Here is a 57,671-nt window from a genome sequence, read left to right on the forward strand (position 1 = left end):
GGCTGGGCGTGGCGCTCACCGGGTCTGATACCGCATCGAACGTGTTGTTTGGCGGCATGCAGAAAGTGGCGGCTGAACAGCTGGGCCTGTCGCCTAACCTGATGGGCGCCGCCAACAGCTCAGGCGGTGTGATGGGCAAGATGATCGATGCGCAATCCATCGTCGTGGCTTCAACCGCCACACGCTGGTTCAACCACGAGGGCGACATCCTGCGCTATGTGTTCTTCCACTCCATTGCACTGGCTTCCCTGGTCGGCATCTTTGTCACCCTGCAGGCCTATGTCTATCCGTTCACACTGATGGTGGTGAAGTAGCCGCAACATACGCTCCCGCACCCTGACCCGTCCTAGATTAGGTTGACACCTGGGACGGTAATTCAAGCCGGCGGATGCCGGCCAAGGACGCCCGATGCACCGCATCGGGCGTTTGCATTTTCAACGATAGATGGGGACGCTCGGTGTTGTAGATCCTCACCGACTCGCCCACCATGCGCCGGGCCTGCTCCAGGTTGGCGGGCCGCTGCAGCAACAGCTCGCCTTTGAGGATACCGTTGACCCGCTCGGCCAGCGCGTTCTGGTAGCAGTCGTAGCCATCGGTCATTGAGCAGTACAGGCCGTGGCGCCGATGGATGCTCTGGTAGTAGCTCGAGCAGTACTGGATGCCCCGATCCGAGTGGTGCACCAAGCGCTGGTGGCTTTGGCGGGCACGCAAGGCCATCTTCAGAGCCTGGGCCATCGGCTCGGTTTGCAGGCTGTCATGCACATGCCAGCCCACGATCTTGCGCGAGTAGGCGTCGGTGACCAGGCTCAGGTAGACGAACTTGTCAGCCGTGGGCAGGTAGGTGATGTCGGCCACCCAGACCTGCTCGCTGGCCCTGGCGCACACCTGCTGCTCGCCCGCCTTGAGCAGGTTGGGATGACGACGAAGCCGGTGATGGCTGTCGGTGGTCTTGTGGTACGCCCGCCGTGCGGGCACCAGCATTCGGGCGTTGCGCAGCACATCGAACAGCGCATCGCGCCCCAGACGGATACCCGCCTGCCCCAGCGGCTCGCGCAGCACATGGTGCAACTTGCGCGTACCCAGCCTGGGCTGGCGAACCCGCCAATCGCGCACCAGCTGCACCACCGCCTCGGCCCGGCTCTCACGCCGTGCGTGGCGCCGTTGGCCCTGGTAGTACGCCTGCCGGCTCAGCCCCATGCAGCGGCAAGCCCTCGCCACGCTCAGCCCTTGGACGAGCCGCTGCGCGAGGACTTGCCCGAAGGCTTTTTTACGACGCGCACTCCATAGTCCTTCTTCAGAACATCAAGCATCGCCTCGAACAGCTGGGCCTTCTCGTTGGCCTCTTTGAGCTGCACTTGCAAGGCCTTGATCTGCTGCTCGGGCGTCAGTGCTTGGGGCGTTTTGTCTGGGGGCATGGCTGCACATGATGCACCACGCCCCCAACCTTGGCGACCATGCTTGCGCAGCCATACCAGCACCGTTGATCGACCCTGGATCCCATAGCGCGTCTGCGCTTGCTTGTATGTCAACTCGCCTTTTTCCACCTGCTCGACCACTGCCAGCTTAAAAGCCAGCGTGTAGTCCCTCTGGGTTCGCTTGGAGCCTGATTCCATGAGACTTGCCTTTTCCTTCAAGAAAAGGTGTCAACCTCCGGCAGGACGGGTCACCCATAAGAAAAAGGCCATCGCATGATGGCCTTTTTGCTACCCGGCGCACGACGGGTGTGCGCCACGGCTATCCGATCAATAGCACCTCATCAATGCCCGCCGATATAGGCAAACTTGAAGAGGAAGAGCGCTGCGATGATCCACACCATCCAGTGCACTTCCTTGACGCGGCCGGTGAAGAGCTTGATGGCTGCATACGAGATGAAGCCGAAAGCCAGGCCATTGGCAATCGAATAGGTGAACGGCATCATCACGGCCGTGACGGCTGCGGGAATCGCCTCGGTCGAGTCATCCCATTCCACTTCCACCAGTTCCCTGAGCATGAGGCACGCCACAAACAGCAGCGCTGGCGCCGTTGCATAGGCGGGCACGGAGCCAGCCAGCGGCGCAATGAACAGGCAGGCGAGAAACAGCACAGCCACCGTCATGGCCGTCAAACCCGTGCGGCCACCGGCCTGTACGCCCGATGCGCTTTCCACATAGGCGGTGGCGCTGGAAGTGCCGAGCAGAGACCCGGCAAAGATCGCGCCGCTGTCTGCCAGCAGCGACCGGTGGAAACGCTCCATCTTGCCCGGCACCAGCAGGCCCGCGCGCTTGGCAACGCCCATCAGGGTACCAGTCGCATCAAACAGCTCCACCAGAAAGAACACCAGCACCACGTTGAGGAAGCCGCTGGAGAGCGCAGTCTTGATATCCAGCTTCAAGAACGTCGGCTCGATCGACGGAGGCGCCGAAAACACGCCGTTGAACTGGTTACCGCCAAAGAAGAAAGACGCTACCGTCACGGCCAGAATGCCGATCAGGATGGCACCGGGTACCTTCAGGCGGTCCAGCACGATGATGAGCAAGAAGCCCAGGCCGAACAGGATCACCGATGGAGAATGCAGGTCTCCCAGCGTCACCAGCGTGGCCTTGTCGCCCACCACGACGCCCGCACTCTTGAGAGCGATCAATGCAAGGAACAGACCGATACCGACGGTGATTGCCACCCGTATCGACTGCGGGATGCCCTTGATGATCTGCTCGCGTATCCGGAACACCGTGACCAGCAGGAACAGACAGCCGGAGATGAACACCGCACCCAGCGCGGCCTGCCATGTGTAGCCCATGTGCAGCACCACCACATAGGCAAAGTAGGCGTTCAGGCCCATGCCGGGCGCTATCGCGATCGGGTAGTTGGCGTACAGGGCCATCACGGCAGAGCCCAGCGCGGCAATCAAGCAGGTGGCTACAAACACCGCCCCCTTGGGCATGCCCGCGTCACCCAGGATGGAAGGGTTGACGAACATGATGTACGCCATGGTGAGGAAGGTGGTGAGGCCCGCCAGGACCTCGGTGCGCACGGTGGTGCCGTGCTCCCCCAGTTTGAAATATTTCTCCAGCCAGTTCATCGCTGCGTCTCCGTGTTGTTAATCATTGGTGTGAAATGCATTTCCCTGATTGCGCAAAGCATGCTGCAAAACCTGCAAAAGGCGGCGAGTATCGCAGCAAGGCAGGCCGGCTGCATGCCCGGCCGCTCAAACCCCTTGCTGCACGTTTTCTATCGCGTTCAAAACCGCCTCGGCAGTTGCAGGTGCCCGCAGCGGCGGGCAGTTGCCGGGTGCGCCGCAAGCAGCCACTGCATCGCGAATCGCAAAGAACACCGAAAACGGCAACAGCAGCGGCGGCTCGCCCACGGCCTTGCTGCGGTGGATGGTGTCGTGCGGATTGGCGCCTTCGAACAGTTGCACGTTCAGCACCGGCGGGCAGTCGTTGGCTGTCGGAATCTTGTAGGTACTGGGCGCATGCGTCATCAGCGCTCCCGTCTTGGGGTGCCAAACCAGCTCTTCCATGGTGAGCCAGCCCATGCCCTGCACAAAGGCACCTTCCACCTGGCCGATATCGACGGCGGGGTTGAGTGACTGCCCCACATCGTGCAGCACATCTGCACGCAAGAGCTTGCTCTCACCGGTCAAGGTGTCCACCAGCACTTCGCTCACGGCGGCTCCGTACGCAAAGTAGAAGAAGGGGCGGCCATGCATGGTCTTGCTGTCCCAGGACAGGCCAGGTGTCGCGTAGAAGCCGTCCGACCACAGCTGCACCCGCTCCAGGTACGCCTCCTTGACCACATCTTCAAAAGCCAGGGTCTTGCCATTGACCTGCACCGTGTCGTTGGCAAAGCGCACTGCATCGGCTGCACCGCCGTGACGCTCGGCCATGCAGGCCGCCAGGCGCTCGCGGATCTGCCGCGCCGCATCCTGCGCGGCCTTGCCGTTCAGGTCGGTCCCTGTCGATGCCGCCGTGGCCGAGGTGTTGGCCACCTTGGTGGTATCCGTCGCGGTGACGCGCACGCGCTCGAAAGCCACGCCCAGCTCATGCGCCACGACCTGGGCCACCTTGGTGTTCAGGCCCTGGCCCATTTCCGTGCCGCCGTGGTTCACCAGGATCGAGCCATCGTTGTACACATGCACCAAGGCCCCTGCCTGGTTGAAATGCTTGACGTTGAAGGAGATACCGAACTTGACCGGCGTGAGCGCAATGCCGCGCTTGAGCACCGGGCTTTGCGCGTTGAATGCAGCCGCCTCCGCCCGGCGCGCACGGTAATCGCTGCGCGCTTCCAGCTGCGTCACCAACTCGTCGATGATGTTGTCATCCACCACCTGACCGTAGGGCGTGACGTTGTGCTCCGTCTTGCCATAGAAATTGGCGCGGCGCACATCCAGCGGGTCCTTGCCCAGCTGGCGTGCAATGGAGTCCATGATGTTCTCCATCACGATTGCGCCCTGCGGCCCGCCAAAACCGCGGAAAGCGGTATTGCTCTGCGTATTGGTCTTGCCCATGAAGCCTTGCATGCGCACATTGGGCAGCCAGTATGCATTGTCGAAGTGGCACAGCGCCCGCGTCATCACCGGCGCCGACAGATCCGCAGAATGCCCTGCGCGCGACACCATGGTCACCTCGGCGCCCACGATGCGACCCGCGTCGTCGAAGCCAATGTCGTATTCATACCAGAAGCAGTGGCGCCGCCCCGTGATCATGAAATCGTCATCCCGGTCCAGACGCAGCTTGACAGGGCGCCCCAGCTTGCGGGCTGCCACCGCCGCAACACAGGCAAACAGCGCCGATTGCGATTCCTTGCCGCCAAAACCTCCGCCCATGCGCCTGCATTCCACATGCACATCGTGCGCGTGCACGCCCAGCGCATGCGCGACCAGGTGCTGCATTTCACTCGGGTGCTGGGTGGAGCAGTACACATGCATGGCCTGCCCTTCCTTGGGAATGGCGTAGCTGATCTGGCCTTCCAGATAGAACTGCTCCTGGCCACCCACTTCCCACTGGCCTTGCAGCCGGTGGGGTGCGTTCTCGATGGCCTGCGTGGTTGCACCTGCCTGCGTCTCTCGCGTCAGCTTCATCGGTGGCACCACATACTGGCCGCGTGCATGGGCCTGCTGCGGAGTCAGCACCGGCTCGGCCGCTTCCACGCTGGCAATCTTCTTGGCCAGCGCCGCTGCCCGTCGCGCGGCCTGTCGCGTGCGTGCAAGCACGGCAAACAGGGGTTGACCCAGGTAACGGATCTCGCCATCGCACAGAATCGGGTCGTCGTGGATGATCGATCCGCAGTCATTGACACCGGGAATATCAGTCGCCGTCAGCACAGCCACCACATCGGGCATGGTGCGCACGGCATCCAGGTCCAGCCCCAGCAAGCGGCCATGGGCTATCGGCGCGAGGCCCAATGCGCAATGCAAGGTGCCTGCCAACTCGGGCATGTCGTCAATGTAGGCGGCCTCGCCTGCCACATGCAGCGCAGCCGATTCGTGGGTGCGACTGATGCCGACGCGACGTCCCTGTTGCAGTGCCTGCGCTTCCGTATCGGTATCGATGCGCAGCGCCTGGTTGTCGCTGTAATGGGCAAAGGCCTCTGCACCCGCCAGCAGCTGTTTGGGAATTGCTTGGTTCATGTCAGGCTCCTTGCTCGCTGGTAGCGCGCACCACATGGGGCATCACCGACCACACGGTGGTATCGGCACTGGCAAGCGGGGCATCGGCCCTCGTCTCCAGCCACAGCCGCTGCAGCAGGTTTTGCGCCACTTTCATACGGTAGGTGTCGCTGGCGCGCATGTCGGTCATCGGTTGAAAATCCTGCGCCAACGCCTGCTGCGCAAGCTTGACGGTTTCTGCCGTCCATGGCTGGCCCAGTACAGCAGCTTCGGCCTTGGCCGCGCGCCTGACAGTGGCTGCCATGCCTCCAAACGCCATGCGCACCGCCTGCACCTTGCCTTGCGCATCCAAGGCCACGGCCAAGCCTGCGCACAGTGCCGAAATATCGCAGTCAAAACGCTTGCTGATCTTGTAGGCTCGCACCTGGAAATTCTGCTGCCGCAGCTGCGCCAATGGCACCACCAGGCCCTGCACGAACTCTCCGGGCTCCATCTGGTTTTTCATGTAGTCCAGATAGAAATCAGCCAACAACATCCGCCGCACGCGCTCGGCCTTGCGCAGCACAATCTCGGCATCCAGGGCCATCAGCACCGGGGGTGCGTCGCCAATCGGCGATCCGTTGGCCACATTGCCACCCATGGTTCCTGCATGGCGCACCGGCGGCGATGCAAAACGCAGCCACACATCCTGCAGGCTGGGAAAGCGCTGCGCCAGCGCGGCCCAGGCGTCTTCCAGAGAGGCTCCGGCGCCGATATGGAGCGAACCGTCGCGCTCCTCGATCTGGCGCAGCTCGGCCACGCGGCCAATGGCAATGATGTCACCCAGCTCGCGGAACTGCTTGGTGATCCACAGGCCTACGTCTGTAGTGCCAGCAATCAGCCGCGCCTGCGGAAGCTGCGCGCGCAGACGGGCCAGGCTGTCCAGGCTGGCAGGGGCGTGGAACTGCGCCGTGCCATCGCTGTACTGCCAATCCGCATCGCTGTGCAGAGACTGGAGTGCAGCCACAACAGGCGCCGTATCGAACTGGCGACCGGGCAGATCGAACATGCGCTGGCCCGCATCCAGAATCGGCCGGTAGCCGGTGCAGCGGCACAGGTTGCCCGACAGCGCATCGGCCAGTTGCTGCCGGGTGGGAGCAGGGCTATGTTGCGCCTGCTGCTGTTCGTAGACAGACCACAGAGACATCACAAAACCCGGAGTACAGAACCCGCACTGGGAGCCGTGGCACTCCACCATGGCCTGTTGCACGGGATGCAGATCGGCGCAGCCCGCATCAGCCTGCGTCGGCTTGCAGGCGGTTTTCATGTCTTCCACAGTGAACAGCGCCTTGCCATGCAGATTGGGCAGCAGCTGGATACAGGCGTTCACGGTCTGCAGCTTCAGGCCCTGCACCGCCTGCGGATCGCCGGCTTCGGCAAGTTCAGCCACCAGCACGGTGCAGGCACCGCAATCGCCTTCATTGCAGCCCTCCTTGGTGCCATGGCAATGGGCATCTTCGCGCAGCCAGTCCAGTACGGAGCAGGTAGGCGCCGTGCCATCGACTTGCGTGATGCGGCCCTGGTGATAAAAACGGATAGGTTGGGGTACGGTCGGCTGGCTCATGGTGGGTATTGCCATGCCCGGCTGGGCACACGGCTTCAAATTTCCTATCAGCGTAGTGTGCCGCGCCGCCCAGCGCATAACAACCCGGCGATAAGCGCTATTGCCCAGCCCATATAGTTTTGGGTTAACCCGTACAAATTGAGGCAGTTCCAGCCATGACAGTGGTCGTCCGTACAGGGTTTACCAGAGTGCGCGTCACCAAACAGGTATATTGCGCAGCATGAACTTTCGCCGCACCTCCCTTGCCTTGCCCCAGCTTGCCTTGCTTGCCAGCCTGGGTTTTTCAGCCCCGGCCGCACTGGCACAAGCCAGCCCGCCGCAAGAGCCGCCCCAGCTCAGCAGCGCGGAGTTTCAGTCCTGCCTGTCGGAGCTGCGTGCCAGCAAGGCCTTCGCCGCCATCACCCCGGCCACATTCACGCAGTACACCGAGCACCTGCAGCCCGATGCCACGGTGCTGCCGCTTCTGAATCGCCAGCCCGAGTTCAGCATGCCGGTGTGGGACTACCTGGCGGTGCTGGTCGACGACCAGCGTGTGGCCGATGGCCGCGCCGCCTACTCCAAGTGGCAGGACACGCTCGCCAAGATCGAACAGAGCACCGGCGTATCCCCTCAGATCGTGGTGGGCGTGTGGGGCGTCGAGAGCAATTTCGGCCAGAACCTGGGCGGCCGTTCGCTGGTGCAGTCGCTCGGTACCCTGTCCTGTTTTGGCCGTCGCCAGGCCTACTTCCGCGGCGAATTCGCCAGCGCGCTGCGCATTCTGCAAGAAGGCCACATCGCAGAATCCAAGCTGGTCGGGTCATGGGCAGGTGCATTTGGCCAAACCCAGTTCATGCCATCCACGTTCTTTCGCAGCGCGGTCGATTTTGACGGCGACGGCCGCCGCGACATCGTGGACAGCGTGCCCGATGCGCTGGCCTCCACGGCCACGTTCCTGAAGAATGCCGGCTACCGCCCAGGGCAACCCTGGGGGTTTGAGGTGAAGCTGCCCGCCAACTTTGACGCCAGCGATGCAGGGCGCAAGAACAAAAAGCCCATTGCTACCTGGCGCGCTGCAGGAGTGACACTGGTGAACGGCCAGCCACTTCCCGACAGCCTGCCCACTGCCGGGTTGATGATTCCTGCCGCCGGTGGCCCGGCCTTTTTGGTGGGGCGTAACTTTGATGCGCTCTACAGCTACAACGCATCGGAAAACTACGCGCTGGCGATTGCCCAGCTGTCGAACCTGGTGGCCAGCCCCGCTGAAAGCCGCACCGGCTTTGTCGCAGCCTGGCCCACGGATGACCCTGGCCTGTCACGCGCACAGAACAAGGAACTGCAGCAGGCGTTACTCGCTCGCGGCTACGACATCGGCAGCGCTGATGGCATGATCGGTGCCAAGACGCGCGAAGCCATCAAGGCCGAGCAAACCCGCCTGGGACAGAAGGCCGACGGCCGCGCCGGCCAGAAGCTCCTGCGCGCCATCTCTGCCAGCAACTGAAACAGGGTCATGCTGTGGCAACAGCATGCCGTATATACGGTCCCCAAACGAGCAAGCTGCCAAAGCCGCTTTTCATACAAGTTCAGCGCCTGGACTGTTTCACACCCGCGCCCCGCACTTCGAGCCGGATGCTGTCCAGGACCTCTCCCTTGGCATTGACCAATTCCACCTGATGGCGCCCGGGCCACGGCAACCAGGCCCAGCGCGCACCGCGGGCCACTTCCTTGCCATCCATGCGCCAACGTGCCGATGCACTGTCTGCCACGAACTGCAGACGCTGGCGGTCCGGCGGGATATCCGGATCGACCGCTACGATGGTGCCGTTCGCTGGCGCCACGATGCGGGCGAGGGTAGACGCCTGCGCATCGCCCGGTTGGCGGCTCGCGGGCAACTCGTCCAGGCCGCTCGCCTGGCCATCAAGCGCAAATCGCTTTTGTGCGGTGCCAGCCAGAAACCACTCCTGGCGCCGCGCTTCCAACGCAAAACCTGCACCCGGTTGCCCTTCTGGGGCAACACCAAAATCCACCCATTGGACCGCCACGCCCGCAGGTGCCTGCGGCGCGCGGCTGGGCCGGTCCCGGTGCAGAAAACCCATCATCGCCGCCCACATGGGCGCCGCACCGCTGGTGCCGCTTACCGAATGCATGGCCGCACCGCTGGCATTGCCCACCCACACGCCCACGGTGTAGCGATCAGACCAGCCAATGGCCCAGTTGTCGCGCATGTCCTTGCTGGTACCGGTCTTGACCGCCGTCCAGCTACGCGTTCCCAGCACGCTGCTGGTGCCAAACGTACGCACGCGGGCGTTGTTGTCGGCCAACATGTCGCCCACGATGAAGGCCGCGCCCGCATCCATCACCTGTTGGTACTGCGGCTTGGTGGCAACGGCTGTGATGGATGGGGCGACCGCGCTGTAGCGCCCGCCATTGGCCAAAGCACGGTAGGCATTGGTCAGTTGCAGCAGCGGAATTTCCGGGCTACCCAGCGCCAGGCTATAGCCAAAATAGCTGCCCGATTCACGCATGGGCATGCCCAGGTGGTTCAATTGGTCAAAGAAATCGTCGACCCCTACCATCACCAAGGTGCGCACAGCCGGCACATTGAGGGACGCGCCCAACGCCGTTCGCACTGATACCCAGCCTTTGAAGCTGCGGTCATAGTTTTGCGGAATGTAGAGGCCGCTGGCGGTAGGAATGCGCGCCGGCGAATCCTCGATGAGCGAGGCTGCCGTGAGCTTGTGCTCCGCAATGGCCTGGCCATACAAAAACGGCTTGAGCGTGGAGCCCGGCTGTCGGGGGGCCAGAACAGCATCCACCTCGTCAGCCTGGCTCAGCGCGCCCGATGACCCGATCCAGGCCAGCACCTGGCCCGTGGCGTTGTCCAGCACCAAGATCGCGCCATCCTGCACATTGCTCGTGCGCAACTCCTGCAGGTGCTGGTTCAGCGTATCGACAGCAAAACGCTGCAGCGGCGCACTGACCGTGGTTCGCAGGCTGGCTACACCTTGTAGGCGCGATGCAGCCACTTTGGTGTCGCGCTGCTCACGCAGCGCAATGCGGCTGAAGTGAGGCGCGATGCCGTTGCTTGCTTCAAAGGCCCGCTTCTTGAGCGCCACCTCGGTGAAGAACACCACGGCGTCACAATCCACAGAGCCAACACCAACACCGGCGCCCGCGCGCATGTCCTTGAGAACGCCGCAGGCCCGCTGCCCTACCTGCACGGGGCGTGCGTTTGGTGCGCGCACCAGCGCGGCGGCCACTGCGGCTTCACGGTCATCCAGCCCATGTGGCGCCTTGTCGAACAAGGTGCGCGAGAGCGCGTCGATGCCCACCATCTCGCCGCGAAACGGCACCAGGTTGAGGTAGGCCTCCAGAATCTGGGTTTTGCTCCAGCGCCTATCCAGCACCTGGGCCGCCACGGTCTGTCCCGCCTTCTGCACCACACTGCGCCCCCCGCTACTGCGGCGCCAGTCGCCATCCAGCAAACCGGCCAGTTGCATGGTGATGGTGCTGGCACCGCGCGTGCGCTGATTCCACAGGTTGTCCCAGGCCGCAGCCGTTACCGCCGCCCAGTCCACCCCACTGTGTTCAAAGAAGCGCCGGTCTTCGCTCAAGACCATGGCAGTGCGCAATGCGGCGGAAACCTCCGTCAGCGGCACCCAGTCGCCCCGCCGCACCGAGGAATCCGTGCGCACGCGCTGCAACAGTTCACCCTCGCGCGACAGCACGCGGGTTTCCGACGATTTGAAATCCTGCTGAACTTCGGCAAAGCTGGGCACCGCATATGCCAGCGGTGAGTGCGCCAGCCATACCACGGCCAGCGCACGCAAGGGGTTGGTCCATCGCTGCATCACTTGCTCGCTGGCACCACCGTCATTTTGGCGTTGGGCACCATGCCAAACATCTCGGGCGCGTACAAAGCTTCGATGCGGGTGGCAGGCATGGCGAACTCGCCCGTGTTGTTGACGCGGAAGCTGTACTGCAAGCTGAGCTTGCCCTGCGGCAGGTACCCATAGTAGGCGCGGTATGCCTCGAACGAACGCTCCTCAAAGGCCTTCCAGCCCCAGCCGGTGGATTTCTCGCCATCGGTTGCCAGCGCCGAATCGCGGCCGAGGCCACTGCCCAGAATGGTGGCGCCGCCAGGCACTGGGTCGGTGATCGCAACCCAGGTCATGTTGGCGCTGGCATTGACCTCCAGCGTCACCCGCAGCACATCGCCACGCGTGTACTGGCCTGCCGGCAGGCTCTTGTTGGCCTGTTCCACTGCTGTGATGGTCTTGCTGATGGTGTAGCCAGCGGACAGTTGCGATTTGAGCGGTATCGCTGCCTGCGACTGCACCGTCAGCCACGGCTTGCCCGTGCCCTTTTGCTGCACCTTCAGACTTTGCTGGCCATTGGCCCAGGGCAGATCCATGGTGTTATTCAACCACGGCGAGATCTGCTCCGTCGGACCCACGGCACGCTTGCCGCCCTGCGCCAGCAGCTCGATCGCATCCGGCGCCTTGGTGATGCGGCTCCAGTCCACCGACGCACTCTTGCCTCCCATGCTTGCTTCAGTCGTCCCCGTCACCGGTTCAGACTCATACATGCGCGAGAAGCGCTCCAGCGCCATCGCGCCCCACAGGTTCGCAGTGGTAGTGCTCCAGGCACCGCTCTTCTGGCGACCGATGAAGCTGCTGGCCAGGCGAGGCAGATCATCCTTCCAGGCAGGATCACCCATGATGACGAGCATGAAGCGCGCCAATGTGGTGTCGCCGTTTTGCATCAGCCACCACCAGTAGTCGTTGTTCTCGTTGGCGAACAACACCTTGGTGCCCTGGTAGCTCAGGCGCGCACGCAGAATCTGGTTGGCCTCTTCCATCAGCTTGGTGCGGTTGGGCGCATCCTTCATATTCTGCAGAATCGACAGCCAGTCCACCACAGCCTGCGTGGGCCAGTCGTTGGGGGCGATGTTGATGCTGGTGAGCATGCGCGGCTGCGCCTTGCCGTGCAGGGCAAGTGCACTGATGGCGGCAATCTTGCGCACATCCAGGTCCGCGCGCGGGCTCCAGAACTTTCGCTCGATCTTGCCGTCAACAAACTTGCCCAGCGCCGCAGCCATGCGATCCAGCGACGCGGCAGGCAACGCAAACTGTGGATCGAGCTTCTTCATCTCGAACGAGGCCTGCAGCAGGTATGCAGTCAGGGTATCGCTGCCGGTATTGCTGCTGCCGGGTTGCGGCGGGAAGTAGTTGGCCAGGCCATCACCATCCAGGTAGGTGGGCAGGCGGTCCATGGTGTCCTTCCACATCGCTGCATCGCGCAGGCCGATGGCCTTGCTGGATTTCTGCTCCAGGCATGCATAGGGGTAGTTCACCCACCAGTCCCGTACGCCAGGCAAGCCTTCGGCCAGGCGCGGCACCATCGACAGCTTGAGGCCACCGCGCCCTGGCAGCGCGTCCGCAGGCGCACTCACTGGCATGTCCAGGTTGCCATCAAGCTGCACCAGGGTCGCCTGCAAGGTGGTGACGGCCACTGCAGGCACCACGCGCTGGCTGACCTTGAGCGCATCAGCCGCGTCGCCATTCTTGTCCTTGGCTGCAATTTCCCACAGCAACTCGCCCTGGCGGCTTTGCGACATATCGGCAGGGGCCGTCACCGTCCACGACACCAGCTTGGCATCTCCTGCGGGGATTTCCACGGTCTGTGGCTCCAGTTGCAGCAAGGTTGCCTTGGGCGTGACGACAACCTGCATCGGCTTGGAGGTTGTGTTGCGCAGGGTAACCTGCGCGTCGTATTTGTCACCATCGCGCACCAGCGGCGGCAGGCCGCTGATGATCTGCAGTTCCTGCGAGGTGCGGATCTGCGTGCTGCCGGTACCAAACAGCTCCAACCCGCTGTCGGCCACCGCAACGATCTTGAAGCTGGTGAGTGCATCATTCAGCGGCACATCCACCTCGGCCCGGCCATTGGAGTCCAGAATCACGTCGGGCTTCCACAGCAGCAAGGTGTCGAGCAGTTCGCGGGTCTGGCCGCTGCCGCCGCCGCCACCTGCCGCCACGGCCTTGCGGCCATAGTGGCGCCTGCCGATGATTTCCATCTGCGCCGTCGAAGTCTCCACGCCCCAGGCGCGCTTCTGGTACATGGCGTCGAGCAGCGCCCAGCTGTCATTGCGCTTGAGTTCCAGCAGGGCCTGATCCACCGCCGCCACAGCCACGCTCGCACCAGCCGCTGGCTTGCCATTGGGCAGCTTGGCTTCGATCGTCACCTTGGCAGTATTGCGGATGCGGTAGTTTTCCTTGTCGCTCTTGACCGTGACGGCCAACTGGCGATCGGCAATGCCCACACGGATTTCGGCCGCACCCAAGCGGTACGCAGGCTTGGACAGATCCACCAGCGCCGTCGGCGCCACGTATTCCTTGCCTTCGTACCAGAAGGCCGTCCACCATTCACGCGGCGATTTGAAGCCCCAGGTGAAGAAGCTGTACCACGGCACATCGCGCAGGCGGCCACGCAAGGCCATCACGCTCACGTACACATTGGGGCCCCAGCCTTCCTGCACCTTCAGGTGAACGGTAGGGTCGTCACCGCGCAAGGTCATTACCTGGCTCTGGATGATGCCTTCGCGCTCCACCGTCACCAGCGCCGTTGCCTCACGGAAGGGCATGCGTACCTGGAAACGGGCGGTATCACCCACCTTGTACGCTTTCTTTTCAGGCAGCAGATCCATGCGGTCGTTGTCATCGCCGCCAAACCACAGCTCGCCTTGCTTGGTCACCCAGACGGAGGTCGCCGCCTGCGATATGCGGCCCTTGTCGTCCTGCGCTTCTGCAATCAGCTCAACCTCGCCGTTGTCCTTGAGCTGGGTGCTGCAGTCGAGCATGCCTTTGGCGTCGCTCTTGCCGCTGCATACAGTGCCCAGGTCCTGAAAGCTCTCATGGTTTTCGTAGCTGTAGAAGCCCCCCACCATGCGCTTGCGGGTGGAAGTGACGATGCGCGCCACAGCCTTGACCTGCAGCTTGACACCTGAGACCGGTTTGCCCGAAGGTGTCAGTGTCAGCGCCTGGAAGGAGAGCTTCTTGTCCGTCGATGCCCAGTTCTCGGCCTTGATGCCTGCCACCACGGCAGCGGGCCAGATCACACTGCTGTGGCTCAGGGTCTGTACCTCGCCATTGGGGTCTGAAAAGCTGGCTTCCAGCAGCAGATCCTGCGGTGCTTTCGATGTCGGAATCTTGTCGATGACTGCCGTACCCGTGCCGTTCGCATCCAGAGTCAGCGGCAGCTTGTCGGCGATCACCCGGCGATCACTGCTGTAGTCCTCGCTGTCAGCGCCGGGCAGCCTGCCGCTGAGATGAGGACGGCCAAACGAGAAGCTGTCGTAATCCTCAAACCCCACATAGTGCGACTGCACTGCAGCCGAGGCAGTGACAGCCTGGCGCGCGGCAGCCCCGCCCGACAGGTACGAAAGCTGTACCTGCGCGCCCAGCTTGTCCGGTTGCACGATGGGCGCAGCCATATCGGGCACCACGCTGCCCTTGAGCACAGGAAGACGGAACTCTTCGACACGGAACGAGCCCGTGCCGAGCTCTTGCGAACCCCATTTGCCTTTTCCGCCCTTGAGACTGATGTTGTAAGTACCCAGCTTGGCCGACTTGGGAATCTTGAACTCGGAGCTGGCAGACAGGCTGTTGCCCGGGCGGCTCCAGTGCAGCGGCAGTTCAAACTCATCATTGCTGCCCTGGTGCGTGATCACCACGGTGCCTGGCAGTTGCTCCTTGTCCACCAGACCCAGACCATTCAAGGTCTGGGTACGGATGATGTGCTTCATCGACACGGTCTCGCCCGCGCGCAGCAGGCTGCGGTCGAGGATGGTGTGGGCCACGACATCCTTGAGCGGGCTGGTGTCGGTTTCCAGGTTGTAGCGCCAGCTCTCGATGCCACGCTGCCAGTCGGTCCAGACAAAGGCCATGTCGGGGTTGCCATCGACCGTGGCACGCGCACTCACAAAATAGGCGGAACTGGTGTCGTCCTGCGGCCCCAGGCATTGAACCGAGCGCTGGGTCTGCAGCTTCTCAAAGCGCGCAATGCCATCCTTGTCGGTGGTTGCCATCTCCAGCGTCTTGCCATCGCAGCTGGATACGCGCACTTGTGCGCCCGGCACGGGCTTGCCTTTGTCCAGGCTCGTGACCCAGGCCATCGAGTTCTCCCGACCCAGCTTGAAATGCACACCCAGATTGGTAACCAGGGCCGAGGTACGCACATACATCACGCGTCTGGCAGCTTCGTAGCCTGTATTCAGCAGCGCATCACCCAGCATCGGCGAGGCGATCTCGACCACATGGAAACCCGTGGGCAGCGGAATGCCCACCACCTCGAATGGCCGGGGATCCTTGCTGTCGGACTTGGGCAGCGCCAGCTTCTTGCTGCCGCCCTGCCCCTCCAGCAACGAGAGCATGCGAGCCTCCACATCGTCCTTGCTGCCATCTGGCAGGGGCTTGGGCAGTGGCGTTTTCGAATCCTTGGCAGCGTCGGTGCGGCGGACCGATTTCCAGCCGTCGTAATACTGCACCTTGTAGTACCAGCGGATGATGTCCACATCGCTTTGCAACTGCAAGGTACTGACCGTGCCCTTGTCTTCAATGGCAACATTGCTGAGGTTGAGATCCTGCTCCACATTGCGCAAGGTCACCGGCAGGATGGCTGGTCCCTTGTCGCCCTCGGCAAAGCGCTCCACCACGCCAAAGGGTGCGGCAGCGAACTTGGCGAGCGGCGGCATCAACCCGATCTGCACCTTCAGGGGAAAGAGATTGGCGTTGCTCAGCTTGCGGTCGTGCACATCCTTGAAGCCCGAGGGCAGCACGATGCGCAACTGGTCTTTCTCGGCAAACGGGGGCGCAAAATCGACGCGAGAGACTTCGGTGTCGTCGTCGCCGTCTTCCACATCGGGCTTGAGCGGGCCCTTGGAGGTCTCCAGCCGGATGTCCCTGGCCAGCTTGCGGCTGATCGGTGCGCTGAACATCATCGCCAGCGGACGAATCGGCAGACAACCCGATTGCGCATTGGCGCGTTCACAGGTGAACTCGGCAGTGAATGGCGGTCGCACACGGAAGTTGAAGCGGCGTTCACGCTTTTGCAAGACCCCATTGTGCGTACTGACGCCAGGGCCGATCACCAGGCTCATCTCCGCGCCGTCGGGCAGTGCGCGCTGGCATTGCAACGCCACAAAGCGCTGCGGGTTCCGAGCCAGTTCGTTCTTGCCAAACTCATGCACCATGAAGGCCTGCGACTGCGCAGCGCTGAGCAATTTGACAGGGATGCGCTCACCAATGCCCTTGACGGCGCACCAGCTGCTGCTCTCGACCGTCTTGTCGATCACGTCGGCATTGAACTGCAGGCCAAAATACTGCTGCGTATCCAGATCCTGGTAGCTGCTCGGTGCGTTGCGCACCACCGACGGCCCGCCGGTGCCAAAGCGGTACTGTGCTGCACCTTTGACCTGCTCGCCGGCTGCGTCCTTGAGGCCCGCGAGCTTGTCCACCGTGCAGTTCACACCAGGCGGAAGATCATCGGCCAGATCCAGCACCCATTCCTTGGGTCCTGTCCAGCGGCCAGTGGCCTGGCTGATTACCTGTTTGTTGTCGCAATCGATCTTGACCGGAGCGGCCGCGCGCAGGTCGCCCATGGGCACCACAGGCGCATCGAATTTGACGACGACCTGGCGCACCCGCGCCACCTCACCCTGTGGCGATACCGCCGTGATCGTGGTGGCATGCGCGCCTGCCGCCAGCGCCGCCCATCCCAGGCCAGCCAGCCAGTGTTGTATTCGTTGATTCACAAAGCTCTCCCTTTGGATGGCGAGAGCGTACCAAAATTCCCCCTGGCAACGGGCCTCTTTTCAGGGGGAGCGCTGAACACGATCAAGGCGTTGCATTTAGCAACATATATGGCAACATTGCCATCAACAACAAAAGCCCTGCTATTACATAACAGCAGGGCGCATTCAGCTATCAAAAAATGAGTACTACTGCGGCTTGAACCCGCTGTCGTGGATGATGCGCTGCCACACCCCGGTATAGGCCTTCTCACGCGCCAGCAATTGCTCGGGCGTCATGTAGCCTACAGACAGGCCCATGGCCACCAACTGCGCATGCACATCGTGCGCGGCCACGGCCTTGGCCACGGCCTGCGAGACTTCGTTCACCATTTCCGCCGGAGTTCCAGCAGGGGCGTACATGCCGTAGTAAGGCATGTCTTCCAGGCCATTGAGGCCCAGCTCGCCAAAGGTGGGCACATCGGGCAGCAGTGCCTGGCGCTTGCCGCCCAGCACGGCCAGCACGCGAATCTTGCCCGCCTTCTGGCTTTCGATGAAATCCTGCACCGAGCCGATGCCAGCCGGAATCTGGTTACCCATCATGTCGGCCAGCATGGGCGCGCTGCCACGGTATGGTGCCGATACCAGATCGGTCTGAAAGCGCTTGTTGATGACCTGCACCAGAAACTCAGGCGTGGATGCAGGCGCGGGAATGCCCACGGCGCTTTTTCCGCCCTGCTTCCTGACCCATTGCAGGTACTCGTCAAACGACTTGACGCCCAGGCCCGAGGGTACGGCCAATGCATTCACAAAACTGGCAAAGCCCGCCACAGGCACAAAATCCGCATGCGGATCAAAGCCCGGGTTCCTGACGACCTGGGGCAGGATGGAGATCGTGTGGTCGTGCGTGACAAAGAAGGTGGAGCCGTCGGCAGGCGACGCCTTGAGCAGCTGCGCCGCAATCTGACCACCTGCACCGGGCTTGTTCTCCACCACCACCGAAGTGCCCAGGCTGTCCTTCATCTTCTCGGCCAGCAGGCGGGCAATGGCATCGGTTCCGCCACCGGGCGGAAAACCCACCAGCAGACGCACCGGTTTGCCCTTGTTGTAGGCAGCAGCCCAGCCAGGCTGGGCGGACAGGCCTGCGGCGGCTGCGCCTGCGGCCAGCAAGCGTGCAGAGAAGTGGCGGCGATTCAGTGTCATACAGGCTTTCGGGCTTTGCAGGTGCAAGCGGAAGTGGAAGTGGCAGTGGGTTCGGGCGCGGTCAGCCCAGGCGTGCCTGGTGCTTGGCCAGTTGGGCTCGCACCTGCACAGGCGCAGTACCACCCAGCGTGTTGCGCGCATTCAGCGAACCTTCCAGGCTCAGAGCGTCGAACACGTCGGCCTCGATATTGGGATTGAAGGCCTGCAGCTCGGCCAGCGGCAGTTCGGTCAGATCTACGCCCTTTTGCGTGGCCAGCTTGACGGCATGGGCCACGGTTTCGTGTGCGTCGCGGAAAGGCAGGCCCTTCTTGACCAGGTAGTCGGCCAGGTCGGTGGCCGTGGCGTAACCCTTGAGTGCCGCAGCGCGCATGTTGCCTGCATTGACCGTGATGCCGCCCTCCTTGGCGCCCGTGGCCGGGTTCACCTGGCCGCCGATCATCTCTGTGAAGATGCGCAGCGTGTCCTTCAAGGTGTCCACGGTGTCGAACAGCGGCTCCTTGTCTTCCTGGTTGTCCTTGTTGTAGGCCAGGGGCTGGCCCTTCATCAGGGTGATCAGGCCCATCAGGTGGCCGACCACGCGGCCAGTCTTGCCGCGTGCGAGCTCAGGCACGTCGGGGTTCTTCTTCTGGGGCATGATCGACGAGCCGGTGGTAAAGCGGTCAGCAATACGGATGAAACCGAAGTTCTGGCTCATCCAGATGATCAGCTCCTCGGACAGGCGCGAGATATGTACCATGCACAGGCTGGCAGCGGCGGTGAATTCGATGGCAAAGTCTCGGTCGCTCACGCCGTCCAGGCTATTCTGGCTCACGCCTTCCATGCCCAGGGTGCGGGCCACGCGCTCGCGGTCCAGCGGGTAGGTGGTGCCCGCAAGGGCGGCGCTGCCCAAAGGTAGCACGTTCACGCGTTTGCGCACATCCAGCATGCGTTCGGCGTCACGCTTGAACATTTCTACATAAGCAAGCAGATGGTGGGCAAAGCTCACGGGCTGCGCCACTTGCAGGTGGGTGAAACCGGGCAGGATCACATCGACATTCTTTCCCGCCACTTCGACCAGCGAACGCTGCAGCTCCATAAGCAGGCCTTCGATCAGATCGATCTCGCCACGCAGCCACAGGCGCACGTCGGTGGCCACCTGGTCGTTGCGGCTGCGGCCGGTGTGCAGCCGCTTGCCGGCATCGCCCACCAGCTGGGTCAGGCGCGCCTCGATGTTCAGGTGCACATCTTCCAGGTCCAGCTTCCAGTCGAAGCTGCCCGCCTCGATCTCGGCGGTGATCTGGGCCATGCCTTTTTGAATGGCTGCAAAATCCTCGGCAGCAATGATCTTTTGGGCCGAGAGCATTTCGGCGTGCGCCAGACTGCCCTGAATGTCGGCCTGCCACATGCGCTTGTCGAAGAACACGCTGGAGGTGTAGCGTTTGACCAGATCGCTCATGGGTTCGGAGAACAGGGCCGACCAGGCTTCTGCCTTGGTGTCGAGCTGGTTGTGCGAAGAAGACGAAGCTTGTGGTGTGGACATGGAGTTCGCGATATTCCGGTTAAGCTGCCAGCTGCGCCGCTCTGCGGCACAGACCCAACACGACCCACGCCTACGGGAGAGGAGCGCCTTGCGCATACCCGTTCGCGTTGGTCCTGCCAAAAAACACTGCGCCCGGCAGGCAAAAAGCCCAGGGAGCAAAACCTTTTGATTCTATAGAGTCTGCCAGGCCATGCCACCATCATCAACTACTACCGCTGCACGTGATGTCATCGTTGGCACGGCCTATGTATTTGATGCGTGCACGGCCAGCGTGATCGGGCGCACCGTACTGCTGGTCGAAGCGCTTGCCGCCATTGCCGTGGGCTTTATGTCGGCTGGCGTGAGCGAATGGTTCTTCCAGTTGGCGCTGGTCACGGCGGTGATTCTGCCCGCCTGCCTGCTGTGGCTGCTGGTGGCCTGCCAGCAGAAAAAACTGCTGCAGCGCTGCAGCATCCGCGTGCAATACCTGGCAGGTGCCACATGGGGGGCGGTTTGCGGGCTGGCTGCGGCCCTCCTCTACCAGTGGGCGACGATGGCGCCACGCATGCCATGGCTGGCCAGTGCCGCAGCCGGGGGGTTTGTTGCCGCCATGGTGGTGGTGGGCCTGCAATGGCGTGCCCAGGGCCGCACGCCGGCGGCAACCACGGCGCGGCTGGCCGAGTTGCAGGCGCGCATCCGCCCGCATTTCCTCTTCAATGCGCTCAACAGCGCCATTTCACTGGTGCAAGACCATCCGCACAAGGCTGAAGCCATGCTGGAAGACCTGAGCGACCTCTTCCGCCACGCCCTCACCGAGCAGCGCGAGGCCTCGACGCTGGCCGAGGAAGTTCAGCTCGCGCAGCGCTATCTCTCGATCGAGCAGGTGCGCTTTGGCGACCGCATGGAGGTGCAATGGAATCTGGATTCGCGCACCGATACGGCCACCGTGCCGCCCCTGTTTCTGCAGCCGCTGGTAGAAAACGCCGTCAAACATGGTATCGAGCCCAGCCATGGCAACGGCCGCATCCGCATTGCCACACGCCGGCGCGGCAGCCGGGTGCACGTACAGATCATCAACACCATGCCGCGCCCGTTTGCGGCACCCCAGCCCGAGCGCCGCCCAGGCACCGGAACGGCCATTGCCAATGTGAAAAAACGCCTGCGCCTGTTGTATGACCTGGAGTGTGACTTTCAAGCCACGATCAAGGATGGCACCTATACAGTGCACATCAGTTTTCCTGCTTAAACAAGTTATGAGCGGCGTCAAACAATCGCCTATCGGCATTGGCAGTGTCTTTCAGTCCGCATAGCATGTCGCCCATGCGAATTCTGATTGTTGATGACGAAGCCCTGGCCCGCAGCCGGATGCGGCGCCTGCTGATCGAGCGTTGCCCTGCCCCGTCTGCCATCCTCGAAGCCGCCAACGCCGCTGAAGCGTTGCGCGCCATCGACAGCGCTGCCAGCATGGGCGCACCGTTTGACGTGGCCCTGCTCGACATCCACATGCCTGGTCAGAGCGGGATGGAACTCGCACAGATACTTCAGTCTTGGCCCCACGCGCCTGCCATCGTATTTGTTACCGCACACACCGAGCATGCGCTGTCGGCATTTGAAGTCAGTGCCATCGACTACCTCACCAAACCCGTACGCCGCGAACGGCTGGATGCAGCGCTACAGAAAGTAGAGCTATTAGCGCAAGCCAGATCTGTCAAAATTGCTAAAAATATCAAGGACAGCAGCGAATCCGCCGCAGACGCTGATGAAACACTGCTGATCACCAACCGTGGCAACACCGAGCGCGTGCGCCTGGCGGAGGTGGTGTATTTCAAATCCGAGTTCAAGTACGTGACCGTGCGTACCTCGGCCCATGAATACCTCTGGTCAGGCAGCCTCAATGAGCTGGAAGAGCGCTACGCCGACCGCTACCTGCGCGTGCACCGCAATGCATTGGTGGTGCCCGATGCCATCCGCAGTCTGGAAAAGGCCAGCGATCCCGACGATGTCGACGGCTGGCAACTGCGCCTCTTTGGCATTGAGGATGTGCTGCGCGTATCGCGCCGCCAATTGCCGCTGGTGCGCGCCCTGCTGGCCAGAAGCCGCTAGCCCTGCGGGCACGGTGGTGGGATAGCCCCGTCGCGGCAGGGCACGCGTTGCTGGGCGACAATACCGGCGATCATCCTCCTTGCATACGCATCGCTGGTGCGCATGTTCGCGGTATTTCACTGCTATATGTACATAGGGCTTGCCAGCAACGGCATCCCTGAGACGCATGGGTGTGGATGTCGCTTTTCAGGGCTGGGGCAGACAGCAGTGCGCCAAGTGCACCCTGGGCACTCCACTGGGGCCATGTCCCGGGGAGGCTTGACCCGCGCCAGCCGTCCTTTCATTCGTGCCATGCAATCCACTCCCTCAGACGGCAACCGGGCTTCACCTACTTCCACTGCAGCACCCGGCCCGCTGCACCTTTCGCCAGCCACCAATATTCCGCGCGGGGTGGCCTACGCCGCCGTTGCCGGGGCCTGCTGGGGCTCGATGCTGCTGGTGCCCGCGCTGCTGCCGGACTTCAATCCTCTGGCCATCACCAGCGCACGCTTCATGCTGTACGGGCTGATGTCGGTCTTCATTCTTGCACCGCTGGTACGCAGGCTACGGCCACGGGTCACGCGAGCCGATATGGGTGCACTGATGTACCTGGGCCTGACCGGCAGCATTCTGTATCTGGTGCTGATGGCCACCGGCGTGCAGTGGGCAGGCATGGCCATCACCACCCTCATCATCGGCATGGTGCCGCTGGCTATGCCCATCATGAACCGCAAGCAGGCGGGCGCCCTGCCCCTGCGCCGCCTGCTGGGGCCCATGCTGACCGTGTGCGCCGGCATTGTGCTGATCAATGCCCATGAATTGCTGGCCGCAGACGAGGCCGCACGCCCGGTCTGGCGCGTGCTCGGCGGTGTGGCAGCGGCGTTTGCCGCACTCGTCATCTGGTCTCACTACGCCATTCGCAATGCGCATTACCTGCAATCGGGCCGCTTCACGGCACTGGAATGGTCGTCGATGAGCGGCGTGGCCGTCGGTATCTGGAGCGTGCTGCTGTGGCCCCTGGCGCTGTGGTGGCAGGCCCGCAGCGGCCAGCAGTTGGACGCCGGGCGCTGGCAGATGTTCTGGCTGGTGAACCTGGCGGTCTCCATCCTCGCATCGCTGTTCGGCAACTGGATGTGGAACGCCGCCACGCGATTGCTGCCTATTTCGCTGTCAGGCCAGATGATCGTGTTCGAAACCCTGTTTGCGCTCTCCTACAGCTTCATCTACCTGCAACGCGGCCCCAACTGGCAGGAGCTGACCGCCGCGGCGCTGATGATCGGCGGCGTGTGCTGGGCCGTGCAGCGCCACCAGCCGGAGAATCATTGAATTTCTGGCACCTATCGCTTGATGGATAAGCGCAATAAGCTATCAAAATGAAAGCAAAGGCCTGCTGCATTACGCAACAGGCCTTTTTGATTCAGCGCTCGCCACAGTGCGAAAGCTCCTTCAGTGTGCGTGCCCTTCATGTCCATCGTGCGCCTCGTGACCGCCATGGCCCTCATGCTGCTCGGTATGGTCGTGGCCGGCATGACCGTGCGAGCCATGGGCCCAGGTGCTCACGGCGCTGACCACCACCATCCCCACTGCCAGCCAGGCGACCTGCTGCACGGTTTGACGAGCGGTCAACTGCCGCTGCAACTGCGGGATCAGATCTGCCAGCGCTACATAGATGAAGCTGCTCGAAGCGATGGCCAGGAAGTACGGCAGAAAGCCATCCAGCGAGCTGACCAGAAAATAGCCCACCACACCGCCCAATGCCGTCACCGCCCCCGCCAGCGACAGCTTGAGCAAGGCCACTCCGCGCTGGCTGCGGTTGTCATTGCCGGCCAATACCACCAGATCACCCATATGGTGCGGCACCTCATGCGCCAGCACCGAGATGGCGGCAACGATGCCCAGGCGCATATCGGCCATGAAGGCGGACGCGATCAGGATGCCGTCGCCAAAACAGTGCACGCTGTCACCCGTCAGCAGCGACCAGCCGCCCGCCGTGTTGTGGTGGTGCGCATGCCCATGGCCTTGCGAGGCCGGAGCATGAGCGTGGGCATGGTCGTGGTGCCCATCGCCATGGCTGTGGCCACGCTCCTGGGGAGGCGCGTGGCGGTGTTCATGACCATGGTGCCAAAGCTCGGCCTTGTCCAGCAGAAAGAAGAAGACCAGCCCCAGCAGCAAGGTCACGAACAGCGCCTTGGGGTTGATCTGGCTCTCGAACGCCTCGGGCAGCAAATGCACAAAGGCCGTGGCCAGCAAAGCGCCCGCCGCCAGGCTGAGCAGGTGCTGCGCACCAAAACGGCTGTCTTCGCGGCCGATGCCACTGCGCATCAATGCGGCCGCAATCCATACGCTGCCCAGGCCGGCGGCAAGCGTCGCAAGCACGATTGCTATCAAAGTCATTGCAAACTATCCAATAAATAAAAGCGCGAATGGCAAAACTACCGCCAAACCCATTTTGAAGCTGCAAATGGTAGCACCTTATTGCGACTCTGTTGCAATAATAAAAATAACCCTGGCAGAAAAAGGCAAGGCTGTGCAGGCTCAGGCGTTTGCACATCGTTTCCGACCATGACACTCGCCGTACCTACCGCCATGGCTCCCAAACCATGTGCGGTACACGGGGCTCTGGTCGAGCTTGTCCTGGGTGGGCTTGCCCGGGTGCAACCAGGCACCCGGGCACTACCCGTCAATGGGCCTTTTCCCAGTTCGGCCCAAAGCCGATTTCTGCCAGCAATGGCACCTTCAGCTCTGCCACACCGGCCATGAGGGCCGGAATCTCGGCCTTGACCCAATCCTGCTCGGCGGCAGGCAGCTCGAAAACCAGTTCGTCATGCACCTGCATGATGACCAGGACACCGGGCTTTTCCTGGTCCAGCTTGGCCTGCACCGCCACCATGGCCTTCTTGATCAGATCGGCTGCCGTGCCCTGCATGGGCGCATTGATGGCGGCACGCTCGGCTGCTTTCTTGCGCGGACCGTTGCCACCGTTGATCTCTGGCAGCACCAGACGGCGTCCGAACACGGTTTCCACATAGCCTTGCGCATGCGCCAGCTCCACGGTCTGGTCCATGTAGCGCTTCACGCCAGGGTAGCGCTGGAAGTATTTGTCGATGTAGGCGGCAGCAGCCTTGGTTTCGATGCCCAGGTTCTTGGCAAGACCAAAGCTGCTCATGCCATAGATCAGCCCGAAATTGATGACCTTGGCATAGCGGCGCTGCTCACTGCTGACCTGATCGACCGGCACGCCAAACACCTCGGACGCGGTGGCCCGGTGCACGTCAAGCCCGTCGCGGAACGCGTTGAGCAAGGCCTCGTCACCTGAGAGGTGGGCCATGATGCGCAGCTCGATCTGCGAATAGTCGGCACTGGCAATGAGCTTGCCCTCGGGCGCAACAAAGGCTTCGCGGATGCGGCGCCCTTCGGGGGTGCGCACGGGAATGTTCTGCAGATTCGGGTCGTTGCTGGACAGGCGACCCGTTACCGCCACGGCCTGCGCATAGTGGGTATGCACCCGGCCATCGCTTGGCAAGGCCATCTGGGCCAGCTTGTCGGTATAGGTGCCCTTGAGCTTGGAGAGCGAACGGTGCTCCAGGATCTTGGCGGGCAGCGGATAGTCTTCGGCCAGCTTTTCCAGCACTTCTTCGTCGGTACTGCGCGCGCCGGTGGCGGTTTTCTTGACCACGGGTAAGCCCAGCTTGTCAAAAAAGATCTCGCCCAGCTGCTTGGGGCTGCTCAGGTTGAACTGCTGGCCGGCGATGTCGTAGGCCTCGTTTTCTAGTTGCAGAATGCGCGTGCCCAACTCGTTGCTCTGCCGCGCCAGCTCGCCCGCGTCAATGCTCACGCCATTGCGCTCGATGCGGAACAGCGCTTCGCTGGTCTGCATCTCCAACTCGTAGATGTGCAGCAGGCCGGCGTTGGCCTGGATGCGCGGCCACAGCACCTCGTGCACGTTCAGGGTCTGGTCGGAATCCTCGCAGCTGTACGCAGCAGCCTTGTCGACAGCCACCTGGGCGAAGGGAATCTGACTTTTGCCCTTTCCGCACAAGTCTTCGTAGCTGATGCCGGTGCGCCCTGTGTGACGCAGCGCAAGGCTGGTCAGGTTGTGGGGGCGGTCCGCCTCCAGCACATAGCTTTGCAGCATGGTGTCGTGGGCATAGCCTCGCACCGTGACGCCGTGGTTGGCAAACACATGCTGGTCGTATTTGACGTGCTGTCCCAGCTTCTTCCTGCTGGCATCCTCCAGCCAGGGCTTGAGCTTGGTCAATACCGCATCCAACGGCAATTGCTCAGGCACGTCCAGCCCTTCGTGGCGCAGCGGAATATAGGCGGCCTCGCCAATGGCGACGCTGAAGCTGATGCCCACGATCCGGGCCACCATTTCATCGAGCGAATCGGTTTCGGTATCGATTGCGGTCAGTTCGGCTGCCTGAATTTTGGCGATCCAGGCATCCAGGTCCGTCTCGGTCAGGATCGTGTGGTAGACCACATCGCGTTGCTGGGCGTTGATGGCGATCTCGGTGGTTTCGGCATCGTTCGCATCAAAAAGGCCGCTCTGGGCATTTTCCGTTTTGGACGAAGACGTGCCAGCGGCCGCCGCGCCGAGCGCGCGCGCCAGGCCCTTGAAACCGTATTTTTCGTAGAAAGGTGCAAGCCCTGCACTGTCTGGCTCGGCGAGGGTGATGCCGTCGAGTTGCGGCAAACCCACAATGTGCGCGGCCAGGTCGCAGTCGGTCTTCATGGTCACCAACTGGCGGCTCAGCGCCAACTGGCCCGAGGCGATGGCGTCTCGCAGGTTCTGCCCCGCAACGCCCTTGATACTGGCGGCATTGGCAATGAGGTTGTCCAGCGAGCCGTGCTCTTCCAGCCACTTGGCGGCCGTCTTGGGGCCGACCTTGGCCACACCGGGCACGTTGTCCACGGTATCGCCCACCAGCGCCTGGTAATCGACCATCAGGGATGGCGGCACCCCGAACTCTGCGGTCACGCCTGCCACGTCGCGCTTCTTGCCGTTCATCGTGTCGATGATGGTGACATGCTCATTCACCAGCTGGCTCAGATCCTTGTCGCCGCTGGAGACAATCACCTGGATGCCTTGCGCGGCGGCCGTCTGCGCCAGCGTGGCGATCACATCGTCGGCCTCCACGCCCGGCACGGCCACCACCTTCCAGCCCAGCAGCTTCACCACTTCGTGGATCGGCTCGATCTGGCTGCGCAGGTCGTCCGGCATCGGCGAGCGCGTGGCCTTGTACTCGGTATACAGATGATCCCGGAAGGTCGGGCCGCTCGTGTCGAACACGCAGACGGCATAGTCCGCCTGCACATCCTTGCGCAGGGCCTGCATCATGTTGACCATGCCACGAATGGCGCCCGTTGCCGGGCTGGCAGGGTCGCCGGGCACGGCACGCAGATCGGGCATGGCGTGGTAGGCACGGTACAGGTAGCTGGAACCGTCCACCAGCACTAAAGTAGGAGGATTACTCATATTGACATTGTGCCCGCTACGCAAAGGCCGGGTGACAAATTACAATCCTGTTATGCGCGCTATAACCACTTCTTTGATCGCCTCTGCACTGGCCCTGGTGCTGGCAACGGCCCATGCCCAGACACCGCCTCCTGCCCAAGAGCCCGCCCCTGCGGCCGCCAGCCAGAGCGAATCCGGGAAAAAGACCGAGTCCAACGACAAATACAACCAGAAGGCCGAGTACATCCACGTCGAAGACGCTGGCAGCCGCATTGACGAAGTGCGTATTGGCGGCCAGACGCAAAGCATCCATGTGCAACCCAAGGTAGGCAACATGCCGGCTTACGAGGTCAAGCCCACGGATGGTGCCCGCAGCCGTCCCGATGGCTTTGGAGACACGCAAAACAAGAAGCGCGTCTGGAACATCGGCAATTTCTGAGTGCCGCACTGCATCAAATCAGGCACCTGACCCAGACTTGCGATAATCAGCCCCTTGTGACTTGCCGCCCCTGGCGGCAAGCAGCACAGCCAGCCAGGCAACGGCGCCGGCTGGCTTTGTTTTTGTTGTGCCCTCTTTCATCGCCTTCTCTCTGACCCGACATGGCTGTTTTCACCGAAGTATCCGACAAGGCTGCCAAAGCCCTGCTCAAACGCGTGCCCCTGGGCGAATTCGTGTCGCTGCGCGGCATTGAAGGCGGCATTGAAAACACCAATTACTTCCTGACCACCAGCGAAGGCGAGTACGTGCTGACGCTGTTCGAACGCCTGCGCGCCGACCAGTTGCCGTTCTACCTGTACCTGATGAAGCACCTGGCGCAAGCCGGTATTCCGGTGCCAGATCCACAGGCCGAGAGCAAGACCGGCGACATTCTGCTGCAGGTGGAAGGCAAGCCTGCCGCCATCGTCAACAAGCTGCGCGGCAAGAGCCAGCTGACGCCCCAGGTGGCGCACTGCCAGTCGCTGGGCGGCATGCTGGCCCGCATGCACCTGGCTGGCCAGGATTTTCCGCGCCAGCAGCCCAATCTGCGCGGCCTGCCCTGGTGGAACGAAACCGTGCCGGTGGTGTTGCCGCACCTGGAGCAGCTCGCAGCCGAACTGCTCACGAGCGAGCTGGCCTACCAGAACCACATTGCCGCCTCGTCCGCCTACACGGCGCTGCCGCGTGGCCCGGTGCATGCCGATCTGTTCCGCGACAACGCCATGTTTGACGGCGACGAGATGACCGGCATCTTTGATTTCTACTTTGCAGGCGTCGACACCTTGCTGTTCGACATTGCCGTTGTTATGAACGACTGGTGTGTCGACCTTGCCACTGGTGTCATCGACCAGGCGCGCGCAGACGCCCTGCTTGCGGCCTACCAGGCGGTGCGCCCCTTTACCGCGCCAGAGCGCCAACTGCTGCCTGCCATGCTGCGCGCCGGCGCCTTGCGCTTCTGGATCTCACGCCTGTGGGATTTCTACCTGCCCCGTGAGGCCTCGATGCTCAAGCCCCACGACCCCACGCACTTTGAGCGCGTGCTGCGTGCCCGCCTGGCCTCACCATTCGTGCTGAACACGCCAGTCGCCACAAAATGATAGCTGGCAGCGCTCTTCGTTATTGATTTTTAAACATAAACATTATCAAAATTCAACAGCACTGCACGCTAACCGCTCTCTTTTTGATAGGGACCAGCCATGCACCCCGGTGTAGCCAGGCCTGCCCGGCCCACTGCCCATGGCATGCCAATTCCTCACGCGCCCCCGCCCATCCGGGCATGGGTTACAGTGAACCATCCCCTTTTTGATTGATGTGCTGCGGCCACACGCTGCAGCCTGCTTTGTGCATGAAACTTCGTATCGCAACGGCCGCCCAGGGCGTTCATTGGGTGCGTGATGGATTTGCGGCCTTTCGCCAGCAACCCATAGCGCTCATCTCGCTGTTCTTCTTCTGCTTTCTGGTGCTGGGCATTGTGGGCGCGGTGCCCGTGATCGGCTTTGTACTGACTTTCGGCCTGGTACCCCTGTTTTCACTGTGCATGATGCTGGGCGCAGCATTGACCATGCAGGGCCAGAAACCAACGCTGCCGGTGGTGCTGCAGGCCATGCGCATGGAGCCAGCCCAGCGCAAGTCCTTCGTCATCCTGGGCGCCTTGTTTGTGCTTGGCCTGCTGCTGGCCGTGGGGCTTTCCACCCTGTTTGACGGCGGGGAGTTCGCGCGCATGTTCATTCTGGGAGAGCAGATCAAGCAGGAGGCACTGACCCAGTCCGGCGTGCAATTGGCTGCCCTCACGATGACGGTGATGTATCTGGCCCTGACTGCTGTTTTCTGGCACGCTCCGGGCCTCGTGTACTGGCACCGCGTGCCTGCTGTGAAGGCACTGTTTTTCAGTGTGGTGGCCTGCATGCGCAACATCGGTGCATTTGCCACCTATGGCCTGGTGTGGCTGGCGGTGAACGTGGGCGCACTCATTGCCCTAAGCCTGCTGGGCGGAATAGTGGCCTCGGTCGCTGGCGTTGCGGGCGGTGCAATTGTGCTGATTGCAGGCTCGCTGGTGCTGTCGGTGGTGTACTTTGTCTCGGTGGTCTTCAGCTTTCGAGACTGCTTTGATGCACCCGAGCAGCCAGCAGCACTGCCCACTACCCCGGCGGAATAAGGCAGAGTTGCAACGCAAGTTTCAATAGAATTTTCACGCAGGCGCGCTTCCCGAGCGCGCCTTTTGCTATTGTTTTTGATGCATCTTGCGCAAATGCGCCCGGTCGTCCATCGACGAGAAAACCACGGCAAAGACGATCCCCAGCGCCGCGCCCAAAATCGTGTCCATCACCCGCTCCTGCGGCATGCCGACGCTGGCCGCTGGTGAGGCCAGATGGGTCATCAACAGCGCCATCGGCGTGACCGTGATCTGGCCGAGCGCGTAGTTGTAGCCAATGATGATCTCGGTGACAAACTGAAAAGCAACGACGCAAACCGCAACCCACCAGAACGACGGCTCCTGCGCCAGGATGAGCCCCACCACGACTGCGCCAACCACCGTGCCAGCCATGCGTTGCAGCGCGCGGTTCATGGTGATGTGCAGGTGAGCCCCTTGCATGACCGCCGTGGCGCCGATGGCAGCCCACGCCGGGTGGTGCCACCCCAGGGCATGGGCGATGGCTGCCGACAGCCCTGCGCCAGCGGTGATGCGGCCTGCCGCCATCCACCCCGCCCGTAGCGATGGCACAGCGGCAGCAGGCATCTGGATACGTGGCAGCTCGGCACGGCGCATCCAGTCTGTGGCCCCGCACACGAGACAGGCCACGATCCCTCCAGCTACAGTGCCCAGGGTGCGCCCGCCCAGCGCCCCCCAGGTAGCAACGGGCGCCAGCGAAGCACCTGCCGCAAACACAAGAATGACCGCGCCCGGACCGCCTAGTTGCCAGCGGCTGACAACCAGGGTCGAGCCCCCCGCAATCAGCGCCAGCACCACCATCATCGCCCATGGTGGCGCACCCGCCAGCGACGCAAGCGATGGAATGAATACGGCCAACGCCAATAGCGCGGCACACACCACGACAATGCGCATGCGCTTTTCGACAGGCGCAAAGCGGCCGAACAAGGCCGCCAACGCACCCAGTGCCGGATAGCCTACCAGTTGCGGCCATGGTGACAAGCGCGCCACTGCCAGTGCCACCAGCACCGCCAATGCTGCCTGCAGCGCCGCTACGAGGGCAATGCGCAGCGAAGGCTGAGGCGCCAGGCTCAGGCTGTCGCGCAGCTGGCGGTGCGAAAACAGTTGCAGCAGGGCCTGGTGGCGGCGAAAGCTGGTGGAAGAAGACATGTGCAAGATTCCTTGTCGGCCAGGAAATCGTCCCCAAAAGGCCTGCAAGGCGGCTTGGCCATGGCCTTGGGCAAGCTGGGAATACTCCGGGAATCCCGGGCAGCAATTTCAGGCAGCTCGCGGTGATCGCCTGCTGACCCGGCAAGGCGCAGCTTGCTGCGCGACTCACGCAGATGTGAGCCGTTACTGCCTTGGGATACCCATATAGTATCCCAGGCAACCATTTTCTGCGCCCGCAAGGACTTTCGGCAATGCGCCCAGGCACTACCGGCGCGCGGCAGCATGCGCAAACAATATGCGAGCGCACACTGCCGAAGATGACCGCAGCGGCAGCTGGAACGAGACGCTATTTATTCAATACCGTCAGTGGTGCAGCCAGCCTACACCACCGTGAGCTTGGCAACCGACAGCGCCAGCCACTTGGTGCCATGGCGCGGAAAATGCACCTGCGCGCGCGCATCGTCGCCTGTGCCTTCCACCGCCAACACCTTGCCTTCGCCGAACTTGTTGTGAAACACCTGAATGCCCACCTTGATGCCATGCGCGGGCTCGGCCTTTTGGGCAGGGATCGGTGTCTTGCCCCACATGCTCATCGATGACTCTGCATTCCAGCTGCCAGCACCCGCCCCACGTGCGCTGCCCGATCCGGAGCCAAAGGCAAGGCTGCCCATGCCGCTGCCAAACCCCGAGTGCCTGGGCGTGAGCCATTTGAGCGCTTCTTCGGGCAGTTCGTCCAGAAAGCGGCTGCGCACGTTGTAGCGCGTGGTGCCGTGCAGCATGCGCGTCTGCGATGTGGAGAGGTAGAGGCGCTTGCGCGCACGGGTGATCGCCACATACATCAGGCGGCGCTCTTCCTCCAGCCCGCCCATGTCGCTCATCGCGTTTTCATGGGGAAACAGGCCCTCTTCCAGGCCTGCGATGAACACAGCGTCAAACTCCAGCCCCTTGCTGGCGTGTACGGTCATCAGTTGCACGGCGTCCTGCCCGGCCTGTGCCTGGTTGTCGCCCGCCTCCAGTGCAGCGTGCGTCAAAAAGGCCACCAACGGCGACAAGGTCTCGCCGGTGTCGGGGTTGATCATCTGCGCATTGCCCGCATCGGGCCGCGCATTCGGCAGTGGCGTGTCCAGTACCGGCGCATCCGGGTTCAGGCCCTGGCTCACCGGGCTCTGGCCCGCACCCGGAATGCCCATGGCCTCCTGCTCGTCGAGCGGAATCGCGACGGCATCCTTGCCAAAACCCTCCTGCGTGACAAAGCTCTCGGCAGCTGTCACCAGTTCACCCAGGTTGTCGATGCGGTCGGCACCTTCCTTTTCCGTCTGGTAGTGCTCGATCAGGCCACTGGCCTGCAGCATCTTCTCGATCGTCTCACGCAAGGTCTTGCCCTGGGTTTCTTCGCGCAGTACATCGATCAGCGCCACAAAAGCCTGCAGCTTGGTGCCCGCCTTGCCCGCCACGGCTGTCACCGCGTCGTACAGCGAGCAGCCTGCCGCCTGCGCGCCTTCCTGCAACTGCTCGGTGGTGCGCGCACCAATGCCGCGTGGCGGAAAATTCACCACTCGCATGAAGCTGGTGTCATCGTGCGGGTTTTCCAAAAGTCGCAGATAGGCCAGCGCGTGCTTGATTTCGGCCCGTTCGAAAAAGCGCAGGCCCCCATACACCCGGTAAGGCACGCCTGCATTGAACAGGCTGGTTTCCAGAATCCGGCTTTGCGCATTGCTGCGGTAGAGCACGGCAATCTCGCTGCGCGCCACATCGTCGCTTTTGACCAGTGACTTGATCTCGTCCACCATCCACTGCGCCTCGGCCAGATCGGTCACGCTCTCCGACACCCGCACCGGCTCGCCCGGCCCCTGATCAGTGCGCAGGTTCTTGCCCAGGCGGTGGCTGTTGTGGCTGATGAGGGCGTTGGCCGAATCGAGGATGTTGCTGTAGCTGCGGTAGTTCTGCTCCAGCTTGATCTGCTGGCGCACATCGAATTCGCGCACGAAATCCTGCATATTGCCCACGCGCGCACCACGGAAGGCATAGATGCTCTGGTCGTCGTCGCCCACAGCAATCACGCTGCTGCTTGACTCAAAGCGCCCACCCACCACATCGCCAGCCAGTTGCTTGAGCCACAGGTACTGCAGCCGGTTCGTATCCTGGAACTCGTCCACCAGGATATGGCGGAAACGGTGCTGGTAATGCTGGCGGATCGGTGCGTTGTCGCGCAGCAGCTCATAGCTGCGCAGCATCAACTCGCCAAAATCAACCACACCTTCGCGCTGGCACTGCTCTTCGTACAGCTGGTACAGCTCCACCTTCTTGCGCTCTGCCATGTCGCGCGCCTGCACATCGGCCGGGCGCAGGCCCTCTTCCTTGCAGCCACTGATGAAATACTGCAGTTGCTTGGGCGGCAGCGATTCCTCGTCGACATTGAACTGCTTGCACAAGCGCTTGACCGCCGAGAGCTGATCCTGCGTGTCGAGAATCTGAAAGGTTTGCGGCAGGTTGGCCGATTTATGGTGCGCACGCAGCATGCGGTTGCACAGGCCGTGGAATGTGCCAATCCACATGCCGCGCACATTGATCGGCAGCATGGCAGACAGGCGCGTGAGCATTTCCTTGGCCGCCTTATTGGTAAAGGTGACAGCCAGAATGCCACCCGGCGTGGCGCGGCCTGTCTGCAGCAGCCAGGCAATGCGGGTAGTGAGCACGCGCGTCTTGCCGGAGCCAGCGCCAGCCAGGATCAGCGCGTGGCCGGCAGGCAGGGTGACGGCGGCGAGCTGCTCTTCATTGAGCCCATTGAGCAGTGGCAGGTGTGCGGAAGCGGGCGCAGGCGGGGCGGCAAACAAATCATTCGAATCCATTCCGCTATTGTAGGGAGCCGGCACCAGGCAACGCCCAGGCTGGCAGACCCCTTAGAACGTGTTGACGATCTCTACGCAGCCGAGGAGATCGTCAACACGTTCTTAAACACGACTGGCAAGTACCGCACTCACCACCAAGGCTTTTGCCCCAGCGACGCTTGCTGTTAGAATCAATCACCGGGCCCAAGATTCTTGTGACCCGGTTTTTTTGTGCCTGCGCCAGCAGGAATGGTGCATCCCCTCGTGCGAGATGCACCCGCAAAACCGGTTTCCAAGCCAAGCGCCTTTTGCTATGCAATCGCTGCGAAACAGTTCGCGGCAACCTCTCATGGAGCTTGGAATCAAATGGAAATCTTCGACTACGACAATATCCTTCTGCTGCCCCGCAAGTGCCGCGTGGAAAGCCGCTCGGAATGCGACACCAGCGTGGAACTGGGCAATCGCAGCTTCAAGCTGCCGGTCGTGCCCGCCAACATGAAGACCGTGGTGGACGAGAAAATCTGCACCTTCCTGGCGCAGAACGGCTTCTTCTACGTGATGCACCGCTTCGACATCGACAACGTGGCCTTCACCAAGGACATGCAAGGCAAGGGCCTGTTCGCATCGATCTCGCTGGGCGTGAAGCAACCCGACTACGACACGGTGGACCGCTTCGTGGCCGAAGGCATCTGCCCCGAATACATCACCATCGACATCGCGCACGGCCATGCCGACAGCGTAAAGAATATGATCCAGTACCTGAAGGCCAAGATTCCTGCCGCCTTCGTGATCGCCGGCAACGTGGGCACGCCCGAAGCCGTGATCGACCTGGAAAACTGGGGCGCTGACGCCACCAAGGTCGGCATCGGCCCTGGTAAGGTCTGCATCACCAAGCTCAAAACGGGTTTTGGCACGGGTGGCTGGCAGCTGTCGGCCCTCAAGTGGTGTGCCCGCGTTGCCACCAAGCCCATCATCGCCGACGGCGGTATCCGCAGCCATGGCGACATTGCCAAGAGTGTGCGTTTCGGCGCCACCATGGTCATGGTTGGCTCACTGTTTGCCGGCCATGAAGAGTCACCCGGAAAGACGGTCGAAGTCGATGGCGAACTGTTCAAGGAGTACTACGGCTCGGCATCGGACTTCAACAAGGGCGAGTACAAGCACGTGGAAGGCAAGCGCATTCTGGAGCCCGTCAAAGGCAAGCTGGCAGACACCCTGACCGAGATGCAGCAGGATGTGCAATCATCCATCAGCTACTCGGGCGGCAAGAAGCTCATGGATATCCGCAAGGTCAACTACGTCATTCTGGGCGGCGACAACGCAGGCGAGCACCTGCTGATGTAACCCTGATGGGCGCAGGGGTGCCTTGTTCGCCGGGTCCCGTCAAGTACCGAAAAAACAAGGCACCAGCGCTGTACCGAAAAGCGCAGATAGCTATCCTATCGATAGCATTCTCTGCCATAGCCACTCCTGGGTGATCGCAAAAAACAAAAGCCAATGACCACGTTTTCCCTGACAAGCGTAAAAATTGGTGCATAATACAAGGCTTGCTGCAGCACACAGCTGCAAGCAAACAAATGTGGGCTCTTAGCTCAGTTGGTAGAGCAGCGGACTCTTAATCCGTTGGTCGAGTGTTCGAATCACTCAGGGCCCACCACATTTTTCAGCGATTGGCTTCTTGCCGGTTGCAACCGGATCAGACACCTCACGGTGCATGGTTACGGGCTCTTAGCTCAGTTGGTAGAGCAGCGGACTCTTAATCCGTTGGTCGAGTGTTCGAATCACTCAGGGCCCACCAGACACGGCCTAGGCTTCTTGCCTAGGCCGTTTTCTTTTGCCTGCTCCACACCAACACCCTCACCCGCATGCGTGATGGAAGCCAGACTTGTAGAATGGGCTGGATCAGCTCCCCGCAGTGCGGGCACCTTGCCTGCCCTGCATCCTCTCCCTCCTCTTCATCCTATAGCCGCCATGCCTCGCCTGCTACGCCCCCTGCTCGCCACCATTGCATTTGCTGCCGCCAGCAGCGCATTCGCCCACGTCTCGGTCAGCAACGCCTGGGCGCGCGCGTCGGTGGCCGGGCAACAAGCCACGGGGGTGTTCATGGATCTGCGCTCCGGCCATGACAATGCCAAGCTGGTTGGAGTCAAGACCGAGGCAGCGGCATCTGCCGAAATCCACGAAATGAGCATGCAGGACAACGTCATGAAGATGCGTGCCGTACAGAGTGTGGACCTGCCCAACGGCCAGACCGTCAACCTCAAGCCGGGCGCTTTCCACATCATGCTGATGGGCCTGAAACAACCGCTGAATGCTGGCGACAACGTGCAGCTCACGCTGGAGGTGGTGCACGAAGACGGCCTCAAGGAAAGCATCGCGGTGACGGCACCGGCACGCGCCCTCAACAGCGGCGCGCCCGCTGCCAAGTCGGGCGGCGGCGACGCACACCAGCACGGCGCGCACCAGCACTGATTGCTGCCAACTGCAACACGCCCTATCTCCTGCCAGTGACCCGTCCTGAATTGGGTTGACACCTTTCTGAAGAACAGAAAGGAAAGTCAAATGGAACAGTGGGTTAAGAGAACGCAACGGGACTACACGCTGGCTTTTAAACTCGCAGTAGTCGATCAAGTAGAAAGAGGTGAGCTGACCTACCGGCAGGCCCATGAGCGGTACGGAATCCAGGGCGCCTCAACTGTACTGGTGTGGCTTCGCAAGCACGGACGGCAGGACTGGAAAGCTGCATCATCAAGGGGCAAAGGATTACAGAAGATGCCTGAATCGCCCAAGCTGCTGACTCCAGAGCAGCGCATCAAGGAGCTGGAAGTGCAACTGAAAGAAGCCCGCGAGAAAGCGGCCTTCTTTGAAGCGGTAGTGAACGTGCTCAAGCGCGACTACGGAGTCCAAGTCACAAAAAAGCCTGCGGGCAAGTCCTCACGCAAAAGCTCGTCAAAGGGTTAAGCGTCACGAGGGCTTGCCGCTACATGGGAATCAGCCGCCAAGCGCACTACAAGCGCCTGGTCTGCCAGCGTGCACGCAGCGAGCGGGACAAGGCGGTGGTGGAGTTGGCCAGTGAAGAGAGGCGCCATCAGCCACGCATTGGCACGCGCAAACTGCTGCACTTGCTCAAGCCGCCGCTTGAACAGGCGGGAATCCAGATCGGGCGCGATGCACTGTTCATTGTCCTGCGCCAAGCACGCATGCTGGTACTGCCACGGCATGCGTACCACAAGACCACCAATAGCCATCATCACTACCGCAGGCACCCCAATCTACTCAAGGAGGGCCCGACCAAAACAGTGGCAAGTGGTTGTGAGCAGCTATGGGTCGCTGACATCACGTATCTACCCACCAAGGAGAAGACTGCCTATCTGAGCCTGGTGACCGATGCCTACTCGCGCAAGATCGTGGGCTGGCACGTGCACGATAGTCTGGAGACCAAGCAGGTCAGCCAAGCGTTGAAGATGGCACTGCGTCAGCGGCGAACAGATCAGCCGCTCGTACACCACTCTGATAGAGGTGTTCAGTACTGCTCGGCTCAATACCAGCGCATCCATGCACGCAACCGCATCACCTGCTCCATGACCGATGGCTACGATTGCTACCAAAACGCTCTGGCTGAGCGGGTCAATGGAATCCTCAAGATGGAATACTTGTTGCAACGACCTGCCGATCTCTCGCAGGCCCGCACCATGGTGGGCGAATCGGTACGGCTGTACAACGAGCGTCGGCCGCACCTGTCCCTAAAATACAAAACGCCCGATGCAATACATCGGGCGTCTCTCGCCAACCAGCTTGGGCTGGAGATTAGTCGCGAATAGGTGTCAACCTATGACAGGACGAGTCACAGCCGCTGCAATCCAGCGGCTTTTCTTTTGCCCGGACTGCCAAAGGCCATGAACCGCAGTGCGACATATGGATTTTCGCGCCGTTGCAGTGTTACCTTTGCGCACAGGTTACATTTGTCTTGTAATAAGGGTTTTCACTAATTTCCACAGGGAAAATTCGATTAATTCAATAACCAATTTGTTCTCCATTGGTTTGAATTATTGACATTCATTTACAACCTTTGAAAATGTATTTACCTGCAAGCGGAGAGCAAGAAATAGCAGGCACAGTAATGCCTGTCATTTCCGAGATTGAACATGTTGCTGCATGGGAGAGTATGAATGTCTGACCTGATTTTGCATGCCGCCCATTTGAGTGAAGCACATCAACTGCGCTTTAGTTATTTGTTTGACGTGGCCGCCAAGCGCTGGCGCGATAGCCAGGCCACAGGCTCTGCCAAGCCGGCCACCGAGCTCTGGGTAGTGGACGCCCAGAGTGCGTCCGAAGCCATCAGCAAGCGCCCTGATAACGCGTGCGTCCTGTTGATTGCCAGCGACGACCAAGCCGATGCCCTGCGTGCGCAATGGCCACACCAGATCGATGGCCAGCTGCCGCCTGATTACAGCGTGGGCCGCCTCACGCAGATGCTTGAGCAGATGAGCCTGCAGGCCCACAGCAAACGTCTGCGCGAAACGGTAAAGAATCGCCGCATGCAAGGCATGACCACACCGCACAACGTGCAGATCAAGAACGCGGATGCTGCCTTCCTGAAGGCGACAGAGCTGGACATGGCTCCCGCGCCAGTCTCTGCTGCCATGACCGATGTACCGGCAGTCTCCACCTATACGGCATCAGACACCGAGCCTGTGGCCGGCACCCGCTTTCGCATCAGACGCTGGACGCAATTGACCGGCAGCATGGCCGGACAGGCGCACCGCCAGATTCTGGCGGCCTTGATTTCCGGTGAACGCACCCTGGAGGAGTTGGGCGAGCGCGCGCCACTGGACCGCGCCGAGCTGCTGCGCCTGCTGCAGGTCCTGCGCGGCAAGGGTGTCCTGGTGGAATTGCATCCACTGGCGCCCCTGCCTCCTGCATTTGCCGAAACGGTACAGGCATCGGCAGTGCCAGAGGCTGCAACTGCAGCCACCCTGCAAAGCCAGGGTATTGCACGGGGCCTGTTCCGCCAGCTCAGCCGCTGGATCGGCCAGAACCGCAATGCCAACGATTCCGGCACGACCTCCACCTAAAGTCAGACTCGCATGCAACACCTCATCAAACGCATCGTACTGGTCGGCCCCATGGGCATTGGCAAGACCACGGCCATTCGCAGCCTCTGCGGGAGTCTGGCCATCGAGTGCGAAGTGCCCAACCTCGACAAACAGGCCCACGCCAAGGAAACCACGACCGTGGGCCTGGATTTTGGCGAGATCAAGCTGGACGACAATGACACCTTGCAGGTGTATGGCTGCCCCGGCCAGGAACGCTACGATTTCGTGCGCGAGTGGGCGCTGTCACTGGCCTTTGGTGCGATTGTCATGGTCGATATCCATGAGCCCAATGCCCTGGAGCACACCGCAACCCTGATCCAGCAGTGCTTCCGCTCCCCCAAACTGCAGGTGGTGGTGGTATTGATCTCGCGCCCTGCATCGGCGGCGCAGCAGGAAATGTTCACCGTACGCCTGTCCAACTATCCACAATGTGCAGTGCCGGTGCTCAGTGCCGACCCTCGCAACCCGGCGCAGATGCTCGACACCCTCGACATCATCGCCGCCATGCTGCTAGACGAAACCCCGGCCTGACCCGCCACCTGCGGGGTGCGACATACCAGAGCGACTGCACAGACCCGTGGCTTCGGGTAAGCTGCAGCGCTGTCCCTGAGAACCTGCGCTGATGCCTGTGCGGCAATGGCGGCTGGCGCCTCTCCTCCCTCTTTTTCTGCCTTTGACACCGGCGCCACCCGCTGCAAGCGCGTGGCGCGCTTCCCATGAACGATCTCCGCTCTGCTACCGCCCCATCCAAACCCACACCCCAATGGGTTCTGGCGGTCATGCTGGCGCTTCTGGGCATGCTGGGGCCGTTCTCCATCGACACCTACCTGCCCGCATTCGACGGTATTGCGGCATCCCTGCAGGCCTCTCCGCTGCAGATGCAGCAGACGCTGTCAGCGTATCTGTTCGGCTTCGCCTTCATGAACCTGTTCCACGGCGCGCTGTCCGACAGCCTGGGCCGCCGCCCCGTGGTGCTGTGGGGGCTTGCAGCGTTTGCGCTGACCTCCGCAGGCTGCGCGCTCGCCCGGACACCTGAGCAGCTGATCCTGTTCCGCGCCCTGCAAGGCTGCACCACCGGCGCCGGCATCGTGGTGTCGCGCGCCGTGGTGCGCGACCTGTTTCCACCTGCACAAGCACAGCGGGTGATGAGCCAGATCACCATCTACTTCGGCATTGCCCCGGCCATTGCGCCCATGATTGGTGGCGCTTTCATTGCCTACGCCAGTTGGCAGTCCATCTTCTGGCTGCTGACGGTGATCGGCGTGCTGTTGTGGGCGTACAACTGGCGCCTGCTACCCGAGAGCCTGCCTCCCGCCAAGCGCCAGCCCTTTGACCTGAAGAACCTGATGCGTGGCTACTGGCAGTTGTGCACCAGCCCACGTTTTCTGCTGTTGGCCGCAGCCAGCGGCGTGCCTTTCAATGGCATGTTCATCTATATCCTGTCGGCGCCTACGTTCCTGGGTACGCACATGAAGATGCAGCCCACCCAGTTCTTCTGGTTCTTCCTGTGCACCATCGGCGGCATCATGGCGGGCGCCTGGGTCAGCGGCCGTCTGGCGGGCAAGATACCTCCCAAGCGCCAGGTGCGCCACGGGTTCCTGATCATGTTCGTGACCTCCAGCATCTATCTGCTGCTGAACCTGGTACTGCCGCCCCACCCCGCCTGGGCGCTCGTACCGCTGGGCATTTATTCGTTTGGCTGGGCCTTGATGACCCCCGTAGTGACCTTGCTGGTGCTCGATCTGCATCCTGAACGCCGTGGCCTCGCCTCTTCGCTGCAGGCCGTGGTGTCTTCGGTTGCCAATGGACTGGTAGCCGGTGTACTGGCGCCACTGGTGATGGATTCCACCATCGCGCTGGCGGTTGCCTCAATGTGCCTGATGGCGGCCGGTCTCATCAGCTGGGTCTACTTTCACCACCGCTGGCCCGACATTGGCCGGCATTCTTCCAAGCATTGATCCTGAGAACGTGCTTACGATCTCCTCACGCCGCGACAGTGGCTTTGCGGGGTGCCCCTAGCCGGGCACATTCCCAAACCCACTGCCCCTATGAGTTGGAGTGAAATATGCAGATAGCGCTCATCCACAAAGCGCTTCTTGCTCCTAAAAAAAGAGCCTCCCGAAGGAAGCTCTTTTTGTTGTGCGTGACCCGTCCTGCCGGAGGTTGACACCTTTTCTTGAAGGAAAAGGCAAGTCTCATGGAATCAGGCTCCAAGCGAACCCAGAGGGACTACACGCTGGCTTTTAAGCTGGCAGTGGTCGAGCAGGTGGAAAAAGGCGAGTTGACATACAAGCAAGCGCAGACGCGCTATGGGATCCAGGGTCGATCAACGGTGCTGGTATGGCTGCGCAAGCATGGTCGCCAAGGTTGGGGGCGTGGTGCATCATGTGCAGCCATGCCCCCAGACAAAACGCCCCAAGCACTGACGCCCGAGCAGCAGATCAAGGCCTTGCAAGTGCAGCTCAAAGAGGCCAACGAGAAGGCCCAGCTGTTCGAGGCGATGCTTGATGTTCTGAAGAAGGACTATGGAGTGCGCGTCGTAAAAAAGCCTTCGGGCAAGTCCTCGCGCAGCGGCTCGTCCAAGGGCTGAGCGTGGCGAGGGCTTGCCGCTGCATGGGGCTGAGCCGGCAGGCGTACTACCAGGGCCAACGGCGCCACGCACGGCGTGAGAGCCGGGCCGAGGCGGTGGTGCAGCTGGTGCGCGATTGGCGGGTTCGCCAGCCCAGGCTGGGTACGCGCAAGTTGCACCATGTGCTGCGCGAGCCGCTGGGGCAGGCGGGTATCCGTCTGGGGCGCGATGCGCTGTTCGATGTGCTGCGCAACGCCCGAATGCTGGTGCCCGCACGGCGGGCGTACCACAAGACCACCGACAGCCATCACCGGCTTCGTCGTCATCCCAACCTGCTCAAGGCGGGCGAGCAGCAGGTGTGCGCCAGGGCCAGCGAGCAGGTCTGGGTGGCCGACATCACCTACCTGCCCACGGCTGACAAGTTCGTCTACCTGAGCCTGGTCACCGACGCCTACTCGCGCAAGATCGTGGGCTGGCATGTGCATGACAGCCTGCAAACCGAGCCGATGGCCCAGGCTCTGAAGATGGCCTTGCGTGCCCGCCAAAGCCACCAGCGCTTGGTGCACCACTCGGATCGGGGCATCCAGTACTGCTCGAGCTACTACCAGAGCATCCATCGGCGCCACGGCCTGTACTGCTCAATGACCGATGGCTACGACTGCTACCAGAACGCGCTGGCCGAGCGGGTCAACGGTATCCTCAAAGGCGAGCTGTTGCTGCAGCGGCCCGCCAACCTGGAGCAGGCCCGGCGCATGGTGGGCGAGTCGGTGAGGATCTACAACACCGAGCGTCCCCATCTATCGTTGAAAATGCAAACGCCCGATGCGGTGCATCGGGCGTCCTTGGCCGGCATCCGCCGGCTTGAATTACCGTCCCAGGTGTCAACCTAATCTAGGACGGGTCAGCGATCAATGATCAGCGGTTGCGCTCGGTGCGCTTGCGGTCACCCGCTGGTGCGTAAGGGCGGCCGCCACGGTCGCCAAAGCGGTTCTCACCGGCGCCACCTGGGCGGCGCGGCGCAAAATCGCCGCCGCCATGGCGCGGGCCTGCACTGCGCGGGCCACGGCTTTCACCACCGCCACCAAAGCGATCACTGCGCTCAGGGCGGTCACCACGTTCAAAGCGGCGGTCGGCAGGTGCACGGTCAAAGCTGCGGCCTTCGGGACGCGGTGCGCGATCCTGGAAGCGGTCGCCGCCACGGTCGTTGAAACGGTCGCCGCCGCGATCAGCACGCTGCTCAAAGCGTGGCGCGCGGTCGTCACGGTCAAAACGCGGACGGCTGTCGCCACCACGGTTGGCACCAAAGCCTTCACCAAAGCCAGGCTTGCGCGGTGCACCGCCAAAACCGCCAGGACGGGAGCCGCCGCCGCTGTCGCCAAATCCTGACTTGCGGCCATAGCCGTCGCCGTCGCGGCGGCCACCAAAGCCACGGTCACCACCACCACCAAAGCCGCCACGGCCTGGGCGGCCACGGTCGCCACCACGGCCACCGCGCGGACCTTCGCTGCGGGCTGGGAAGCGCTGGACTGGCTCCAGGCCAGGAATCACTTCGGGCTTGAACTGCTGCTTGGTATAACCTTCAATGTCGAACACGCGACGACGGTCACGGAACTCTGCAAAGGTCACCGCCAGACCGGAGCGGCCCGCGCGACCGGTACGGCCGATGCGGTGGGTATAGTCTTCCGCCTTCATGGGCAGGCCATAGTTGAAAACGTGGGTGATGGTGGGCACGTCGATACCGCGTGCCGCCACATCGGTAGCCACCAGAATCTGCACCTGGCCGTTGCGCAGCGCCATCAGGCGGCGGTTGCGCAGGCCCTGGCTCAATGCACCGTGCAGTGCCACCGCAGAAAAACCTTCCTGCTGCAGGTCATTGGCGAGGCCATCGCACTCCACTTGCGTGGATGCAAACACGATCGCCTGGTTGATCGAGGCATCACGCAGCCAGTGATCCAGCATCTTGCGCTTGTGGTCGGAGTTGTCGGCCCAGAACAGCACCTGCTTGATATTGGCGTGCTTTTCCTGCGGCGAATCAATGGTCAGCTTCTTCACACCCGCGCCGTTGTCGTGCATCACGCGCATGGCCAGTTGCTGGATGCGCGGTGCGAACGTGGCACTGAACATCATGGTCTGCTTGCGCTGGATGGTCAGTTGGTTGATTTCAGCCAGGTCGTCGGAGAAGCCCAGATCCAGCATGCGGTCGGCTTCGTCAACCACCAGGAACTGCACCTTGTCGAGCTTGATCTGCAGCGAACGCTGCAGGTCGAGCAGACGGCCAGGCGTTGCCACCACCAGGTCGGCGTTCTGCAGTTTTGCGATCTGCAGTTGGTAAGGCATGCCGCCTACCACGTTGGCGATGCGCAGGCCCTTGCAATGGCGCACCAGCTCGATGGCGTCATGCGCCACCTGCTGCGCCAGCTCGCGCGTTGGGCACAGAATCAGGGCGCCGGGCTGCGCTGCCTTGAAGTTGCGTGGGCTCAGCGGGTTCTTGCGCTTGGCGCGCTTGGGTGGCTGCTCGCCACGGGCCACCGCTTCGGCCGCCAGACGGTCGTGCTCCGCGCGCTCTGCCGCAGCGGCAGCAGCTTGCTGCTGGATCAAAGTGTGCAGCACGGGCAGCAGGAAGGCAGCGGTCTTGCCCGAGCCGGTCTGGCTCGACACCATCAGATCGGTGAAATGGTCAGACTCTTCGCCTTCGCCGTACATGGCCAAGGGAATGGCACGCTCTTGCACCGCGGTGGGCTGGGTGTAGCCCAGGTCCTTGACGGCCTGCACCAGCTCGGGCGCCAGGCCCAGCTCGACAAAGCCGTTGGGCTCGTCGGCCTGTGCTTCTACGGTTTCCGATTCGGTGGAATCAACGGAATCGGTGGATTCCATGTTTTCGACGTGATTTTCAGCGTCGGTAAAGTTTTGGGCAGGCGCGGCTTCGCCCTGCAGATGGAGGTCTTGCGTCATTTTGAAAAATAGCAATGGCGGGCCTCTGCGCGGTTCGCAACGCAGTTCCGGTCCGTTCATGGTTGTAAATACATCAACCATCAAACGGTATCGGCCAGAGTGTGTGCCGTGGGCTTGCTTCAAAACGGCCATGCTGCGAATCGCATGGCCTGGACGCCCAGAGAATGAAGGGAGATGTGCGTATCACCGCCGTAAGTGGCGGAAGGAAGCGTGGATTATCGCACGTTTCGGGTTTTCCCGCATCATGCCAAGGACATCTGTGATTCGAGGCGTCCATCTGCAAGCTCCAGAAGCCCGTGGCTTTGAAAAAGCCGGTGACCCAGGTCATTCTTGTCAGGCCAAGGCAAAGCTTCCACTACGATGTCTCCACACGCATCACAATCAGGAGACCGGCATGACCATGTGTTCACGAACTTTCATGGCTATCACTGGCCTGCTCGGGGCCGCCTTGCTGGCAGCTTGCGGTGGTGGCAGCGATAGCTCAGAAGAAGCCAGGGATTCCAGCGATTGTTTCAACACCGGTTTTTATCGCCAGGACACCCAGATCAATGTTACGCAGAGTAGCCGCTTGAACGACGCGCCCGCAGTGGAGTCTCGCTTTCTGCACTGGGTAACCAGCCAGAAAGAAGAGAATGGCATCAACACCATTTATGTCTCGCCAGACACCGGACGAGCCAGCATTCACTACTCCATCGAAGGTGGAGCGCTGCTGTACCACGGCTATAACGCGTTCAATATCGGTGCCACCAGCCGACAGAGCCTGACGCCGGCCCAACAGTCGGTGATCGCTATGACGCCCGGCCAGACCACTTCGCAGACCATCGTACAAACCGATAGCCGCTCGACAGCCGATCAGGAAATCAAGACCGTGACCACCCTGGCCTACACAAGAACTTACGAGGGCAGAGAGGCCATCAGCACCGCCCTCGGTCAGTTCGAGGCCTGCCGTTTCCTCACCACCATTGCTGCCAGCCCGGAAGGCAACCCCGACGCCAACAGCAATGCACAAACTACCTCCTGGGTGGCATCTGCAGGCACTTACCGCGGACTCACACTCAAAGAGCGCACCATCACCCGCCAGGCCGGCAAAACCGATACCTTGGTGACCGAGGCAAGCCGGGTCAATCAGTTCGACATCAGGTAGCTGACTCGGGCGCCAGCTGTAAAAAATGCGTCCGGTAGTACACCAGCTCGTCGATCGATTCATGCACATCGGCCAGCGCCGTGTGCTTTTGCGCCTTCTTGAAGCCGGTTACCACAGCTGGCTTCCAGCGCCGGGCCAACTCCTTGAGAGTGCTGACATCGACATTGCGATAGTGGAAATAGGCCTCCAGCTCCGGCATGTAGCGTGCGAGAAACCGGCGGTCCTGCCCGATGCTATTGCCGCACATCGGCACCTTGCCCTTGGGCACGTAACGCTTCATGAAGCGCAGCGCCTCCTTTTGCGCATCTTCCTCGGTCACGGTTGAGGCCTTGACACGCTCGGTCAGCCCACTTCTTCCGTGGGTGCCCCGGTTCCAGGCGTCCATCTTGCCCAACTCCTCATCGCTTTGGTGGATGGCAATCACCGGGCCTTCGATGCGCACGCTCAGGTCGGCATTGGTCACCACCAGCGCGATCTCGATCACACGGTGTTCTTCAGGGTTCAGTCCCGTCATCTCGCAGTCCAGCCAGACCAGGTTCAGGTCCGATTTGTCCAGCTGCGGCGCAGACTCTGGCGCGACGGCAGGGGTGTTCTTGTCTTGCATGCGAGTGATTGTCGCCGATGCCCTACACTTGATCGCTTTCCGTTTTTCAACAGCCCCACTCGTGACTTTATCGCTGTCGTTCACCCTGATCTTTGCTGCCGCGCTGGCGCTGGGCGTCCTGGTCAAACTCTGGCTCGCTTCGCGCCAGATGCGCCATGTGGCCGCCCACCGCAATGCGGTTCCCGCATTGTTTGCAGACCGCATCAGTCTGTCTGCCCACCAGAAAGCGGCCGATTACACCATCGCCAAAACCCGCTTTGGCCTGCTGGAGCTGGCACTTGGCACCGTGGTGCTGCTGGGCTGGACCTTGTTGGGCGGCCTTGATGCCCTGAACCACTGGCTGCTGGATGCCATGGGCGGCGGCATGCTGCAGCAACTGGCGCTGGTGGCCGTTTTTGCCTTGATCGGCGGGCTGATCGACCTGCCGGGCAGCTATTACCAGACCTTTGTCATCGAGCAGCGCTTTGGTTTCAACAAGATGACCCCGGGCCTCTGGCTGGGCGATCTGCTCAAGGGCGCGGCCATGGGCGCCATCATTGGCCTGCCGATCCTGGCTGTGATCCTGTGGCTGATGGGAGCCACCGGCCGCTGGTGGTGGCTGTGGGCCTGGGCCGTGTGGATGGGCTTCAATCTGTTGCTGATGGTGATCTACCCGGCTTTCATCGCTCCCCTCTTCAACAAGTTCCAGCCCCTGGAAGACGAATCGCTCAAAGCCCGCGTCACGGCATTGATGCAGCGCTGCGGCTTTTCCGCCAAGGGCCTGTTCGTGATGGATGGCAGCCGCCGCAGCCAGCACGCCAACGCTTACTTCACTGGTTTTGGCGCCAGCAAGCGTGTGGTGTTCTTCGATACCCTGCTACAAAAATTGAATGCCGACGAGGTGGACGCAGTGCTCGCGCACGAGCTGGGCCACTTCAAGCACAAGCACATCATCAAGCGCATGGTGGCGCTGTTTGCGCTCACCCTGCTGGGTTTTGCGCTGTTGGGCTGGCTGTCGGGCCAAGGCTGGTTCTACACCGGGCTGGGCGTCACGCCCAATTTCAACGTCCAAGGGGTGGCAGGTTCTGCCCCCAATGATGCGCTGGCGCTGCTGCTGTTCCTGCTGGCTGCGCCCGTGTTCAGCGGTTTTGTCGCGCCACTGATGGCGCATTCCTCGCGCACGCATGAGTTTGAAGCCGATGCCTATGCGGTACAGCAGACGCGCGCGCAGGATCTGCAATCTGCCCTGCTCAAACTGTACGAGGACAATGCCTCCACTCTGACCCCCGATCCGCTCTATGTGCGCTACTACTATTCGCACCCGCCCGCAGTGGAGCGGATCAGCCACATGCAACAATTGACACCATGACGCAATCCCATCTGCCCAAACAAGACTGGTCCGCCCAGACGCGCCGCGCCCTCACTGCCTCCGAGGTGGTGACACAACTGGGCCAGTTGCCCGGCTGGGTGCTGGCTGGTGATGGCGGCGACGTGGCAATCGAAAAAACCTTCCGTTTTGCCAATTACTACGAGACCATGGCCTTTGTGAACGGCGTGGCGCTGATCGCCCACACGCAGGATCACCATCCCGATCTGTCGGTGCACTACAACCGCTGCGTGGTGCGTTTCAATACGCACGATGTAAACGGCCTGTCTGCCACCGATTTTGAATGCGCGCGCCGAATCGAAGCGCTGCTGCAACTGGCCTGATCCCCATGGCAAAACACGGACGGCGCCCCGGCGCCCACGCGTCAGGCCAGGGCGATACCCAGACCGGCCTGGTCGTGGCCAGCTATGGCCGCCACTGCGTGGTGGAGACTCCCGACGGCGAGCGCCGCATCTGCCACCCGCGCGGCAAGAAAAGCCAGGCCGTGGTGGGCGACCATGTGCTTTGGCTCGCGCCACCGCCCGGCCAGGGCGACGAAGGCACGATCGAGAAGGTGCAGGAGCGCCGCAACGTCTTCTACCGCCAGGATGACATCCGCACCAAGACCTTTGCTGCCAATCTCGACCAGCTCCTGATTCTGATCGCCGCAGAGCCGGTGTTCAGCGAAGTGCAGCTGGCACGTGCCCTGATTGCCGCCGAGGCCGCGCACATCACGCCCATTATCGCCCTCAACAAGATGGATCTGGGCGAGCCCTTTCTGCGTGCCTGGGAACGGCTGGAACCCTACCGAACCATGCGCGACCAGGCGGACGACCCACCGCATTACACGGTGCTGCCATTTGCACTGGAAGGCGCGGACGAGGAGGATCGCGACGCCATCTACGGCCTGCTCGAAGGCAAGACCACCCTGGTGCTGGGTCCCTCGGGCGTGGGAAAAAGCACCTTGATCAACCTGCTGATTCCCGGTGCCAACGTGGCCACCAACGAGATTTCGCAGGCCCTCAACACCGGCAAGCACACCACCACGAGCACAACGCTGTACTGGGTGGATGAGGCGCGCACCACGGCCCTCATCGATTCGCCCGGGTTTCAGGAGTTTGGCCTCTACCATATCGCGCCCACCCAGCTGGCCGCCTGCATGCCCGACATTGGCGCCCACGCCAAGGAATGCAAGTTCTACAACTGCACGCACCTGCATGAGCCCGGCTGCGGCGTGATTGACGCGGTTACGAATGGCTCGGAGACCCTGCCCATCAGCGAAAACCGCTACCGCATCTACCGCGAATTGTTTGACGAACTCAACCTGAGCGCGTATTGAAGCCCGTGCCCTGCGCTAAAATTACTATTGATTTGATAGCATACTGCGCATACTGGGCGGGCGCACTCCATTGAAAAGACCGCAAACCGGGGAGCGGCCCCCGGTCAAGGCTGCAACCACGCCAGTGGCAACTGCTCAGCGTGCGTCAAATCCACGTGGGATTTCAGAAAATCCAGCACCGCCCGCGTGCGCGAAGGCAGCTGGTCAGGCTTGCCCAGGTATACGGCGTGGATGGGCTCCAGCACGCCCGTGTTGAAGGGCTCCAGCACCACTTTCAATCGGCCTGCAGCAATGTCGCTCCATGCATGAAAGAGTGACAATCTGGCAATACCCGCCCCCTCCACCGCCATGTTGCGCATCACGTCCCCGTCATTGACGCGCAGCGCCTCACCGATCGGCACATCCACTGCGCGGCCATCCACGGTAAACGGCCAATGGGGCACAGTGCGCTGGTAGTTCCAGCCGATGCGAATGTGGCGCGCCAGGTCCCCCGGATCCTGTGGCGTGCCGTGGGCAGCCAGATAGGACGGCGCGGCCACGATCACCTGGCGCGTGTAGCCAAGCAGCCGAGCCACCACGTCAGACGAGGGCAACTTGCCCCAGCGGATGGCAATGTCGGCCTGGGCCTCCATCAGATCCACGACATGGTCGGTAAAGCTCAAATCCAGTACCAACTCGGGATAGGTCTGCATCAAGCGCACCACCAAGGGAACCAGCAGCTTTTGCCCGGTGGATGAGCTGGAATTGATGCGCACAACGCCTTTGGGAACGCTGCGCAGCGAGGCCGCATTTTCCACATCGTTCAAATCCGCCAGCACGCGCTGGCCGCGCTCGTACAACTGGCAGCCTTCAGGCGTCAACTGCACGCGGCGTGTGCTGCGCAGCACCAGTTGAGCCCCCAGGCGCGCTTCGAGGCGGGCCACGATCTTGCTGATGGCCGAGGGCGACACGCCCAGATGGCGGGCTGCGGCCGAGAAGCTGCCCTTTTCCGCCACCTGCACAAACACTTCCAGTTCGCCGGAGCGGTTGATTTCAAACTGCGGGGCTGCAGCAGAACGGGTGGCTTGCATGGTTTTTCCTTGGCCAGGGAGCGGTTTATTTGTGCCACAGCAGCACAAATGCGTTTCCATTATTCCATCTACACAAAGGCAGTGCCAGTCACGACAATTCCTTCTTCCGGGTACGAAGCCCTCCGCTTACCCGCACTGAAAGGAACTTCCCCATGCCCGTATCCCTACTGGCACTCGCCGCCGGCGCCTTTGGCATCGGCACCACAGAATTCATCATCATGGGCCTGCTCACCCAGGTCAGCCAGGACCTGGGCATCAGCATTCCCACGGCAGGCACCCTCATTTCGGGCTACGCCTTTGGGGTGGCCGTGGGCGCGCCAGTGCTCACCCTGCTGACGCGCCACTGGCCGCGCAAGCAGTTGCTCCTGAGCCTGATGCTCATCTTCATCGCGGGCAACGTGGCGGCGGTGTTTGCGCCCAACTACGGCTCGCTGATGGCTGCACGCGTACTCACCTCGCTCACGCACGGCACTTTCTTTGGTGTGGGGGCCGTCGTTGCCACCAGCCTGGTGCCCAAGGACAAGCAGGCCTCGGCCATTGCGCTGATGTTTTCCGGCCTGACGCTGGCCACCCTGCTGGGCGTACCCGCCGGCACCTGGATCGGCCAGCATTTTGGCTGGCGCATGGCCTTTGCCGCTGTGGCCGTGGTGGGAGTCGTCGCGTTGGGCATTCTGGCGTTGTTTGTGCCACGCGACCTGAAGCAATCGGCCCCTGCCGCGCTGCGCGATGAACTGTCGGTACTGGCAAGCACCCCACTGTGGCTGGGTCTGGGCATGACGGTGTTCGGCTTTGGCGGCGTATTTGCGCTCTACACCTATGTGGAGCCGCTGCTCTCGCAGATCACCCACATGGGCAACACGGGAGTGGCGATCACCCTGCTGCTGTTTGGCGCTGGCTCGGCCGTGGGCAACATCGCTGGCGGCAAGCTGGCCGACCGTGGTGTGGTGCGGGCGCTGTGGATCACGCTGGGTGGTCTGGTGGCAGTCCTGGTGCTGGGCCGTTGGGCGTTTGGCCAGTCGGGCGCCGTGGCCATGGCCTATGTGGCAGCGCTGGGCGTGGTGGCCTTTGCCACCGTGGCCCCCATGCAGATGCGCGTGATGCAAGGCGTGGGCAGCCAGGGCGCCACCTTGGCGTCCAGCCTCAATATTTCGGCCTTCAATCTGGGCAACGCGCTGGGCGCCTGGGTGGGTGGCAGCCTGATTGCGGGCGCGGGCCTGCTGTCGATAGCCTGGGGGGCCGCTGCGCTGTCAGCCCTGGGCTTGGTGCTGGTGGGCATGAGCCAGCGCCGCACGGCTGGTGTGGCATGTGCCGCCAGCGCTTCTGCATAAGCTTTTCAAAAGGGTTTTGCCATGGAATACCGTTACCTCGGCCAATCCGGCCTGAAAGTACCCGCGCTGGGCCTGGGCACCGGCACCTTTGGCGGGCAAGGCCCGCTGTTCTCAGCCTGGGGCCAGAGCGGCGCAGACCATGCCCGGCGCATGATCGATATCTGTCTGGATGCCGGCCTCAACCTGTTCGACAGCGCCGATGTGTACTCAGACGGCGCATCGGAGGCCGTGCTGGGCGAGGCGCTCGCCGGGCGTCGCCAGCACGCCATCATCTCCACCAAGGTCGGCCTGCGCACCGGCAGTGGGCCCAATGATGCAGGCAGCTCCCGCCAGCACCTGGTGAGCGCGGTGGAGGCAAGCCTCAAGCGCCTCAAGACCGATTACATCGACCTTTTACAGTTGCACGCGTTTGACGCCCACACGCCGGTCGAACAGGTGCTGCAAACCCTGGACCTGCTGGTGCAGGCAGGCAAGGTGCGGTATGTGGGCGCATCCAACTTCTCGGGCTGGCAGTTGATGAAATCGCTGGCTGCCGCCGACCGGCGCGGCCTGCCGCGCTATGTGGCCAACCAGGCCTACTACTCGCTGATTGGCCGTGACATGGAGTGGGAGCTGATGCCGCTCGGCCTGGATCAGGGTGTCGGCACCATGGTGTGGAGCCCGCTGGGCTGGGGACGGCTCACGGGCAAGATTCGCCGTGGCCAGCCCATCCCTGAACAGAGCCGCCTGCACCAGACCGAACAGTTTGCACCGCCCGCGGCCGCCGAGCATTTGTACAAGGTGGTCGATGCGCTGGAGGCTGTGGCGCAAGATACCGCCAAGAGCGTGGCCCAGGTCGCCATCAACTGGCTGCTGCAGCGCCCCACGGTCGCCAGCGTATTGATTGGCGCGCGCAACGAAGAGCAATTGCAGCAGAACCTGGGTGCCGTGGGCTGGCAGTTGAACGCCGAGCAGATGCGTTTGCTCGATGACGCCAGCGCCGTGATGCCGCCCTACCCCTACTACCCCTACTGGAACGGCCAGTTCAGCGAACTGGCGCCGCCTGCGGTGCGCTCCAGCGTGCAAACGCTATAAAAAATAGTGCTGATGGCGCTTATTGTGTGTGCGCCGCTGCCTTCAAACATCAAAAAAGCCTGCGAGGCCGGTCACACGGTTCGCAGGCTTTGCTGCACATGCAAGCTGTTCGCCGGCCACCCAGGCAGCTATCACCCCAGCAGCCGCGCCAGGGTCAGGAGCGCCAGCAGCAGCATCCACACCACCACCGAGCGCCACACCAGGCCCACCACGCTGCGCAGGTGTGCCACTTCCGGATCGCGCCCCGGCGTGGTGGAGCCGTCGCCCTGCAGCAGGGCAGCATCGCCAGCATCGAAATCGGCCGTGCGTGCACGCAGTGCGGCGCCGCCCAGGCGGATGTCGATGGCACCAGCGGTGGCGGCCAGGATCACGCCATCGTTGTCGTTGGGAAAGTGCTGGGTCTGAAAGCGCCAGCCATCGATGGCTTCTTCAAAATTGCCGACGATGGCAAAGCTCAGCGCGGTCAGGCGCGCGGGCAACCAATCCACCATGGCCCAGGCGCGGGCCGCCACATCCTGAAAGGCGCCGTGCGCCAACTCGCTGGCCTGGGCGGGCTTGATGGCAAAGCGCGATACATATTCCGCCATACGGTAGAACACCGCGCCCGCCGGGCCCAGACCCAGGGCCGAGCCAATGGAATAGCAGGCCAGCACGCCAAACACATGGCGGTGCGCGGCCAGCACGGAATATTCGATCACATGGCGCACGATCTCGCTGCGCGGCAGTTGGCCCACATCCACTTGCTGCCAGGCCGCCAGATACTGGCGAGCCTGCTCTTCATCGCCCGATTCCAGCGCATCGCGGATACGCGTGAAATGGTGGCTGAACTGGCGAAAACCCAGCGTGACGTACAACACCACCACATGCCACACCATGGCGAGCGGCCAGCCCACCAGCCAGGTCAGCAGCCAGTGCATGCCCAGTGACAGCCCCGTAGGCAGCAACACCGCCACGCACCAAGCCAGCCAACCGTGGCGCTGCTGGCCTGCATCCAGATTGCGGCTGATCCACTGCACCCAGGCGCGCACGGCTGCATACACCGGGTTGTCGCGCGACAAGGGCTTGGCCTGCTCCAGCAGCAAGGCGATCAGCGTGGCAAAAAAACTCATGGTCGGTGATCATACCGGCTGATCTGCAACATACAAGTAGTTACTAATCAGCGCGGCGCCTGGAAGGCCAAAAAACGGTACAGATTGCGCAGCATGCCTGCAGTGGCGCCCCAGATGAAGCGCTGGTGGCCGGACAGCGGATCCTGGTACGGCATGGATAACCAGCGCCGTGACAGCTCGGGCGTGTCCAGTTGCTGCCACTGGTGGTGCGCCGGATTCATCAAAAACGACAGCGGTACCTCGAAGATGTCGTCCACCTCGCCCGGATTGGGGGCAAGTGCGAACGGCGGCGTGACGAGCCCCACCACAGGCGTGATGTCGAAACCCGAACCCGTGGCGTAGACCGGCAGGCTACCCAATACCTCGACCCGGTCGCGCGCCAGCCCCACCTCTTCCCAGGCTTCGCGCAAGGCGGTGTCATTGGCGTTGTGGTCTTCCGGATCCTGACGGCCTCCGGGGAAGGCAATCTGTCCCGAATGGTTGGACAGGCCTGTGCTGCGCTGGGTGAGCAGCACATGGATCTCCTGCCGCTGCACGAGCGCAACGAGCACGGCCGCCTTGGCTGGCGGCTTGCTCGTCCAGCGGTGCTCATTGCTCAGCTCCGGCTGCCAGTCGAGACTGCTGCCGCCAAACGCCTGGCGCAGATGCTCGGCGCTCAGGCATGCTGGCGCCACAGCGGGCAGGCCGGTATCGACCTGCACCACCGGCACCGTGCGCGGATCCATGATGGGGACTACTTTTTTGATAGCTGTCTGCGCTTTCTGGACGGACGCGAGTGGCTGATTCTGTTCAAAACTTGCCATCGCAGGCTGGCTGCTGGAATTCTTGTTCATGCGAACCTCTTTCCCGCATCATAAGAAAACCGTGGCCCGCTTGCCGAGCAGGGTTGTCGCTTGAGCTCGATTGTGGTCGCGACACAAGCCACTTGGCCAAGAGGGCGACCATGAAAAAAGCCGCTACGGCTTGTACCGTAGCGGCTTTCAGCACTGGACTGCGCAGAATTATTCTGCTGCAACAGCTGCTGCCTTGCGTGCTGGCAGCTTTTCCTTGATACGGGCAGACTTGCCGCTGCGCTCGCGCAGGTAGTACAGCTTGGCACGGCGCACATCGCCGCGACGCTTCACTTCGATGCCGGCGATCATAGGGCTGTAGGTCTGGAACGTACGTTCCACGCCTTCGCCGCTGGAGATCTTGCGCACGGTAAAGCCGCTGTTCAGACCGCGATTGCGCTTGGCAATCACCACGCCTTCGTAAGCCTGCACACGCTTGCGGGTGCCTTCAACAACGTTCACGCTCACGATCACGGTGTCGCCAGGGGCAAATTCAGGAATGGTCTTGTTCAGACGAGCAATTTCTTCTTGCTCGAGAATCTGGATCAGGTTCATGGTTTCATCCAACGATCTTGCACGCGCCATGGAATTGGCAGCTGGGACATAGAGTTACCAGCGTATTGCTTGGTTCACCATTGAACAAAGCGGCCGGGCAGAGGATCGGTAAACCGGCAATTATAGTGGTTTTGGCAAATTCGCCAACACCTGCTCGTCTTTGCGGGTCAATTGGCCACGCGTACGGGCCGCCTCCAGCAGCTCGGGGCGGTGCCCAGCAGTGATGCGCAGGCTCTGTTCGCGGCGCCAGCGCTCGATATGGGCGTGGTGGCCCGACAGCAGTTCGGCAGGCACCGGCTGGCCGTTCCACACCTCGGGCCGCGTGTAGTGGGGACAATCGAGCAGGCCGTCCAGCGCGGGGTTGAAGCTGTCCAGCTGGTGGCTGCCCTCGTCGTGCAGCACGCCCGGTTGCAGGCGGGTTACCGCATCCATCAAGGCCATGGCCGCAATCTCGCCGCCCGAAAGCACAAAATCGCCCAGGCTCAGTTGCACGTCCACAAACTGGTCGATGAAGCGCTGGTCCACGCCTTCGTAGCGGCCACACAACAAAATAGCGCCCTGCGAATCCGACCATGCCTGCACTTCGCCATGGTTGATCGCGCGACCAATGGGCGAGAACAGTACGAGCGGCGCAGGGCCATCGCCCTCGCCTGCCTGCGCACGTTGGGCACGGATGGCAGCCAGGCAATCGGCCAGCGGCTGCGCCATCATCACCATGCCGGGGCCGCCGCCAAAGGGGCGGTCATCCACCCGGCGGTAATTGCCGGGCGCGTAATCGCGCGGGTTCCAGCAATGCACTGCCACCTGGCCGCTCTGGTAGGCACGGCGCGTGACGCCTACCTCCAGAAAAGGGGCAAACAGCTCAGGGAAGAGGGTAATGATGTCAAAGCGCATACAAGCAATCCTTCCCCGCGCTCAGGCAGCGCACATCCCATGAAGCGGAAGCCGCCCAGCCACGCACACCCGACCCAGGCCTGCACCGTGCGCACGGCAATACAGGAGCTGTTCCATTAGTAATCAGGCTGCCAGTCGACCGTGATGCGCTTGTTGGGCAGCGATACCTCGTCCACAAAGGCATTCACGAAGGGAATCAGGCGCTCCTGCGCCTTGCCTTCTTCCTCGTAACCTACCACCAGCACCGTCTGCGGGCCGGTGGACATCAGATCCTTGACGGTGCCCAGCGCCAGCCCTTCGCGGTTCACCACGGCCAGCCCCATCAGATCGACCCAGTAATACTCGTCGTCATCGGTCTTGGGAAACTCGGCACGCGAGATGAAGACGCGCGCGCCCTTGAGCTTCTCGGCCTGGTCACGGTCATCAACGCCTTGCGCCCAGCCCACCATGCCGTCTCCATGGAAGCGGGCCTGCCGCATCTCCAGCGAGGCCACACCCTGAAAATGGCGGGCGCCTTTTTCCGGTGGCTGAATGAACCAGTGCTTGGCCTTGAGCAGTGCTTGCGGATCGCTGCTGAGCGCAAACACCTTGAACCAGCCCTTGACGCCCCAGGCATCGGCAATGCGTGCCACTTCAATGGCATCGTCTGGCAGGGTGGCGGGCGACAGAATGAGTTCGGTAGCAGGCATGGCAAAAATGGCAGTGCGAAAGGTGGCCTCGCGCGCCACACACAGGGTGTGACCACGGCGTCCAAAGGATTTTCTCCCTGGAAGCGGCCCGGCGATAAAAAACGGGCCGTAGTGCTTGTCGCAACTAACGGCCCGCGCGGAGGGTTGCGCATGAAGCGCAACCGATCCGGAGAGATGGCGTATTAAGCAGCCTTGGCAGCGACTTGCTTGGCCAGACGTTCCACGGTTGGAGAAGCCTGGGCGCCCACGCTCTTCCAGTAAGCCAGACGATCCAGCGCCAGGCGCAGACCTTCGGTGCCGTCCTTGGCTTGTGGGCTGTAGAAACCCAGGCGCTCGATGAAAGCACCGTCGCGACGCACGCGCTTGTCAGCAACCACAATGTTGTAGAACGGACGGGCCTTGGAGCCGCCGCGGGAGAGTCGAACTACGACCATAATAATCCTTCGGGTGGTGAAATTTTTTGCCACGTTTGAGACACGCGACTAGCCACCCGGCCAGCGACACGCAGCAAAGCTCCGCATTATACAAACTTCTGGAAAACATGCCAAGCGTTCGGATCAGCACCGCCCAAGACATTCCTGCCATCACCCGCATCTATGCCCACCATGTGCTGCACGGCACCGGCAGCTTTGAAACCGAAGCGCCAGGCGAATCCGAAATGATCCGCCGCCGCGAAGAGGTGCTGCAGCGCAAGCTGCCTTACCTGGTTGCAGTCGGAGACGATGGACAGGTGGTGGGCTATGCCTACGCCAACTGGTTCAAGGCGCGGCCCGCCTACCGATTCTCGGCGGAAGACTCGATCTACGTGGCAGACGGACAGCACGGCAAAGGCATTGGCAGGCTTCTGATGCAGGCGCTGATCGACGCATGTGAGCAGGTCGGTGTCCGCAAATTGATTGCAGTGATCGGCGATTCGGGCAACCATGGCTCCATCGGTGTGCACACCGCTGCCGGTTTCGTACCGGTGGGCACCATGCGAAGTTCGGCCGCTGGCTGGACATTGTGATGATGGAAAAAACCCTGGGCGCTGGTGACAGCACGCCCCCTGCCCCATGAAATCTGCAAAAAACAAGACCCTCGCCACTTGGCTGGCCTTTCTGGGTGGGCCGCTGGGCCTGCACCGTTTCTACCTGCATGGCCTGGGAGACACGATCGGCTGGCTGCTGCCCATTCCCACCGCCCTGGGCCTGTACGGCATGGAGCGCATTGCTGCCAACGGCATTGACGACCAGATGAGCTGGCTGCTGGTGCCGC

General features: G+C 62.0%; 43 protein-coding genes, 2 tRNA genes and 1 pseudogene (2 of these 46 running past the window's edge). 25 read left to right on the forward strand and 21 right to left on the reverse strand.

Going from position 1 to position 57,671, the window contains the following annotated elements; translation table 11 throughout:
• Positions 1 to 314: the 3' portion of an L-lactate permease gene (locus LAD35_RS16260; RefSeq protein ID WP_224150026.1), read on the forward strand. It extends 1,348 nt beyond the left edge of the window; only the last 314 of its 1,662 coding nucleotides appear in the window; the start codon falls outside the window, past its left edge; its stop codon occupies positions 312 to 314.
• 37 nt (positions 315 to 351) lie between these two features.
• On the opposite strand, the gene LAD35_RS16265 is transcribed toward LAD35_RS16260, so the two are convergent.
• From LAD35_RS16265 to xdhA, 4 genes are all read right to left on the reverse strand, one after another.
• A protein-coding gene (locus LAD35_RS16265; protein ID WP_396022754.1) for an IS3 family transposase occupies positions 352 to 1,613 on the reverse strand; the annotation gives its coding sequence in 2 pieces (ribosomal slippage) (positions 352 to 1,256 and positions 1,256 to 1,613; 1,263 coding nt in all).
• Positions 1,614 to 1,756: 143 nt separating this feature from the next.
• Positions 1,757 to 3,058, reverse strand: a complete 1,302-nt coding sequence (locus LAD35_RS16270; RefSeq protein ID WP_184707627.1) for an NCS2 family permease — start codon at positions 3,056 to 3,058, stop codon at positions 1,757 to 1,759.
• Between the two features lie 126 nt (positions 3,059 to 3,184).
• Positions 3,185 to 5,608 (reverse strand): xanthine dehydrogenase molybdopterin binding subunit, encoded by a 2,424-nt coding sequence (gene xdhB, locus LAD35_RS16275; RefSeq protein WP_224150028.1) that lies wholly within the window; start codon positions 5,606 to 5,608, stop codon positions 3,185 to 3,187.
• A gap of 1 nt (position 5,609) precedes the next feature.
• A complete protein-coding gene (gene xdhA / locus LAD35_RS16280; RefSeq protein WP_224150029.1) occupies positions 5,610 to 7,190 on the reverse strand; it encodes a xanthine dehydrogenase small subunit in 1,581 nt (526 codons plus the stop codon).
• 220 nt (positions 7,191 to 7,410) lie between these two features.
• Between xdhA and LAD35_RS16285 the strand changes: the two genes are divergently transcribed.
• A complete protein-coding gene (locus LAD35_RS16285) occupies positions 7,411 to 8,667 on the forward strand; it encodes a lytic murein transglycosylase (RefSeq protein WP_224150030.1) in 1,257 nt (418 codons plus the stop codon).
• 82 nt (positions 8,668 to 8,749) lie between these two features.
• Here the strand turns inward: LAD35_RS16285 and pbpC are convergent, their stop codons facing one another.
• The 4 genes from pbpC to argH all read right to left on the reverse strand — a co-directional run bounded on the left by pbpC (position 8,750) and on the right by argH (position 19,678).
• Complete coding sequence (pbpC, locus tag LAD35_RS16290) at positions 8,750 to 11,017, reverse strand: penicillin-binding protein 1C (RefSeq protein WP_224150031.1); 2,268 nt, start codon at positions 11,015 to 11,017, stop codon at positions 8,750 to 8,752.
• Positions 11,017 to 16,980, reverse strand: coding sequence for an alpha-2-macroglobulin family protein (locus LAD35_RS16295; protein ID WP_224150032.1), 5,964 nt, complete (start codon positions 16,978 to 16,980; stop codon positions 11,017 to 11,019). Before LAD35_RS16295 ends, pbpC begins: the two co-directional genes overlap by 1 nt.
• Positions 16,981 to 17,166: 186 nt before the next feature.
• Positions 17,167 to 18,159 carry a Bug family tripartite tricarboxylate transporter substrate binding protein gene (locus tag LAD35_RS16300; RefSeq protein ID WP_224150033.1) on the reverse strand — a complete coding sequence of 331 codons (993 nt, stop codon included), beginning with the start codon at positions 18,157 to 18,159 and terminating at the stop codon, positions 17,167 to 17,169.
• A gap of 61 nt (positions 18,160 to 18,220) precedes the next feature.
• The gene (gene argH / locus LAD35_RS16305) at positions 18,221 to 19,678 is read right to left on the reverse strand and encodes an argininosuccinate lyase (protein ID WP_224150034.1); all 1,458 of its coding nucleotides are present in this window, start codon (positions 19,676 to 19,678) and stop codon (positions 18,221 to 18,223) included.
• 190 nt (positions 19,679 to 19,868) lie between these two features.
• Between argH and LAD35_RS16310 the strand changes: the two genes are divergently transcribed.
• From LAD35_RS16310 to LAD35_RS16320, 3 genes are all read left to right on the forward strand, one after another.
• A complete protein-coding gene (locus tag LAD35_RS16310; RefSeq protein ID WP_224150035.1) occupies positions 19,869 to 20,903 on the forward strand; it encodes a histidine kinase in 1,035 nt (344 codons plus the stop codon).
• A 74-nt stretch (positions 20,904 to 20,977) separates the two neighbouring features.
• The gene (locus tag LAD35_RS16315; RefSeq protein ID WP_224150036.1) at positions 20,978 to 21,760 is read left to right on the forward strand and encodes a LytR/AlgR family response regulator transcription factor; all 783 of its coding nucleotides are present in this window, start codon (positions 20,978 to 20,980) and stop codon (positions 21,758 to 21,760) included.
• A 291-nt stretch (positions 21,761 to 22,051) separates the two neighbouring features.
• On the forward strand, positions 22,052 to 23,065 hold the full coding sequence (locus LAD35_RS16320) for a DMT family transporter (RefSeq protein WP_224150037.1): 1,014 nt from the start codon (positions 22,052 to 22,054) through the stop codon (positions 23,063 to 23,065).
• A 120-nt stretch (positions 23,066 to 23,185) separates the two neighbouring features.
• Here LAD35_RS16320 and LAD35_RS16325 read toward each other — a convergent pair whose 3' ends face one another.
• Positions 23,186 to 24,133 (reverse strand): ZIP family metal transporter, encoded by a 948-nt coding sequence (locus LAD35_RS16325; RefSeq protein ID WP_224150038.1) that lies wholly within the window; start codon positions 24,131 to 24,133, stop codon positions 23,186 to 23,188.
• Between the two features lie 286 nt (positions 24,134 to 24,419).
• Entirely contained in the window at positions 24,420 to 27,215 is a 2,796-nt protein-coding gene (gene polA / locus LAD35_RS16330) for a DNA polymerase I (protein WP_224150039.1), read from the reverse strand.
• Positions 27,216 to 27,267: 52 nt separating this feature from the next.
• Here polA and LAD35_RS16335 point away from each other — a divergent pair, with 52 nt between their 5' ends.
• The 3 genes from LAD35_RS16335 to LAD35_RS16345 all read left to right on the forward strand — a co-directional run bounded on the left by LAD35_RS16335 (position 27,268) and on the right by LAD35_RS16345 (position 29,827).
• On the forward strand, positions 27,268 to 27,633 hold the full coding sequence (locus tag LAD35_RS16335; RefSeq protein ID WP_224150040.1) for a hypothetical protein: 366 nt from the start codon (positions 27,268 to 27,270) through the stop codon (positions 27,631 to 27,633).
• A 161-nt stretch (positions 27,634 to 27,794) separates the two neighbouring features.
• Positions 27,795 to 28,769 carry a homoserine kinase gene (locus LAD35_RS16340; protein WP_224150041.1) on the forward strand — a complete coding sequence of 325 codons (975 nt, stop codon included), beginning with the start codon at positions 27,795 to 27,797 and terminating at the stop codon, positions 28,767 to 28,769.
• Positions 28,770 to 29,017: 248 nt separating this feature from the next.
• The gene (locus tag LAD35_RS16345) at positions 29,018 to 29,827 is read left to right on the forward strand and encodes a BPSS1780 family membrane protein (RefSeq protein ID WP_224150042.1); all 810 of its coding nucleotides are present in this window, start codon (positions 29,018 to 29,020) and stop codon (positions 29,825 to 29,827) included.
• A 66-nt stretch (positions 29,828 to 29,893) separates the two neighbouring features.
• On the opposite strand, the gene LAD35_RS16350 is transcribed toward LAD35_RS16345, so the two are convergent.
• A complete protein-coding gene (locus LAD35_RS16350) occupies positions 29,894 to 30,991 on the reverse strand; it encodes an FUSC family protein (RefSeq protein WP_224150043.1) in 1,098 nt (365 codons plus the stop codon).
• 380 nt (positions 30,992 to 31,371) lie between these two features.
• Complete coding sequence (locus tag LAD35_RS16355; protein WP_224150044.1) at positions 31,372 to 33,840, reverse strand: UvrD-helicase domain-containing protein; 2,469 nt, start codon at positions 33,838 to 33,840, stop codon at positions 31,372 to 31,374.
• Positions 33,841 to 34,185: 345 nt separating this feature from the next.
• Between LAD35_RS16355 and LAD35_RS16360 the strand changes: the two genes are divergently transcribed.
• The 9 genes from LAD35_RS16360 to LAD35_RS16400 all read left to right on the forward strand — a co-directional run bounded on the left by LAD35_RS16360 (position 34,186) and on the right by LAD35_RS16400 (position 42,374).
• On the forward strand, positions 34,186 to 35,163 hold the full coding sequence (locus LAD35_RS16360; RefSeq protein ID WP_224150045.1) for a GMP reductase: 978 nt from the start codon (positions 34,186 to 34,188) through the stop codon (positions 35,161 to 35,163).
• Between the two features lie 237 nt (positions 35,164 to 35,400).
• Positions 35,401 to 35,476: transfer RNA gene (locus tag LAD35_RS16365), tRNA-Lys, on the forward strand.
• 65 nt (positions 35,477 to 35,541) lie between these two features.
• Positions 35,542 to 35,617, forward strand: a tRNA-Lys gene (locus LAD35_RS16370).
• Between the two features lie 173 nt (positions 35,618 to 35,790).
• On the forward strand, positions 35,791 to 36,291 hold the full coding sequence (locus tag LAD35_RS16375) for a copper chaperone PCu(A)C (RefSeq protein WP_224150046.1): 501 nt from the start codon (positions 35,791 to 35,793) through the stop codon (positions 36,289 to 36,291).
• Positions 36,292 to 36,381: 90 nt separating this feature from the next.
• Positions 36,382 to 37,640 (forward strand): IS3 family transposase gene (locus LAD35_RS16380; RefSeq protein ID WP_377780711.1). Its coding sequence is split into 2 segments (ribosomal slippage): positions 36,382 to 36,730 and positions 36,730 to 37,640, totalling 1,260 coding nucleotides; the frame shifts between segments, so codons are not numbered across the junction.
• Between the two features lie 348 nt (positions 37,641 to 37,988).
• Complete coding sequence (locus LAD35_RS16385) at positions 37,989 to 38,894, forward strand: hypothetical protein (protein ID WP_224150048.1); 906 nt, start codon at positions 37,989 to 37,991, stop codon at positions 38,892 to 38,894.
• 12 nt (positions 38,895 to 38,906) lie between these two features.
• Positions 38,907 to 39,446: a GTP-binding protein gene (locus LAD35_RS16390; protein ID WP_224150049.1), complete on the forward strand. Its 540-nt coding sequence runs from the start codon at positions 38,907 to 38,909 to the stop codon at positions 39,444 to 39,446.
• Positions 39,447 to 39,631: 185 nt separating this feature from the next.
• A complete protein-coding gene (locus tag LAD35_RS16395) occupies positions 39,632 to 40,873 on the forward strand; it encodes a multidrug effflux MFS transporter (protein WP_224150050.1) in 1,242 nt (413 codons plus the stop codon).
• Between the two features lie 239 nt (positions 40,874 to 41,112).
• Positions 41,113 to 42,374, forward strand: a protein-coding gene (locus tag LAD35_RS16400; RefSeq protein ID WP_396022754.1) for an IS3 family transposase whose coding sequence is annotated in 2 segments (ribosomal slippage) — positions 41,113 to 41,470 and positions 41,470 to 42,374 — 1,263 coding nt in all. Because the reading frame shifts where the segments join, the coding sequence is not laid out codon by codon here.
• A 25-nt stretch (positions 42,375 to 42,399) separates the two neighbouring features.
• Here LAD35_RS16400 and LAD35_RS16405 read toward each other — a convergent pair.
• A complete protein-coding gene (locus LAD35_RS16405; RefSeq protein ID WP_224150051.1) occupies positions 42,400 to 44,436 on the reverse strand; it encodes a DEAD/DEAH box helicase in 2,037 nt (678 codons plus the stop codon).
• A 394-nt stretch (positions 44,437 to 44,830) separates the two neighbouring features.
• Here LAD35_RS16405 and LAD35_RS16410 point away from each other — a divergent pair, with 394 nt between their 5' ends.
• Positions 44,831 to 45,580, forward strand: a complete 750-nt coding sequence (locus LAD35_RS16410; protein ID WP_224150052.1) for a hypothetical protein — start codon at positions 44,831 to 44,833, stop codon at positions 45,578 to 45,580.
• On the opposite strand, the gene orn is transcribed toward LAD35_RS16410, so the two are convergent.
• Positions 45,573 to 46,184 carry an oligoribonuclease gene (gene orn / locus LAD35_RS16415; protein WP_224150053.1) on the reverse strand — a complete coding sequence of 204 codons (612 nt, stop codon included), beginning with the start codon at positions 46,182 to 46,184 and terminating at the stop codon, positions 45,573 to 45,575. The genes LAD35_RS16410 and orn overlap by 8 nt on opposite strands.
• On the opposite strand from orn, the gene LAD35_RS16420 reads away from it, so the two are divergent.
• The 3 genes from LAD35_RS16420 to rsgA are packed head-to-tail and all read left to right on the forward strand — an operon-like array spanning position 46,183 to position 48,868.
• Positions 46,183 to 47,532, forward strand: a complete 1,350-nt coding sequence (locus LAD35_RS16420; protein ID WP_224150054.1) for a M48 family metallopeptidase — start codon at positions 46,183 to 46,185, stop codon at positions 47,530 to 47,532. The two genes, orn and LAD35_RS16420, sit on opposite strands and share 2 nt — an antisense overlap.
• Positions 47,529 to 47,873, forward strand: a complete 345-nt coding sequence (locus tag LAD35_RS16425) for a 4a-hydroxytetrahydrobiopterin dehydratase (RefSeq protein WP_184707684.1) — start codon at positions 47,529 to 47,531, stop codon at positions 47,871 to 47,873. The genes LAD35_RS16420 and LAD35_RS16425 overlap by 4 nt, the downstream gene beginning before the upstream one ends.
• Positions 47,874 to 47,878: 5 nt before the next feature.
• Entirely contained in the window at positions 47,879 to 48,868 is a 990-nt protein-coding gene (gene rsgA, locus LAD35_RS16430) for a ribosome small subunit-dependent GTPase A (RefSeq protein WP_224150055.1), read from the forward strand.
• A 104-nt stretch (positions 48,869 to 48,972) separates the two neighbouring features.
• Here rsgA and LAD35_RS16435 read toward each other — a convergent pair whose 3' ends face one another.
• Positions 48,973 to 49,938 carry a LysR family transcriptional regulator gene (locus tag LAD35_RS16435; protein WP_224150056.1) on the reverse strand — a complete coding sequence of 322 codons (966 nt, stop codon included), beginning with the start codon at positions 49,936 to 49,938 and terminating at the stop codon, positions 48,973 to 48,975.
• Between the two features lie 152 nt (positions 49,939 to 50,090).
• Here LAD35_RS16435 and LAD35_RS16440 point away from each other — a divergent pair, with 152 nt between their 5' ends.
• Positions 50,091 to 51,266: an MFS transporter gene (locus LAD35_RS16440; RefSeq protein ID WP_224150057.1), complete on the forward strand. Its 1,176-nt coding sequence runs from the start codon at positions 50,091 to 50,093 to the stop codon at positions 51,264 to 51,266.
• A 21-nt stretch (positions 51,267 to 51,287) separates the two neighbouring features.
• On the forward strand, positions 51,288 to 52,340 hold the full coding sequence (locus tag LAD35_RS16445) for an aldo/keto reductase (RefSeq protein WP_224150058.1): 1,053 nt from the start codon (positions 51,288 to 51,290) through the stop codon (positions 52,338 to 52,340).
• Positions 52,341 to 52,471: 131 nt separating this feature from the next.
• Here LAD35_RS16445 and LAD35_RS16450 read toward each other — a convergent pair whose 3' ends face one another.
• From LAD35_RS16450 to rpsP, 6 genes are all read right to left on the reverse strand, one after another.
• A complete protein-coding gene (locus LAD35_RS16450; protein ID WP_224150059.1) occupies positions 52,472 to 53,449 on the reverse strand; it encodes a CobD/CbiB family protein in 978 nt (325 codons plus the stop codon).
• Between the two features lie 47 nt (positions 53,450 to 53,496).
• Positions 53,497 to 54,174 carry a CoA pyrophosphatase gene (locus LAD35_RS16455; RefSeq protein ID WP_224152748.1) on the reverse strand — a complete coding sequence of 226 codons (678 nt, stop codon included), beginning with the start codon at positions 54,172 to 54,174 and terminating at the stop codon, positions 53,497 to 53,499.
• Positions 54,175 to 54,450: 276 nt separating this feature from the next.
• The gene (gene rplS / locus LAD35_RS16460; protein WP_224150060.1) at positions 54,451 to 54,834 is read right to left on the reverse strand and encodes a 50S ribosomal protein L19; all 384 of its coding nucleotides are present in this window, start codon (positions 54,832 to 54,834) and stop codon (positions 54,451 to 54,453) included.
• A 120-nt stretch (positions 54,835 to 54,954) separates the two neighbouring features.
• Entirely contained in the window at positions 54,955 to 55,728 is a 774-nt protein-coding gene (gene trmD / locus LAD35_RS16465) for a tRNA (guanosine(37)-N1)-methyltransferase TrmD (RefSeq protein ID WP_224150061.1), read from the reverse strand.
• Between the two features lie 116 nt (positions 55,729 to 55,844).
• Complete coding sequence (rimM, locus tag LAD35_RS16470; RefSeq protein ID WP_224150062.1) at positions 55,845 to 56,417, reverse strand: ribosome maturation factor RimM; 573 nt, start codon at positions 56,415 to 56,417, stop codon at positions 55,845 to 55,847.
• A gap of 182 nt (positions 56,418 to 56,599) precedes the next feature.
• The gene (gene rpsP / locus LAD35_RS16475) at positions 56,600 to 56,851 is read right to left on the reverse strand and encodes a 30S ribosomal protein S16 (protein ID WP_184707700.1); all 252 of its coding nucleotides are present in this window, start codon (positions 56,849 to 56,851) and stop codon (positions 56,600 to 56,602) included.
• 107 nt (positions 56,852 to 56,958) lie between these two features.
• Between rpsP and LAD35_RS16480 the strand changes: the two are divergent.
• Positions 56,959 to 57,473, forward strand: a pseudogene (locus LAD35_RS16480) (N-acetyltransferase family protein).
• Positions 57,470 to 57,671, forward strand: the beginning of a protein-coding gene (locus tag LAD35_RS16485) for a TM2 domain-containing protein (protein WP_224150063.1). 254 nt of this gene lie beyond the right edge of the window; 202 of the gene's 456 nt are visible here — the first part of the coding sequence; it begins with the start codon at positions 57,470 to 57,472; its stop codon lies beyond the right edge, outside the window. Before LAD35_RS16480 ends, LAD35_RS16485 begins: the two are co-directional and overlap by 4 nt.

Origin of the sequence: Comamonas odontotermitis (assembly GCF_020080045.1) — a bacterium.
In the GTDB taxonomy this organism is placed as follows: domain Bacteria; phylum Pseudomonadota; class Gammaproteobacteria; order Burkholderiales; family Burkholderiaceae_C; genus Comamonas; species Comamonas odontotermitis.

What these genes read in the sequence shown, in the direction of transcription:
- LAD35_RS16270 (WP_184707627.1), bottom strand. Translation starts at nt 3,058, where the DNA reads ATGAACTGGCTGGAGAAATATTTCAAACTGGGGGAGCACGGCACCACC.
- xdhB (WP_224150028.1), bottom strand. Translation starts at nt 5,608, where the DNA reads ATGAACCAAGCAATTCCCAAACAGCTGCTGGCGGGTGCAGAGGCCTTT.
- xdhA (WP_224150029.1), bottom strand. Translation starts at nt 7,190, where the DNA reads ATGAGCCAGCCGACCGTACCCCAACCTATCCGTTTTTATCACCAGGGC.
- LAD35_RS16285 (WP_224150030.1), top strand. Translation starts at nt 7,411, where the DNA reads ATGAACTTTCGCCGCACCTCCCTTGCCTTGCCCCAGCTTGCCTTGCTT.
- pbpC (WP_224150031.1), bottom strand. Translation starts at nt 11,017, where the DNA reads ATGCAGCGATGGACCAACCCCTTGCGTGCGCTGGCCGTGGTATGGCTG.
- LAD35_RS16300 (WP_224150033.1), bottom strand. Translation starts at nt 18,159, where the DNA reads ATGACACTGAATCGCCGCCACTTCTCTGCACGCTTGCTGGCCGCAGGC.
- argH (WP_224150034.1), bottom strand. Translation starts at nt 19,678, where the DNA reads ATGTCCACACCACAAGCTTCGTCTTCTTCGCACAACCAGCTCGACACC.
- LAD35_RS16310 (WP_224150035.1), top strand. Translation starts at nt 19,869, where the DNA reads ATGCCACCATCATCAACTACTACCGCTGCACGTGATGTCATCGTTGGC.
- LAD35_RS16315 (WP_224150036.1), top strand. Translation starts at nt 20,978, where the DNA reads ATGCGAATTCTGATTGTTGATGACGAAGCCCTGGCCCGCAGCCGGATG.
- LAD35_RS16320 (WP_224150037.1), top strand. Translation starts at nt 22,052, where the DNA reads ATGCAATCCACTCCCTCAGACGGCAACCGGGCTTCACCTACTTCCACT.
- LAD35_RS16325 (WP_224150038.1), bottom strand. Translation starts at nt 24,133, where the DNA reads ATGACTTTGATAGCAATCGTGCTTGCGACGCTTGCCGCCGGCCTGGGC.
- polA (WP_224150039.1), bottom strand. Translation starts at nt 27,215, where the DNA reads ATGAGTAATCCTCCTACTTTAGTGCTGGTGGACGGTTCCAGCTACCTG.
- LAD35_RS16335 (WP_224150040.1), top strand. Translation starts at nt 27,268, where the DNA reads ATGCGCGCTATAACCACTTCTTTGATCGCCTCTGCACTGGCCCTGGTG.
- LAD35_RS16340 (WP_224150041.1), top strand. Translation starts at nt 27,795, where the DNA reads ATGGCTGTTTTCACCGAAGTATCCGACAAGGCTGCCAAAGCCCTGCTC.
- LAD35_RS16345 (WP_224150042.1), top strand. Translation starts at nt 29,018, where the DNA reads ATGAAACTTCGTATCGCAACGGCCGCCCAGGGCGTTCATTGGGTGCGT.
- LAD35_RS16350 (WP_224150043.1), bottom strand. Translation starts at nt 30,991, where the DNA reads ATGTCTTCTTCCACCAGCTTTCGCCGCCACCAGGCCCTGCTGCAACTG.
- LAD35_RS16355 (WP_224150044.1), bottom strand. Translation starts at nt 33,840, where the DNA reads ATGGATTCGAATGATTTGTTTGCCGCCCCGCCTGCGCCCGCTTCCGCA.
- LAD35_RS16360 (WP_224150045.1), top strand. Translation starts at nt 34,186, where the DNA reads ATGGAAATCTTCGACTACGACAATATCCTTCTGCTGCCCCGCAAGTGC.
- LAD35_RS16375 (WP_224150046.1), top strand. Translation starts at nt 35,791, where the DNA reads ATGCCTCGCCTGCTACGCCCCCTGCTCGCCACCATTGCATTTGCTGCC.
- LAD35_RS16385 (WP_224150048.1), top strand. Translation starts at nt 37,989, where the DNA reads ATGTCTGACCTGATTTTGCATGCCGCCCATTTGAGTGAAGCACATCAA.
- LAD35_RS16390 (WP_224150049.1), top strand. Translation starts at nt 38,907, where the DNA reads ATGCAACACCTCATCAAACGCATCGTACTGGTCGGCCCCATGGGCATT.
- LAD35_RS16395 (WP_224150050.1), top strand. Translation starts at nt 39,632, where the DNA reads ATGAACGATCTCCGCTCTGCTACCGCCCCATCCAAACCCACACCCCAA.
- LAD35_RS16405 (WP_224150051.1), bottom strand. Translation starts at nt 44,436, where the DNA reads ATGACGCAAGACCTCCATCTGCAGGGCGAAGCCGCGCCTGCCCAAAAC.
- LAD35_RS16410 (WP_224150052.1), top strand. Translation starts at nt 44,831, where the DNA reads ATGACCATGTGTTCACGAACTTTCATGGCTATCACTGGCCTGCTCGGG.
- LAD35_RS16420 (WP_224150054.1), top strand. Translation starts at nt 46,183, where the DNA reads ATGCGAGTGATTGTCGCCGATGCCCTACACTTGATCGCTTTCCGTTTT.
- orn (WP_224150053.1), bottom strand. Translation starts at nt 46,184, where the DNA reads ATGCAAGACAAGAACACCCCTGCCGTCGCGCCAGAGTCTGCGCCGCAG.
- LAD35_RS16425 (WP_184707684.1), top strand. Translation starts at nt 47,529, where the DNA reads ATGACGCAATCCCATCTGCCCAAACAAGACTGGTCCGCCCAGACGCGC.
- rsgA (WP_224150055.1), top strand. Translation starts at nt 47,879, where the DNA reads ATGGCAAAACACGGACGGCGCCCCGGCGCCCACGCGTCAGGCCAGGGC.
- LAD35_RS16435 (WP_224150056.1), bottom strand. Translation starts at nt 49,938, where the DNA reads ATGCAAGCCACCCGTTCTGCTGCAGCCCCGCAGTTTGAAATCAACCGC.
- LAD35_RS16440 (WP_224150057.1), top strand. Translation starts at nt 50,091, where the DNA reads ATGCCCGTATCCCTACTGGCACTCGCCGCCGGCGCCTTTGGCATCGGC.
- LAD35_RS16445 (WP_224150058.1), top strand. Translation starts at nt 51,288, where the DNA reads ATGGAATACCGTTACCTCGGCCAATCCGGCCTGAAAGTACCCGCGCTG.
- LAD35_RS16450 (WP_224150059.1), bottom strand. Translation starts at nt 53,449, where the DNA reads ATGAGTTTTTTTGCCACGCTGATCGCCTTGCTGCTGGAGCAGGCCAAG.
- LAD35_RS16455 (WP_224152748.1), bottom strand. Translation starts at nt 54,174, where the DNA reads ATGGATCCGCGCACGGTGCCGGTGGTGCAGGTCGATACCGGCCTGCCC.
- rplS (WP_224150060.1), bottom strand. Translation starts at nt 54,834, where the DNA reads ATGAACCTGATCCAGATTCTCGAGCAAGAAGAAATTGCTCGTCTGAAC.
- trmD (WP_224150061.1), bottom strand. Translation starts at nt 55,728, where the DNA reads ATGCGCTTTGACATCATTACCCTCTTCCCTGAGCTGTTTGCCCCTTTT.
- rimM (WP_224150062.1), bottom strand. Translation starts at nt 56,417, where the DNA reads ATGCCTGCTACCGAACTCATTCTGTCGCCCGCCACCCTGCCAGACGAT.
- rpsP (WP_184707700.1), bottom strand. Translation starts at nt 56,851, where the DNA reads ATGGTCGTAGTTCGACTCTCCCGCGGCGGCTCCAAGGCCCGTCCGTTC.